The organism is Myxococcus dinghuensis, from assembly GCF_024198235.1.
In the GTDB taxonomy this organism is placed as follows: Bacteria; Myxococcota; Myxococcia; order Myxococcales; family Myxococcaceae; genus Myxococcus; species Myxococcus dinghuensis.
The window spans coordinates 1-57113 of sequence record NZ_JAKCFB010000043.1 but is presented as its reverse complement, the minus strand read 5'-3'; the positions used below and the strand labels follow the sequence as shown (position 1 = coordinate 57113).

The following is a 57113-nucleotide window of genomic DNA, read 5'->3' as shown; positions in this document are numbered from 1 at the left end:
GGGGGCGCCCACGCGGAGCGGGACGCGCAGCGACGCCCGCGCCCGCCGCCACCAGCGCCAGTCCCGGCCCCGCGACGCCCGGCTCCTACGTGGAGGGACAGGAGGTGCGCTACAAGCAGGGGCGGGGCGCTTTCACGGCGAAGGTGACGGCCGTCGACGAGAAGGCGAAGACGGTGACGTTGGCCCGCGTCTCCGACGGTAGGCCGGTGGTGCGCCCCTTTGACAAGGTGACGCCCGCCTGAGTGGGGCCGCGAAGCGCCCTCTTGTGAGGGCGCTCCTGCGGCACGTTGTCACGGCTCGTCGGCCATGGCTTCGAGCTGCCCCTGGGCGAGGGCGCGGTAGTGAGGTACGACTTCCACGGCGAGCACGTCCCGCATCTGCTGGCGGGCGCTCGCCAATTCCCCCTGGTCCTTGTGCTGGTACATCCGGTGCAGCGCGTCCATGAGGCGGCGAGTGCCCTCGCGAATGCGCCGCGACTCCTCATCCAAGAGGCCCAGCGCCCCCTCTTCCGTGGCGAGCGCGCTCTTGGCTTCGCTGGCGCTGATGCCCACCTCGGCGGCTGTGCGCTTCAGCAGCGCCTTTTCCTTGGGCGTGAAGGGCAGGTGCCCTCCTTCAGTGGAGACACGACGCGCCAGTGCGCGAATCGGCCCCCAGTCAATGGCTTTACTCACGGGTCAACTTTCCTTTACCAACGGCCAGGGCCCACAGGTGAAGCCAGGGCTGGGGCGCCATGCACCCAGGAGAGATGCGCCTGGGGCTGCGGACTGTCCGCTGCGAGTTGCAGTGGGCTTCACAGGATTGGAGGGTCATGCTAGTTCATGGTCAAGTCAACTAGACCTTTTGGTGTCTCCGTGCGGAGTGCGGTGACGACGAGGTCCGTTGGCCGTGAATCCGCGCCCTGTCTTCAGGAGGAAGCACCGCCATGCCGAAGCGTTCGGATGATGAAGTGACGACGGAGGACTTTCCGTCCAGCCTCCCGGCCCTGCCGTCACGCGGTACACCGCACGTCCACTTCGAGGTGGAAGGCGTGCGGTACGAAGGCGTGAGGGAGTTGGAGGTGCGCCCGAATGGCGAGCGGCTCCTGGAGGTGGAGCGGCGCGTGGCGGACGGTGTGCTGTCGGGCCCCTGCCTGATCCGCCAACTCGCCAACCCCGTCACCTTCATTCAGCGGCAGAGAATGTACGAGGAGGTGCAGTTGGCCTTCCGTCTCAACCACCCCAACATCGCTCAAATCTTCCACGCGCGGGCGGATGACTTGGAGGATGCCGCTTACGCCGTCATGGAGTACGTGGGTGGGCCCTCGCTCGAGACGCTGGTGTGCGCGGCGCTGGTGCGAGGGCAGCCCCTCTCGGAGGGGTTCGGCTTGTACGTGGGGGCGGAGGTGGCGGACGCGCTGCACTACGCGCACACGCTGACCTCGGAGAAGGGGGTTCCCCTGGGCATCATCCACCGCGACGTGAGTCCCCGGCACATCGCCTTGGGGCTCCACGGGGAGGTGAAGGTGTTGGACTTCGGCGCGGCCTACTCGGTGATGGTGGGACGCGAGGAATCGCCGGAGACGCTGCTGCGAGGGGACGTCGCGTACTGCTGCCCCGAATACCTGCGCAGGGAGAAGCTGACGCCGCGCTCCGATGTCTTCAGCCTGGGGGTGATGCTGGTGGAAGTCCTCACGTGCAGGCACCTCTTCGAGGTGCATGACGTCCCGGGGGTGGTGGCGAAGCAGACGCGGTTGCGCACGGAGGTGCCGCCCTCGCTGCCGCTGCACCAGATGCAGGCCCTCATGGAGACGTTCGACTTGGACGTCGTCGAGAAGGCGGTGGCCCACCTCAACGAGGACCTCAAGGCCGTGCTGCACACCGCGCTGCGTCTCAACCCCGAGGAGCGCTTCGCGACGGCAGCGGACATGCGGGATGCGCTGCGGGGCATTGCCCACGCTCGGCTCCGCGAGCCCTATGGGCGTGCCGAGGCCGCCAAGGAGGCGGCACGTGTCGTGTCGGAGGGAGGGAAGCTGCGGGACCAGGTGGAGTTCGGCGAGGCCGGCCGCTACCCGGCGGGCCTGGATGCGCACGAGTTGGGCCTCAAGAGGGAGTAGGCCGCCGATGCTCTGCTTCCGTGTCCTGCGCAATGGCCGGCACCTCACCACCGCGGGGGGGCCGGACTTCGGTGTCCTCACCACCATCCTGACGTGGGTGCGCCGCCCCGACGATGCGACTCGCGACAACCCGGAGCTGGGCCTCCATGTGGGGGGCTCCGTGGGCAGGGAGTACCGAGAGCACCTGAAGTGGTCTTACGCCAACGACATCCGCGCGGGCGACGTCCTCACGGTGGAGGTGCGTGAGGACTTGGAGGCCGACCCTCCGAAGGAGCGGCGTCTCGACGAGGAAGCGGGGCTGGACGATGTGGCCCGCCTCCAACTGAGGAAGAAGAGTCTGGAGGCGCAGCTCGCCGACGTGAATGAGGAGTTGCGGGAGCGCGGCGCGGCGTAGGGGACGCCTCCTTCGTCGGGAGGCTGTCGCCGCAGGAGGCGCTCGCGCTGGTGCAGGGCCCCGGTATGAGGTCCTGCACCCCGCGCTTGCGCTCTCTAAGCGAGGCGCTCACGAAGCTGTTTCAGCGGGCCAGCTCGGTGGCGACGTGGAGCAGGGCGTCCATCTTCCCTGCGTCGAGCTTCCGCGCGACGAAGATGAGCCGGCGCAACGTGGTGTCGTCCTCTGGCCGAGCCCGGCCTCCTCCGCCCGAGGACTCGGTGAGGCCCATCAGGTCCTCCGGGGAGACCATCAACTCGATGCACAGCTTCTTCATCGTCTCGACGCTGGGAATCATGAGCCCGCGTTCGATTCTGCTGTAGACGACAGAATTCAGTCCGACGCGTTCCGCGACCTGAACCTGCGTCAGACTCATCTGCTCTCGAGCAAGGCGGACGATGCCGCCAAGGTGGCCTGCGAGTTGTTGGTCCATAGGTACAGGGGAGTATACCTGAGTTGTGCGTTGTCGAGGGACTTCGATTCCGTCAGCGCACGTTCGACAGGAGCTGAACGAGGGCAAGGGCCTGTCGTCCATCCATCAGCCGCACGCGACGTCGCAGGGCCTCCCTGGCGGTAGCGCCCATCCCCGGTGGCAGGCTGGTGGGGAAGCCCAGCAGCTCGTTGGGCGTGGCACTGACGGCGGTGCAGAGCCGGAACAGCGTCTGAACGCTGGGAAGCATGAGTCCGCGTTCGAGCCGGCTGTAGGCGTTGCGGGAGATGGAGACGAGCTTCGCTACCTCTGTCTGCCGCAGGCCCGCGCGGAGGCGGGCCGCGCGCAGGGCCTCGCCGATGACAGCAGGCAGAGGGCGGGCATGTTGCTGTGGAGGCAGGAAGGTGAGGACGTCAGGAGGGAGGCGCATTCCGAATAAACTGTACCTTCAAGTCTAATTGACTCAACCATTGAGTCTCGGCGCTTCCCGGGCTGGTGGTTGGGAGTGGGGGAAGACTTCGCGCGATTTCCCTGGGCTTCTGGTAGCGTGGGCCGGCGCCGGGAGGGAGTCGCATGCGCGTGGCCACAGTCCCGCTGTCCTACAGAGTCGCCCGGAGGAAGTCGCCATGAGGGAGAATGGCCCCCCGGCCGTCCTGTCCCCTGGGGATGTGGTGAAGGGCTACACCGTGGTGCGGCAGTTGGACCGGGGTGGCTTTGGCACGGTGTACCTCGCAACGAATGATGGGCAGCCCTGCGCGCTGAAGCTGGTGGAGCGGCAGCGGGTGGAGGGCCGGGTGGAGAAGGAAGTCTCGATCCTCTTGCGCCTGACGCACCCCAACGTGGTGGGGATTCGCGGCTTCTCCTACTGGCAGGCCGGCGAGCGCGACTACGCCCTCATCGCCATGGAGTACGTGGAAGGGCGGAAGCTGAGCGAGTGGGTGAAGGAGGAGAACCCCTCGGCGCGTCAGGTGGCGAAGGTGACGCTGGACGTGGCGCGGGCGCTGGAGGCCTCGCACGCGGCGGGAGTGGTGCACCGGGACGTGAAGGACGCCAACGTCATGGTGCGCGACGCAGACGGCCTGGCGGTGCTGGTCGACTACGGCATTGGGGACTACAGAGGCGCGCCCGGCGTCACCCAGTCCCTGCTGCCGCCCGGGACAATGGAGTACCGGCCCCCCGAGGCATGGCTCTTCTGGCGGCAGCACTTAGGCCAGCAGTCGGGTGCCCGCTACGTGTCCGTCCCCTCCGACGACATGTGGGCGCTGGGCACTGTCCTCTACCGCCTCCTCACCGCGAGACTGCCCTTCGACGCCGGAAGGGACGAGGAGTACGTCGAAGGCGTCATCGGCAAGGCGCCTGTGCCCCCTCACCTCGCCAACCGCTTTGTCCCGGTGCAGTTGGGCACGCTGTGCATGCAACTGCTGGAGAAGGAGCCTGCGGCGCGCCCCGACGCGAGCGCTGTCTGTGCAGCCCTGGAAGAGCTCCTGGCCGGGGCGGAAGGGGAGGCGTGGGACACGCCCTTGTTCGACGCGTATGGCCCGAACGCGGCCACCACGGAGAACGAGGGCGAGGCGGAGAAGTTCGCTCGCTGGGCGAAGCGGCCCCTGAGCCAGATGCGTCGTGGCAAGGCGCTTGGACCGGGCCTGCCGGCAGTCCTGGGCGAAGGCGTGCCTGCGGGATTGGTCCCCGAGGCCCCGCTGGCGCCTGAGGCCCTGCGGCCCGTGGAGGCGCAGGGGCCGAGCCTGCCGCACGAGGCGGGGGCGGAGGCCGCACCTGCGGCGGAACCCCCGGAGGTGGCGCCCATGGCCCCCGTGGCCGAGGCGGGGCGGCGCTCGTTCCTCTCGCGGCTGAGGATGGGACGTGTGCTGGGCGCGGGGCTGCTGGCCGGCGGGTTGGCCGCAGGGGCACTCCTCTCGCAACAGACGCCTCTGCCACCGGGGCCCCAGACCTCCTCGGTGGCAGGTCAAGAAGTAGCGGCATATGCCAAGAAACCACAAGCTGCCCGAGCCGCAGCTCCCACCGGGCCGGAGGCAACACCTGCGGCCGTCGCGCTTCCCGCGACGTATACCGAGGTGACTGCCACCGTGACCACACCCAACAGTGACACCCCTTCCTCCTCGCCAGCGCCCGCCAAGAGGGCCACGAAGGCCGTTGGCCCTGGCCTGGCGACGACGGCCCTCTGCATGACGCTGGCCTGCTCCGGTGCCCAGGTGCGCCCTGCCCCCGAGCCCGAGCCGTGCCCGGAGGGAAGCGCCAAGGGCATGAAGGTGCTGGGCATGGATATCGGGGACAAGGAGGGGGCGAGCTTCGTCCGGGGGGAACAAAAGTACGTCACGGTGAGGGAAGGCTCGGTACAGATTGTTGTGGGGTCGGACTACGCCACGCTGTCTGGACGGGTCTTTGTGAGTGATCGCCTCTATGGCCGACTGACGCGCGCGCGATTTCGCGGAGCGAGCTACCCCGTGTGCCTGGAGGTTTTGGACACCTCTCTCAACCGCGGACTGACGATAAAGGAAGGGGGAGGGGATTCGGGAAAGGCCCGCGTGTACTCAGCCATTTTTGTCAAGGCAGTGAGCGAGTTTGAATGACAGGTTTACAGACTCCCGTGAGTCGCCAGCGGTGTCGCCGCTGGCTTGGTCCAGGAGAAACGTCGCATGCATTCAGTGTCGGCCGGTCTTCTTCTCCTCCTGCTCGCAGGAGGAGGGACGGCTCTGGCTCAGTCGCCGTCATCCAGCGTGGGGCTGAGCATTCGCCGAATCGAGCTGGTCTCGGATGATGCTCCGCCAGCGGCAGAAGTGGCGGTGAGCCCCGGTCTCTCGACGGTGTTCCTCTTTGATTCGGAGGTGAGTCGAGAAGGGCTGACGCTCGAGGGGCGCGAGCGTTTCGGGATGGTGGATGCTGGACTCAATACCTTGCGCCTGATTCCTTCCGAGAAAATCTCGGCGGGAGAACGGCTCAAGCTGACGGTACGTTTCCAGGATGGAGCGGCCCCAGCAAGTGCGACGATTGTGCTGGTTGCGCACCCGGCACGATCTGAGGCGCTCGTCGAGGTCAATCGACGCAAAAGGAGCGTCGAGACATACCAGGAGGAAGTCCGACAGGCACGCCTTGAAGTGGCGCAATGCCGAGAGGAGATTGAGCGCCTGAGTGTGGAACGAAGTGCTCCTGATGGTGTGACGGGACTCATCGCGACACTGGTCTTGGACGGGCGTGGGATTGATTTCCGCGACGTAACTGACGGCGTAACTCAGGCCCCAGGAACTGCAGCAGACAAGCACTACGTCCGTGCATACCGCACAGCCCGCAGAGTGGCCGTAGAGGTGGGCCTCGTGTCGCGGGGGGATGCCCAGCCGTGGACCGCCGTAGGGGCGATGCTCCGGAGCAAGACCAACGACGAGCTGAAGGTGCTTCGAGTGTGGCAGTCGGGCCCTGTGGCTCCTGGTTCAACGTCCCAGCGAGTGGTGGTGGAGGCCGAGGCCGCGTCCGAGGCCCCGCAAGGCTCCTTCACACTCAAGCTCTGGGATGTGGACATGCGGCGCACCGTCACCCTGGGCAACGTCACCTTCCCTTAGCCCCGCGAGGACTGCTGCCAAGCCCTCTCATAGGTTTTCGGCGTTTGGGGCTTGTGCGGCCTGTTAATTCAGGGTTGAATCGACTATACCTATTGGTCTAGTTCGCTATGGCATGCCCTGGAGGATGACGTGTCCCCCACTGTGATGGAGTGTGGTCGCGCGCCTGCGCGCTTCCTTGGCTGCAGAGAGCGCCCGGAGGGCGGCGCGCTTGACCCACCTTCCTAGCTCCACATCGAAGTAGGCGTTGGACGCGCGCTGCGCAGAGAGGCCCAGGTACCGCCAACGGAGGCGCGTGCTGACGGTCGTCGTGCGCCAAGTCACCGTCTGCGCTTCGTCGGGCTGCATGCCTGACGCCCGCTGAGGAATCTCTCCTCAATCATCCCTATTCGCACGTTTGGAGTCATGAGCGGGGCCAGGTCTCCTGGCGCCGAGGCGTGACACGTCTGCCTGCCGTCGGGACGGGGCCGGGCTTCCCGGCGCCGTGACGTGACACGTGTGTCTATTGCTTGGCCCAGTCGGCCTGCTCGCGACTCCTGCAATGCAATGCATTCCCCCGCGGCTCGGCGCTCTGTCGGACCAGACGGGAGACCTCTGCCCTTTGCCCTCTGTAGGGGCCTTCACAGGAGATGTCGATGTCCATGCGCTGGGCCGTCGTGTTGCTGCTGGTGTTGCCTGGAGTGGGGTGGGCGGAGGTACCGCCCGAGTCCAAGGGCGTCCCGGGACTGGACGAAACCATCCTCCTCGAACCGGACGTCGACGAGCCTCTCGAAGGCGTCGTTGAAGACGACGAGGCCGAAGAGGAGGAATCGCCTCCGACCACGTCCAGCTCGGGCTCTCGCTGGGCGAACCGGCTGAGCCTGGAGGCCACGACGTGGGCGCTGCTGCCGCGGCGAGGGGTTGGAAGGGACGAAGGCTTCTTGCAGGTCTACCCACGGATGGAGGTCGTCAAGCCAGGCGTCCTCCAGCTTGAGCTGGGCGCTCCGGTGCGCCTGCGCATGTGGGGCGGGGACGCGGGAGGCAGTCTGGTGCGCAAGGAGGACTGGGACGAGCTCTCCGACTGGGGCCAGGTGGTGCAGAACCTGATGGTGGGTGGCGACGCGCCGAACTTCGTGTGGGTGGGCGCCCTGGAGTCGTACACGCTGCTGTCCGGGCATCTGGTGCGCCGCTACAGCAACCGCGGCAACCCCAACTACAACCCAGCCGGCGCGGTGGTGACGGGGATGCTGAGGCCCCTCTACGTCGAGGCCTTCGCCTCGGACGTGCTGGGCGCGCGGCTGATGGGGGCGGAAGTTGTCCTGGATGTGCAGCACATCCTCATGCGCCAACAGCCGTACCCCATGAAGTACATGCTGGCGCTGTCCGCGGTGCATGACTGGGGCAAGGCCGGAGGGACGTCGGAGCCGATGACGCTGGCCCACCTCGACGGGACGGCCATCCTCGTGAGCCGCCGCAACGGGAAAGGTGGCTTCGAGCTGCAGGCGAATGTGGGCTGGGGCGGGCGCCCTGGAGAGGGCGGCGCGTGGGGCGCGGTGGCGGGACTGGGGGCGGAGTACATGTCCTCGACGGTAGACATGCGCGCGCGCCTGGAGGGCCGTCTCCAGCGTGGAGGCTTCCGTCAGGGCGCCTTCGGCCCGGACTACGAGCTGGCGCGCTTCCAGGTTGCTGGCCCGACTGCAGTGCCACAGGCGGACGCGCCCTTCCCGGATGGGTACTCGGCCCAGGGCGAGGTGATTTTCAACTGGGACGCGGAGAGCCTGGGCGTGCTGGGGCAGCGCCACTTCCGTCTGTCGATGGGCGCCGAGGTGTTCAACTGGGGCCGGGTGGACGTGGACGGCCGGCTAGAGACGCAGCTCTTCCACCGCAACCTCTCGGTGGGGGTGGGCGGCCTGGCGGTGGGCGCGGGCCAGTCGGGCGCGCGCTACCTCGCCTTGGGTGACGTGCGGTGGCGCTTCCTGGGCGGCAAGCTGTACGCAGTGGGGCAGGGGGGCACACTGCTCTTCCCGACGGCGGAGGGGACGCTGCGGCCAGGCGCCTTCGCCTCCGTGGGGCTGGGGGTGGACAATGCGCGCTGAGCGGCCTTGGTGCAGCGGGCTTGGCCTCGCGCTGGTGGTGGCCCTCCTGGCCTCCGGGTGCGCCTCACTGCCCGCGAGGCCGGGCCAAGCGGGCAGTGGGGCCGTCCTGGCTTTCAGTCCCGTCACTGTGCCCTACCAGGCGGCAAGGAGCGCGGCGACGGGTGTGTACCAGGGGGAGACGTCGGGCTCCGCGGATGGGACGCCAGACCCGGGGCCGATGGGCTTTCGACGTGGAGTCATCGGCAGGGCCCTCCACGAGGAGGGTGCGCGCGGCTCGAACAGCGGGGGAGGGGCTTTCGCTTGTGGCGGCAAGGCCCTGCCTCCTGGCTGGCCCCGTCTGACTCAAAGCCGGGATGTGCTGGAGCCCTTCCTGTCGTGTGCTTCGCCTGCGGAGTTCGTGGCCATGCAGCGCGGGGTGGGGAACATGGGCGTGGTGGTGCAGTCCCTCTATCCATGGGACGCGGTCCGCCTGGGCGCACTGGGGCCGATGGACGAAGACGCCTCGGAAGTCCTCAGTCGCAAGCGCGCGCACTTCATTATCACGGCCGTGGAGAAGTACGGCGTGCCTTATGCCGAGGTGTTCGCCCTCTTCGTTCTCCACTCGACCTTCGACGACGAACTGCGTGAGGTGGTGCAGCGGCTCGCCCGCGACAAGAAGTTGGAAGACACGCTGGGGCGCATGGCCGTAGTCCGCGAGGAGCTGAAGCGGCGTGGCATGGAGCTGGCGGCCTACCCGGAGCGGGGCGAGCAGGCCGGCGACGTACTGCGCGGGCTGGGGCGCGCGGGTCGGGACATTCTCTCCAGCACGTTGGTGAGCGGTGAGACCCGGTACACGGAGCTCATGGCGATGCGGGGGCAGATGCCGTCGCCCTACCAAGCTGCCATCGACGAGGTGGAGAAGGCCCTGATGGCGAGGCACTACTCGCCGGGAAGCCTCTCGGCGGGAGCCTTCGACCACCTGACCTTCGGTGTGCCGGTGGGCTTTTACCACTTGGTGGCCGGGACGGGGCACGGGGCGTACTCGCTGTCGCAGGGCAAGTACGAGCAGGCCACGCGTGAGCTGGCGCCGGCCGCGCTGGCGGTGGCGGTGTACGCCGGGGGCAAGGGCGCTCGTGCCCTGATGGAGTCGCGCGGAGGGTTGGGGCGGCTCCAGATGCCAGCGCTCGACGTGGCCGGCATGAAGGCGCTGGTGGCGCGCCTGGAGGAGCAGCTCGGCATCACCGCTGCGCGCGACTTGCTGCGCTACCTCCAGGCGAGCCGCGAGGGCGCGCTGGTGGCCGCCGAGTGGGGCGAGGCGGGCCTGCTGGCGCTGTACGAGGCGCGCGGAAACCCCGCGAAGGCGCACGCCGTGCTGATGGAGGCAGCGAGCCTTGAGTCCGCCCAGGCCGTGGCCACCAGGGGCTCCGCAGGGAAGCGGCCCGTCAACCTGGACCTCTTCGAGCAGAACGCTGAGGTGTCCGCTGCGGAGGCGCAGGCGGCCAGTCGCGAGTCCTCCGGGGCTGCGGCGACGAGAGGGGGCGCGAGTCGCGAGGCCGCGCAGCCCGCGGCTTCGCGGGGCGCAAGCGGGAATCGGTACGTCAACCTGGACCTCTTCGCGCAGGACGCCAAGGTCGGCGCAAAGGAGTCCGCGAGGGCCAAGCTGTTCCAGGCGGAGCTGGAATCCTCGGGGCCCCGTCTCCCGAAGGACGTGAAGCTGCTGAAGGAGATGGCGCCCAAGCTGAACGAGCCGCCGCCGGGAGTCGAAAAGGGGGCTCCGCTCTGGCAGGAGTACGTCGCCTACCGCCAGAGGCGGCTGAAGGAGATTCGGGACGGTGACGCCGTCAAGGGCCCCCTGAAGTGGGAGGGCTACGGGGGGATGCGCGCCTACTATGCTCGGGGCATGGCTTTCGAGCGAACCATGATCGCCATCCTGGAGGCGGATGCTGCATTGCCCCGCGCACAGCGGCGGTGGCTCGGCGACTTCGAACAGCCGCGCATCGAGACGCACGTGGGCGTGTCGAAGGTGGACTTCCGGTACGCCGACGTCCTCGTCCTCGAGGAGCGCCCCCCACCGGGCCAGCCACCCCGAGTGGAGACGTTCAGCTTCAAGAGTCGAGACCTCAGCTTTCTGAAGTGGGAGGAGTTGCAGGTGCGGGTGAATACGGATGCGAGCAACGCGATGAAGTACTACGGTGGGACACTGAAGATTCTTAGGGATGGCATGCGGCAACAGGCGGATGTTCAGAGAGTACGTCTTGTCTATGAAGGAACGGGGCTTCTGCCAAAAAATCCGAAGTTATTTACCGACGCGGCAAAGATAGCGGAGCAGAAGATTAAGGGCGTGGAGGTAGAGTTCCAATGAAGCTGTTGACACTGCATGACCTGAACAAGGTGGATAGCCTGAGCTTCTCCTTCGAGGGGAGGTTCGACGCGACAGCAGGCGTGGAGCGCGCGTTGACGCCGCTATTCGATGCGCTTGAAAAGCATGCCGAAGGCTGGATGCCAACAATCGTCAAGTCTGGGCGGAAGCGAAAGTATTCTCGCGAGGCTGTGTGGCGTGCGGTGGAAGAACGGCGCGATGAGTACGGCTCAATCATTGGGCTGTACCGATCGGAGAGTCCCGCAGTATCGCTGGGGCTCAACCTCACGCTCGCGCAGGGCGAGTCCAGCTTTCACTCCCGTCTTGACGTGCAACCGCTTGATTTCTTCTCCGGAGTGGATTCCTGTCGCACTCTCGTGAGTGTGGCCCGGGACTGGGCCGCTCGGTACCCGGTTCCTTATTCGTCGGCTCACAGTATTGCGGACGAGCAGTTGGCTGGCTCCCCTAGCTTTGGTCGTAGGGAACGAGATGCGCGAAGAGATGGGTTCGACAAGATTTATGAGCTGTTCTGGCTGAACATCTTCGGCCCCAAGCTCGTGGAACGCGTTGGCCGTGAGCGGATGCTCTCGACGCCTGCGCACCTCGTGGAAGAGCTGCCCAACGGCTCCGTCCTCCTGGTGCTGTGGCCCACTGCCGCGGACTTCGCCAGTGAGGAGGCGCGCGTGGCGCAGGCCCGCGCCCATGTTCACCTGCGGCCCGACCTCGACTTCGACACGGTGCTTCGCACGCTGCGGGAGCGCAGCGCTGCGCTCACTCCGGTGGAGCCTCGATTCCACCCGGACCTAGCGCCGCTCTTCTCAAGACTGCCGGACGAGTTCGCCATCAGCGAGCGGCAACGGAAGATTGCCGAACTCAACGCCTTCCGGCCGCCGGTGCCGGAGGAGTGGCTCCCTGTCGCCCATCCCTCGGACGTGGCGAATCCGGAGCGTGTTCTCGAGTCCTATGGTGACTTGTCCGAGGGGCTCGTGGCGGCGCTTCACACCAAGGTGCCCTCCATCATGGACGCGACGGCCGAGTCCCTCACGGACTTGGACTTCTACTTCTGGCGGGAGAACTTCCCCGAGCGGTACGAGCGCGAACTCATCGACAGTCACACAGCGCCGGCGCTCGGTGCCTATCTGGGGAACGTACTGGTGCGGCGGTTGGGGGGGGCGTGGGTGTTGCGGCAGAAGCTGGAGGAGTCCCAGGTGCGCGTTGGCAAGCGCGTCTGGCTGCCCTTCCTCCGCGCCCGCCGATACATGCAGTCCCGCCAGTCGCTGCTGGACTACTCGCTCACGCAGTTCTTCCATGTGGTGGAGCGGTACCGGCCCTGAGTATCCGCGCGGGCGTTTGCGCAGTAATGGACGGTCCCTCGTTCTGTTGCTGATGTCGGGACGCCCCTATGGTTCCGCTATAGGTGGGGGTCGTCCCGACGTATCCAGTGAGTAGGAGACGCCATGGCCGTGGAAGAGCCGAACGATGAAATCAGCAAGCTGATCGCCGAGCGGATGATGCGCGTGCAGGATGTCCGCCCCCCGGAAGGTCACTCGTACTACGTCCTTGAGGCGCAGACTGCTGCCGGTGAGCGTGCCGGTATGTTCTGGATGCCAGGGACTGAGGGTGGTGTCCCTGTCTTTCAGAGTCGCGAGCTGGCGACCGACGCGCTGCAGTTCATCCCCCCTCCGCAGGTATTCGGGTTCGACGAGGATGCGGTGGGGTGGGGCGTGCAACCCATGCCTGCCGAAGAGTTCCTGACCCTGTTCCTCAATCCAAGCGTGACGTTCTACGTCGTCCTCAAGGTCAGCGACTCCGGCTTTGAAGCCCAGCCGTTGACAGATCCACAAAGGGTGATGCCTCTCGCTTCGCCCTCTGACGCGGACGGCATGGTGCGGTCCGGTTCGGAGCCTGCTCTGGCGCAAGTGGGTGGAGAAGGTGTGGTGAATGCTGAGACGCGCCTTGCTCGCGCGAGCGTCGAGGGGCTTCCCCCCGGTGAGCGGCTTTGGAGGCTCATGGAGCCCGCCTTCGACCATGATGCGACGGTGGGGACGCATGGCCAACGGGTGCTGGCTCTTACGACGTACTTCATCCGAGACGTGGAGAACGGAGGGCTGGACCAGGCGCTGTACAACTTCCCCCCGGCTGCCGTCGACTTCGTGCTGAAAGGCTTCGATGAACTTGGCGCGGACGAACATGCCGCGACGGTGCGGGCGGGCATTTTCGCTCTCTTCGGCGCAACCCCTCCGGAGACGCAGAATGAGCGTCGCCGGATACTCGATACGCGCCCGCGGGCCTGGCTGGACGAGCACATCGACCCGCTGAGCGACCGCCTCATGGGCGAGGAGAAGCTGCAGAACTGCTTCCTGCACTACGTCGAAGCGCACCCGTCCGAGTTCTTCGTTGATTGAGTAGCTGGCCCGGTGCAGATGCATGGGCGCAATGCTCACCGTGGGGGAACCTACCTTCAGTTTGGTTCTTATTGGGCGGGACGTGGGGGCTGCGGGCGAAGAGGAAGAGTCCCAGGTGCGCGTTGGAATGCGCGTCCGGCTGTCCTTCCTCCGCGCCCGCCGGTACATTCAATCCCGCCAGTCGCTGCTGGACTACTCGCTCACGCAGTTCTTCCACGAGGTGGAGTGGTACCGAGCCTGAAGGTGTCATGGACCACCAGATGAAGACCTCAAGGACGTCCCGGGCTCGGCATTCCCACCTCTGCCGGCCCGGGACCTCTCAGAGGGGGAAGCCTTCTCTGGAGGTAGTCGACATCCCGACCATACATCGAAGCTGTTCTTCCCTGATATCGGGCAGTACACTTGCGCCAGGAGATCACTCGTGGCGCTTGAGGAAGAAGTCACCAAGATTCGCAATGCGGCTTTGAAGGCCGGCAGGAGCCCTGTTCCTGTGACGCTCCAGGGCGTCACCAAGGAGCGAATTCGCGAGGTGCTTGCTGGCATCGATAGAGTCTCCGAAGAGCTGATTGATGTCGTGTTCGCTCTTCTCGACGACCAGCAGCCGAGCTGGTTCAGCAAGGCGCCGTCCGGTGCGAAGTTTGCTGACGGCGCTTCGACGGCCCACCTGGCGTGCCATGTAGGGATTCTCCAGCGCGGGGACCGCAAGCTGGACCGAGAGGGGCGCGACTACTGGATCAAGCCCCTGCGCGAGGTGGGCGCCGTCAACGCGGTGACGCTCGATCCGGCTCGTCGAGAGTTCGTCGCCGGACATCCTGTCGCGAAGTCCTCAAACTCCGCGTATCGCCTCGCCGAGGACTTCAAGGCGCTTCTTCAAGTGTCGCCGAAGGAAGCGAAGACGATGCTCGGCTCGTGGATCGCCGAGGATGCTGTTCGTCGCCGGCTCGATCTCCAGGCCAAGCTGGCCGAGCATGTGCGCGCGGCGACGGACACCAAGCACAGCGATCTCATCAAGGCATCGTGTGAGTTCTACGCGCCGAAGTTCCTCCCAGGTTTCGAGGTTCTTTATATCGACGACGGCGACGGAGATCGAGTCCCCGAGGACGCGAAGAAGCGCATGGCAAAGGCCGGCCTTGAACTTCGCCTCGAAGACGCGATGCCGGATGTGCTCCTCTACAGCCCGGGCACCGGCGCCTTCTGGATTATCGAGGCGGTGACGAGTGACGGCGAGGTCGATTTCCACAAGGTCCAGCAGGCGAAACGCTTCATTCATCGCGGTCGACCCAATGCGTCGATCGGCTTCACTACGACGTACCGCTCATGGAAAGACGCGGCAGCAAGGCAAAGCAAGCACAAGAACCTCGCTCCCGGGACCATGTTGTGGATCCTTGAGGACCCCTCTCGACAGTTTCACGTTGAAAGTTTCGAGTAGTGGTTAGTCGAGCGGGTATCGCTCGCGAATCGAGGTCTCCAGTTCGGTCGAACCGGGCACCAACCGGAGCTTTCCCAGCTCTCTGAGCGCCTCAAGACTTGGGTACCTAAGGCTCCGAAGGTCAGTGGCATTGACCTGCGTGTGTCCGTTGAATTGCCTGAAGTACCTATCGATGGGCTCCGAGTTGAGGAATGCGCAGAGACCAAAGGCTTCCTCCTTGCTTAGCCCCTGACCACCTCGATGAAAGTAGTTGAGGTGGTTCTCGAAGCCGACCTGCGGCGCGGTCATGACTTCGGGATCGTAAACGGCCGCGACCAAGCGCCGGCGCTCCTCCTTTGATGAGAAGCGCTTTGTCACAACGTAGTATCCGCGAGGAACCAGCAAACTGTGAGTTTTGGCGCAGTCTTCGAGTGCATTCGGCTTGCGGGCGCCCAACTTCGGCCAAGAAATCGTGCCATTGCTGAAGTGGCACGGATAGATCAACGGTACTGTCGTCTTGCTGGGAGCTGGTCGCAGATAGTCCTTTGCGCGGAAGTCGACCACACGTCCAGTGGAGACAGTCAGCCCGAGCGACTTGAGGGTTTCTGGTAACGTTGCCATCCATCGTGCCGTTCGGTCATCGTCGGCATCCGTGGGGAGGTGGATGAACTGATCGTCATTGGCAGCTCGAACCACATCACGATAGGGCAAGAGCCGCTCGACCACGTCTCCATCAGGGCCACCGGAACTCGATGAGATGATGACCTTGTGCGGCTTCGCTTTGCTCTTGCGAACGTGGATGATGACGTTCTCTTGCAGTACGCCATCATCACTAAAGGCGTCTTTACGTGAGTCGAAGACGTGGATGCGAAGGATCGCTGTCTCCGAGAGTAATGTGTCGCGGAAGGTGCGGAAGTACGGCCCGTTGCAGAATGATCTCGGGATGATGGCGACGATCTGCCCATCAGGCTCTAATAGGCGAACGGTGAGCGCCACGAAGGCCGCGTAGAGATTGGTTGCGTCGAGGCCAACGCTCCGAACCAATCGGCGCTCCCTCGACGCCGTTCCGATTTTCCGATACGGCGGGTTCATGATGGCTGCATTGAACAGGCCGACTGGCGGCGATGAGATGCTGCCCCTCAGCTCGTTCACAGCAGCTTCGAGAAAGTCTTCATTTCGCACACGTCCCGTAAATCCGACGTCGTGCTTTCCGCATGTCGCCCGGCAGTTTGCGTAGGTCTCGCGCAGGTGTGGCGCGAGAACATCGTCAACTTCGTATGCCGTTGCGACAATCGCCTGGCTGCCTCCACGCAGGCACGCTTCTGCCACAAATGCTGCGGTGAGGCCGCCCACGCCTGCTCCTGCATCGAGGAGCCGGATGCTTTTCGGCAACTCAGCGAACATGTCGGCCATGAGGCGCGCGACCGGGCCTGGAGTGAGGAACTGGCCGAGGTCGCTTCGACTTCCTTGAACGAGTTCGGCGGTCGCCAACTTACGGCGAGAATCCGCGTCGGAGAGAAGTTTTGAAAGAGGAGTGGGCGGCGTCATGGATCTCTGTCGTTAAAACTAGGTCCACAGTCGCGTTCTGCGCGCACGAAGTCCAGGCGCTCCCAGGGCACCTTCCCTGGGCGAGATTCGCTGGCGCCGATAGGGGCAGCCGATGGACCGCGAGCCATCGCAGGTTGTCCGCGAGCTGGTGCAGGTGAAATGGAGCGGCGGTGCGCGGATCGGCGGTCTGCTCCGACCGCATTTACCAGGAGTACGAGCTAGAGTGGCCCATGCGAGCCGTGCGGCACGCTCTCCGGGAGCTACAATGCAGGGGAGAGGCGAAACCAGAAAGCAGAGAGAGGCGCCCTCCCAGAAACATCAGAGCGGAAAGAGCGGGTCTCCTGGGGAATGTTGTTAACCGCTGCCCCAAAAGTTAACAGCACCTGTTAACCGCTCTCGGCCTCTCTCTCCCCAAAACGGGTGAAAGAGCGCATTAGAGAGCCCGGTCGGCGGCGGAGAAGAGGGGGTATCTCGCTCTGCGGGGTAGAGAGCCGAGAGCACTCTCTTCAGCACCGCGAGGAAAAATCCCTTGGGGTTCAGCGGCTTAAGCACGAAGGCCCCACGATGTCATCGCGGGGCCCGTGTTTAACAAAAAGGGCCCTACCGTTTGGTAGGGCCCTTCGTTCAGCTCCCCGACGTGGACTCGAACCACGGACCTAGTGATTAACAGTCACCCGCTCTACCGGCTGAGCTATCGGGGAATATGTCCACCGCTGCGGGACGTCGCTGCAGCGATGACGCGCTTTCTAGAGAACGGAGCCCCCTCTGTCAACAGTCCCGTTTGATCCACTCTCCCGGCTCCACGGTCAGCCCTGGGCCGCCCTGGCCGGGCTCGCCCCCGTGGCCTCCCTGGCCATCGCCGAGGTCCTCGGCGGCGCGCCCGCGGAGCGCGTCGTGGATCGCACCCTGCGTGCCCACCGCGACCTCTCCCGGGAGCAGCGCCAGGCCCTCAAGGAGGCCCTCTTCAACGTCGGCCTCTGGCGCCACCGCCTCGCCTTCCTCCTCGGCCGCGACGACGCCCCACCTCCCTTCCTCCTCTACGCCCTCCTGCACGGCCTCGCCCGGGTCCCCGCCTCCACCGCCGCCGCCATCGCCGGGGTAGGGGAGGACTCTCCTCTCCCGCTGACCTCCACCCCGCCGCCCTCGCTCGCCCTCCAGGCCTCCCTTCCGGACTGGCTCGCCGACCACTTCGCCCGGGAGCTCGGCCCCGAGGTCGAGGACTTCTGTGCCCACCTCAACGTCCCAGGCCCCATCACGCTCCGCGTGAACCCCCTCCGCACCTCCCGCAACGCGCTCGCCGAGCGCCTCCTCGCCGAGGGCGTCCCCACCCGCCCCGGGGCCTGGAGCCCGCTCGCCCTCCACATCGAGGGCCCCCGACCCAACCTCTACGCCCTCGCCCCCCTCCGAGAGGGCCTCTTCGAGGTCCAGGACGAGGGCAGCCAGCTCCTCGGCCTCGTCCTCGACGCCCACCCGGGGGAGACGGTCCTCGACCTGTGCGCGGGCGCCGGCGGCAAGACGCTCCTGCTCGGCGCCCAGATGCGCGACTCCGGCCGGCTCCTGGCCCATGACCCGGACGCCGAGCGCCTCGACCGGCTCCTCCAACGCACCGCCCGCGCCGGCCTCACCCGCGTCCAGGTCCTCCGGACACCCCCGGCCCCAGGACTCGGCGCCGACCGCGTCCTCGCAGACGTCCCGTGCTCCGAACTGGGCACCCTCCGCCGGGGCCCCGACCTGCGCTTCCGGACCTCCCCCGAGGAGCTCGCCCGCTTCCCGCCGCTCCAACGCGACATCCTCGCCCGCGCCGCCGACCTGGTGCGTCCCGGCGGCCGGCTCGTCTACGCCACCTGCACCGTCAACCGCGCCGAGAACGAGGACGTCGTCTCCGCCTTCCTCGCCTCGCGCCCCGACTACCACCTCGTCCGCCCCGGCGAAGGCTGGCTCCCCGAGCCCTGCCTGCGCGGCGACTTCCTCTTCGTCGCTCCCCACCGCCACGGCACCGATGCCTTCTTCGCGGCGGTGATGGAGCGCTCGGCAGGGTAGGGGAGGGGGCGGCGGGCGGTCGCAGTGTCCTCGTCCCGACGGACCGGGGGACTCAACGCTTCCGCCGCCCCGCTGTCTCGAATCGCGCTACCCCCCGAGCCCCCGGTGCTATGAAGCGCCCGTGCGTTGGCTCAAGCCCCTCCCGCTCCGTCCCCGGGACCCCGTCCACGTCGTCGCCCCCGCAGGACCGTTCGACCGCCCCACCTTCGAGGTGGGCCTCGCCGTCCTCGCCGAGCGCTACGCCCCCATCCTCCGCCCCGACCTCCACGCCGCCCACCGCTACCTCGCGGGAGACGACGCCCGCCGCGCCGACGAGCTCTCCCAGGCCCTCCTCGACCCCCAGGCCCACGCCATCTTCTGCGCCCGCGGTGGCTACGGCAGCGCCCGGCTCCTGCCCCGTCTCCCCCTCGCGGACGCCCCCCCGAGCCTCTTCACCGGCTTCTCCGACCTCACCTCCGTCCACGCCGCCCTCCAGGCGCAAGGGCGCGTCTCCATCCACGGCCCCGTCATCACCCAGCTCGGGAAGCAGCCCCAGGCCGTCCGTGACGCGTACTTCCGCCTCCTCGAGTCCCCGGAGGCCCCGCCGCCGCTGACGGGCACCGCCACCTACGTCCCCGGCACCGCCGAGGGCGTCCTCCTGGGCGGCAACCTCTCCGTCTTCTCCCGCCTGCTGGGCACGCCGTACCTGCCGTCGCTCGACGGGGCCGTGCTCCTCCTCGAGGACGTCACCGAGCGCCCCTACCGCCTCGACCGCATGTGGACGCACCTGCGCCTGGCGGGCGTCTTCTCGCGCGTGCGTGGCATCGTCCTGGGCGACTTCACCTCGTGCGAGGAGAAGGGCGCCGACTACTCCAGCGCCGACGTGCTCCGCGACCTCGCCCGCGAGGAGGGCCTGCCGTGCGCTGCGGGCTTCCCCATCGGCCACGGCGACCTCAACTTCCCCGTCGCCCTCGGCACCCACGTCCGCCTCGACGCCGACGCGGCCCGCCTCACGTTCCTCGAAGGAGCCGTGCGCGCATGAGCAGCGCCCCCCCCGAGCAGCACCCCATCGCCGTCCTCCAGACGCTCCTCGACGAGGCGGTGGGCATCGGCGTCTTCCCCGCCGCCCAGGCCGTCGTCCTCCACCGGGGCGTCCAGGTCTTCGGCGGCGTCGCGGGCAAGGCCTCCGGCGACACCCGCTTCGACCTCGCCTCCGTCACCAAGGTGCTCTCCACCACCGCCCTGTTCGTCCGCCTCTGGACCGAGGGCAAGGTGGGCCCGGACACGCTCGTGTCCCGCTACTTCCCCGGCACCCCCATGGGCGACGCCGGCGTCACCGTCGCGGACCTGCTCTACCACCGCTCCGGCCTGCCCCCCTTCGTGCCCTTCTTCGCCCAGGCCCTCGCCGCGCACCCTGCGCTGCTCGACGCGGACTGCCCCGCCGCCCTGCGCGCCCGCGTCCGCGACGAGGTCCTCCAGGCCGCCGCCGCCACGCCGCTCGCCGCCGCGCCCCGCACCACCTCCGCGTACAGCGACGTGGGCTTCATCCTGCTCGGCGAAATCCTCGCCCGCGCCGGCGGCGCCCCGCTCGACACGCTCTTCTCGCGCCACGTCGCCGAGCCGCTCGGCCTCGCCGCCCGCTTCCACCGCCTCACCGACTTCCCCGTCGACGGCACCACCGCCCCCACCGGCGCCACCCGCCCGCGCGAGCCCGCACCGGGACAGGAGGGGCTGTGGAAGGACGTGCCCACCGCCCCCACGCGCCCGGGCGAGGTCGATGACGACAACGCCTGGGTGATGGATGGCGTCGCCGGACACGCGGGCCTTTTCGGCACCGCCGTGGACGTGGCCCGCTTCGGCCAGGCCGTGCTCGCCGACTGCACCGGCTCCCGCGCCGTGCTCGCCCCGGGCCCGCTCTGGTACCGCGTGCTCGCCACCGACCCGCTCGTCCCCGGCAGCACCCGCTCCATGGGCTTCGACTCGCCCTCCAAGGGTGTCTCCAGCGCCGGCCGCTTCATCGGCGACGCGCCCCCTGGCGCGGTGGGCCACCTGGGCTTCACCGGCACCAGCCTCTGGGTCGACTTGCGCCGCTCGCTCGTGGTGGCGCTCGTCACCAACCGCGTGGCCCACGGACGCCAGGAGCTGCGCATCCGCGACTTCCGACCCGTCTTCCACGACTTCGTCGTGGAGGCGCTCGGCCTCACTTCCACCCAGCAGGGACCGCATGCCTGACGACAACGGTAACGTCCTCGAAACCCTCCAACCCGGCAGCGTCCGCCGCATCCACCTGGTGGGCGTGGCCGGCACCGGCATGGGCTCCTTCGCCGGCATGCTCAAGGCCGCCGGCTACGACGTCACGGGCAGCGACGAGAACGTCTACCCGCCCATGAGCGACATGCTCCGGACGTGGGGCATCCCCGCCGCGTCGCCCTACCGCCCGGAGAACCTGGACACCGCGAAGCCCGACCTCGTCATCATCGGCAACGTCATCCGCCGCGTGAACCCCGAGGCCACCGCCGTCCGCGAGCGTCACATCCCCCAGATGAGCTTCCCCGCCGCGCTGGGCTCGCTCTTCCTCGCGCACTCGCACTCCGTCGTCGTCGCCGGCACGCACGGCAAGACGACCACGTCCTCGCTCATGGCCCACGTGCTCGTCGAGGCCGGCAAGGACCCCTCGTTCCTCGTGGGCGGCGTCACCCAGAACTACGCGGGCAACTACCGCGTGGGGAAGGGCCCGCACTTCGTCGTCGAGGGCGACGAGTACGACACCGCCTACTGGGACAAGGGCTCCAAGTTCCTCCACTACCGCCCGCGCACCGCCATCCTCACCAGCGTGGAGTTCGACCACGCCGACATCTTCCGCGACCTGCCGCACTACGAGGCCACGTTCGAGAAGTTCGTGCGCCTCATCCCCGCCGACGGCCAGCTCGTCGTCTGCGCCGCGTACCCCAACGCGGTGAAGCTCTCCCGCGAGGGCTGCCAGGGCCGCGTGGTGACGTACGTCGCCAAGGAGGGCGCGGACGCCGACTACACCCCGCGCGACGTCTCCTACGGCCCCGACGGCGCGCGCTTCGGCGTGGTCGAGCGCGGCCAGGTGCTCGGCACCGTGACGCTGCCCATGGGCGGCGCGCACAACGTGGAGAACGCGCTGGGGGTCATCGCCGCCTCGCGCGGCCTGGGCCTGTCCTTCGACGAAATCGCCCAGGGGCTCGCGTCGTTCCGCGGCGTGAAGCGCCGGCAGGAGCCCCGGGGCGAGCCCGGCGGCATCCTCGTGGTGGACGACTTCGCGCACCACCCCACGGCGGTGCGGGAGACCATCTCCGCCATCCACCGCCGCTACCCCCAGCGCCGGCTGTGGGCCATCTTCGAGCCCCGCTCCAACACCAGCCGCCGCAACATCCACCAGGAGGAGTACGCGCACTCCTTCACCGGCGCTTCCCGCGCCAGCCTCAAGGTGCCCGAGCGTCACGACAAGGTGCCCGTGGGCGAGGAGCTGGACGTGCCCCGGCTGGTGCGCGACCTCCAGGCCCAGGGCATCTCCGCGGAGGGCTCCACGGACGTGCAGGCGCTCGTGGACCTGGTGGCCCGCGAGTCCCAGCCCGGTGACGTGCTGCTCGTCATGAGCAACGGCGCCTTCGGCGGTTTCATCGACAAGCTGCTCGTGGCCCTGAAGGCCCGGACGGGGGAGACTGCCTGACATGCGCCTGCCCCTCCTCGCCGCCCTCGGTGCCCTGTCCCTCGCCGCCTGCGCCCGCAACAACGCGATGCCCTCCCTCACGCCCACCCTGCCCGGCGGGTCGGGGGACGAGGGCGGCTCGAACGGCAGCCCCGCGCCGCTCGTCTTCCAGGTGAAGCGCTACCCGGGCGGCGAGACGTACGACCTCAAGAGCGACCGGGGCAGCGTGGTGCTGCTCGACGTCTGGGCCACGTGGTGCGAGCCGTGCCGCGACGCGCTGCCCTTCTACGAGAACCTCAGCCGCGAGTACGCGGGCCGGGGCTTGAAGGTCTACGCGCTCAACGTGGACGAGGACCCCCGCGCGATTCCTCCGTTCCTGGAGGAGGTGAAGGTGAAGCTGCCCATCCTCCTCGACGAGAACGCCCGCGTGGCCGAGCGCACGCTCAAGGTGCGCGGCATGCCGACGACGTACATCATCGACCGGAGGGGCGTGGTCCGGTACTTCCACGAGGGCTTCGCGGAGGAGTTCCTCACCAAGTACCAGGCGGAGATCGAATCCCTGCTGGCCGAGCCCGCCCCCTAGTCGAGGAGACGCCATGGCCACGGCCCCTGAAGCCCACGAGTCGCCCGCCGCCTTGCGCCGCACCGCGGAGGAGGGCGCCCGCCTCGCCGGCCGCATCCTCTCCGAGCGCTTCCTGGGCGAGCGCATCATCGAGCTGAAGGGCGGCATCGACCTGGTCACCGACGCGGACCGCGCGTCCGAGGAGGCGCTGCTCGCCTTCCTCCGCGCGCGCCACCCCACCCACGCCATCCTCGCGGAGGAGAGCGGCGCCACGGCCGGCTCGGACGGCTTCCGCTGGCTGGTGGACCCGCTCGACGGCACCACCAACTACGCCCACCGCGTGCCCCACTTCTGCGTCAGCGTGGCCGTGGAGGGCCCCCAGGGCGTCGTGGCCGGCGTCGTCTACGACCCGATGCGCGACGAGCTGTTCTCCGCCGCGCGCGGGGAGGGCGCCACCCTCAACGGCCGCCCCCTGCGCGCCAGCGCCGTGTCCTCGCTGGACGCGGCGCTGCTGTGCACGGGCTTCCCCTACGACGTGCGCGAGAAGCCCGAGGGCCCCGTGGGGCTGTTCACCCGCTTCGTCCTGCGCGCCCAGGGCATGCGCCGCACCGGCAGCGCCGCCATGGACCTGGCGTACGTCGCCGCGGGCCGCTTCGACGGCTTCTTCGAGTTCGGCCTCAAGCCCTGGGACATCGCCGCGGGCTCGCTCCTGGTGGAGGAGGCCGGCGGCGTCATCCGCCACGTCACCGGCGCCCCCTTCGACGTCCTGCGCGGCGACGTCATCGCCTCCGCGCCCGCCCTGGCCCCCACGCTTCTCTCCGAGGCGAAACATTTCATCGACCAGCTCGGCTGGACGCCTCGTGCCTGATTGCGTCATGCGTTGCTGTTGACGCTGGATTGCGGAAGCGCCGCCGCCGGCCCTAGCCTCGCGTCATGACCTACCTGACGCGCATGCCGTGGTGTGGAGTAGGGCTGTTCCTCTTCGGTCTCCTCGTGGGCTGCCAGGGCGGCATGGCGTCCGGGGACGACGGCGTCAGCGCCCTGGACACGTCCGAGGCGCCGCTGGCCTGTGCATGCGGGGCAACGCGGTACTCGGTGGTCCGCCGCACCACGGGCGTCACCTGCGCGGAGGCCTACGACAAGGCCAACAAGCTCGCGGACACGTTCATGTTCGAGACGTGCCCCTCCGGTGGCTGCGACATCACCCGCTCCCTCATGTCGTGCAGCCCCGTGGTCCCCGGCGGCAACCAGGGCTTCAGCATGGGCGTGACGATGACGTTCTCCTGCAACGAGCCGGCGGGCTGCGAGGGGACGTAGTCACCGCTCCGCCCTCCTCGGATTCCGTCCTCACGGAATGACGGGGCTCCCACGGTGGGCTGGCTTCGCTGGGAGCGCCGGGTGTTGCATGATTCAGTGTCTCCCCCTGTCGAAGGAGTACACATGAACGCCAAGCGCTTCGCGGTGTCCCTGGTTGCGATGTCCAGCCTGTTCCTGACGGCCTGTGGTGGTGGTGCCGACGCCGAGCCCGTCCCGCCGGAGGCGGACGCGATGGTGGGCGTGGAGCAGGGCATCGGCATCCCGCCCAACTGCCCCAACAACGACCTCGTCTACTGGTTCGAGAACATCCGCGCCTGTGTCGTGAAGTGCGGCGCGAGCCGCATCCAGGCCACGCCCGCCACGCAGTACGCGGGCTGTCAGTCGAACCTGTCGAACACGCGCACGCTCATCAACGCGAACTACTGCATCCCCGGCTGCGACCTGCAGTAGGCCGCCTGCCCACGCGGGTCTCGCGAGGCATGGGCCTCGCGAGGTCCGTGGCGCGGCCTAGAAGAAGCTCTCCGGCACGAAGACGATGTCGCCGGGCTGGAGCATGAAGTTCTTCTCCCGCCCCACGCCGATGTCCTCGACGGGCACGCGAATCTTGCGCTCCTGCCCGTTCACCACGCGCGTCACCAGGACGTTGTTCTTCTCCGCGACCTTGGTGAAGCCACCCGCGAGCGTAATGGCCTGGATGATGGACATCTCCCCGTCCACGGGGAAGGTGCCCGGCTTCTGCACCTCGCCGAAGACGAAGATCTTCTGCGAGTTGTACTCGCGGATGAGCACCGACACCTGCGGCCGGCGCACGTAGCGCCCCAGGCAGTCGCGCAGCGCGTCCGCGGCGGTGCTGGGCGTCTTGCCCTGCAGCGGCACCTTGCCGCACAGCGGATAGTCGATGGTGCCCTCGGGCGACAGGCGCCAGGTGCCCGAGTGCTCCGGCTCCTGGAACACCCGCACCTCCACCACGTCGCCGGGGCCCAGCGTGCCGCCGCCCGCGTGCGCCTCGCCGGCCTCCGCGGCCGGGGTGGGCGAGGGCGGCGGGGGACGCGGCGCGGAGCCGAAGCACGCGCCCAGCGCGCCCGACAGGGCGAGGAGGCACAGGAGGCGGGAGGGTCTCATCCGGGGAGCGGGCTCGGGGAAGGGGCCCGGCACGACGGCGGGCTCAGTACGTCACCACGAGGCGAGCATACCCCTCGTGGCGCGTGTAGTTGAGGCCACCGCCGTCCACCGACGAGGAGCGCGTGCTCAGCATGTAGCCGGCCGAGCCGGTGAGCCAGGGACGGAACTGGTACTCGGGCCCCGCGTCCACCGTCACCACCGTGTCCGAGCGCGTGCCCTCGAAGCTCAGGAAGTCCACCGCGCCGGCCACCCGCACCGTCAGCTTGCCGCCCCACAGCGCGCGCGCCTCCGCGTAGCCCCGGTCGTCGCGGAACATGCCGTACGCCGCCACCGGCTCCAGCGTGCGCAGGTAGCCGCCCTTGAACGTGAGCGTGGGGCTGTAGAGGTAGGTGCCCTCGAGCTGCGCGACGAGCGTGCCGCCGCCCGTCTCTCCGAAGTTGTGGCCCCAGCCCGCCTTCGCCGTCACCGCCACCTTGGGGGAGATGAGGCCCGCCACGCCGACGAGGGCGCGCAGCAGCGTGGCGTCCGGGCCGCCGTCGTTGAAGTAGCTGCGCACGTCCAGGCCGGTGTCCAGCACCAGCGCCGTCTTGGGCAGGAAGCGCCAGCGGCCCTCCATCCCCACGCGCAGGTTGCCGTAGTCGAAGCGGTCCGCGGCCAGGGCCTCGCACACGCCGTCGACACAGCCCACGGGCTGCGCCGCGCCCAGCGACTGGAACAGCTCCACCGCGTAGGCCACGCTCGGCGCCAGCTCCACCGCGCCGCCGCCGGGCTTCCACGGCGTCTTCACCCGCGCCTCGTTGTAGAGGCTCAACACGCCCGCGCCCACCGCGGCCGAGCGCGTGCGGTCCGAGCGCACGAACTGGTCCGACAGCTCCACGGACAGCGGCGCCTCCGGGTTGATGCGCGCCAGCAGGTCCGCGGCCCCCTCCATGTGGGAGGCCTTGTTGGAGCCAGCGGTCATCAGCTCCGTGTAGAGCACGTAGTCCAGGTTGGCGTTGAGGTTGAACGCCAGCCGGGGGGAAGGAATCTCCAGCCGGAAGCCCGGCCGGAAGTGCATGGCCAGCTCCCCCGACAGGTTCGGCGGGGTGCCGTCCGGCTGCGGCTGCGCGCCCTCCAGGCCGAAGTAGCCCACGCCGCTGTCCAGGCGCGTCTCCAGCTCGAAGTACGGGTGCAGCCGACCGTTGCCGACCTTGAAGCCGTTACCGCCGCTGGAGGGCGCCGACATCGCGCTCTGGGCCGAGGCTTCGCCGCCGAGCGCCATCAGCGCCAGCGCGCAACCCATGCCCCGGATTGTCCCTCTCAGCGTCATGGCTCGCAGTGGCTTCCCCGGAAGCAGGGGTACCCACTCCTACCTTTCCTGCGGACGGCCCAGGGCGTCATAGCACGCACGTTTCGAGGGGCCGAAGAATTGTTCGGTACGTCACGGAGACTCGCCCGATGCGGCAGAGGGCACACAGGGGCTATTCGATGGGGCTGGCCGCCGGAGGCCGGACGACGACGACGGGAGGCGGAGGCGGCCGGGTGGGATCTCCACCAGGCAGGTTCTCCGGCTCCTCGACCTCGATGAAGAGGTTCTCGTCGGTCCGGAAGGCGAGCTGGCCGATACACTCCTCGGCCTCCGAGCGAAGCTGGCCCACCTTCTGCCGGGCGATCATCACCTTGGTGTACTCGTGCTCGCTGGAGGAGACCTCGCGCCGGGTGAGCGCCTCCTGGAGCGACACGTCCGCCTGCTCGGAGATGCGCAGCAGGCCCTTGATCTGCGTGAGCTTCTCGTTGGCGCAGTTGAGCTTCACCACGTCCTTGGTGCGCCGCGCCTCCTCCACCTTGCCGAGCACCTGACGGAGCACGTCGCGCATGGCGGTGAGGGCCTGGCTGCTGCGCTCGAGCTTCTGGGAGTCGGGCACCTCGCTGGCCTTCTCCAGCGCGGGGGCGGGAGGCGGGGCGCGCGGCGGGGGCGCGGCGGGCGCCGGAGCCTGCGCGAGGGCGACCTTCGCGGCGACCACCACGGCGATCATCCCGGCGGTGTTCATACGCCTCACGGCTTTCCCGGCCCTTCGCATTGACTCAAAGCGTAGAGGGCGGGGGGAGGGGTGTCAACGCGACAAGTCCCCTCTTATTCAGTGGTTACCGGAGAGCCGGGCATTGGCTTCGCGCAGTCGGGCAGACAGGCTCCGGGCGATGTTGACGACGATGAAGGTGAAGCCGTCCGGGTGGGTGCGGCGGAAGTCGCGCAGGTCCTGGCCGGTGAGCTGGAGCAGGACGGCGGCGGTGTGGGCGCGCACGGTGGCGGAGCGGTCGTCCTTGTCGATGAGGCCCATCTCCCCGAAGGACTCCGGGGCGGACAGGATGGCCAGGGGGGAGAGGGTGCCGTCGGGGTGCCGGCGCACGACCTCCACCTGGCCCTGGACGATGAGGAAGAGGCTGTCGCCGAAGTCCCCTTCCTCGAAGACGACCTCCCCGGCGACGCAGTGGTGGACGCGGGCCAGCTCCGCCAGCCGCGTCAGCTCCGTGGGGGAGAGCATCTCGAACAGCGGAGACGCGGTGATGACGGCCAGCTTCTCCATGGTCCTCCCGCGAGCCCCCCGGCGGGGTCGATGTCCCGGAGCCTACCCCGTCGGCGAGAAGACGAAGGGGTAGGACACCGTCGCGTCCGCGTCGGGTTTGAAGGGGAACACCCAGGCGCGGATGACGGCGCGGATGCAGCTGGCGACGGCCTCGCTGCCCAGGGTGTTCTCGTCGATGTCGAAGTCGCCCACCCGCCCGGTGGGGGTGATGGAGAAGCGCACCACCACCTTGCCCTTGAGGTTGGGGTTTCGCTTGAGCTCCTTCTCGTAGCAGCTCTGGATGGCGCCCTTGCGCGCGCGCACGTAGCGGGCGAGCGCGTCGCGGTCCACGTCGGAGCTGTCCACCTCCGGCGCCGCGTCCTGCACGCGGCCCTTGAGCTCGACCTCCTTCTTGTTGCCCAGGTCGACCTTGCCGCCGCCCTGCGTGCCCAGCTCGCCGATGCCCGTCACGGAGCCGGTGCCGCCGCCGCGCGGGCCGGTGCCCTTGGCGGTGGTGACCTCGTTGGCCACGCCCACGCCGCCCGCGCCCTGGAGCGCCGCCGCGATGTCGTTGCCGCCGCTGGCGCTGCCCAGCACGTCCTGGAAGGCGCCGCCCGCGCCGTCGCCCTTGGAGCCGAGCAGCTTCAGGAGGCCCTTGCCGGAGACCTTCTTCACCACCTCCGCGTGGCGCGCGGCCGCCGCGCTCGCGGCCTTCTCCCCGGCGGGCTTGTCGTCGCCCTCCTTCGTCTCCGGGGCCTTGGCCTCTTCCTTGGGCGCGTCGGCGGGGCCGGTGGTCGCGGGCCTGGGGGTCTCCACCGGGCGCTGGGGGATGATGGCGCGCACGAAGCGGTCGTCGAGCTGGTCCAGGGCCAGCTCCTGCTCCTTGGGCGCCTCGGAGGAGATGATGAGGGCTGCGCCGGAGAAGTGGAGGAGGAGCGAGGCCGCGAGGATGCCGAAGAAGACGCGGTCCATCGTCTTCCAGCGGCTGACGCGGATGTCGGACGGGAGGAGCGGCCGGGCCTCCTCGGCGGGCGGCGTGACGAACTGGAAGAAGAGGGTGGCGTCGCCCAGCTCGACCTTGCCGCGCGCGGTCTCCTGGAGCGGCAGGACGTACAGGTCGCCCCGGCGCGAGGCGTGGCCCTGCGTGCGCAGGGCGTCGAAGTCCACGTCGGAGGAGCCCAGGTTGACGCGGCCCTTCATGGACTCGTTGATGACGAGCTGGAACTGCTGGCCCTGGAACTCGAAGACGCCGAAGCGCGCCGGGCGGTCGTCGGCGGCGGGCAGGACGAAGGTGTTGCGCGCGTCGTGACCGATGGTGACGGTGTCACGGCGGACGTGGCGCTCCTCGACAATCTGGCCGTTCTGGATGAGGCCGACGCGGAGCAGCTTGGTCTGCGGAGGGGCTGCCATGGGGCTAGAACGGGTCCTGTTCGACGCTCTGCTCGACCTTGGGCACGAAGCTCTCCGCGCGGTTCAGGTCGTCGAAGCTCAGGTTGGAGCGGGGGAGGATGTAGAAGGCCTGCGGCTTCTGGATGCGTCCCTCGACGGTGAGCGCGTCCAGGCGGATGACCTTGCGAGGGGAGGGCTTCTTCGCGGCCGGCGTGTCGGTGCGCGGCGCCGAACCCTGGGGTGCCGGCGCGGACGACTTCGCGTCCTGCGCGAGCGAGGGCGCGGCGGCGAGCAGCACGAGGAGGGCGAGGGCGGAGCGCATGGAGAGGTCAGTTCGGGGCGCCGTCCAGCTTACCCGAGCCGGCCGGTGTGGGGGCCGGTGTGGCTTCGGAAGCCGGGGGCTGGGGTTGGGACACCGGGGCCTGGGGGGCGGTTCCGGCGGAGGGGGGCGCGTCTGGGGCCGGTGTGGGCGCGGCGGGGGCGGTCTCGGGGGGCGGAGCAGGCTTCGGCTGCTCGGCGGCCTTGCGGAGCTGGTCCTTTCGCTCACGCTCGCGGCGCCGCTCCTCGCGGTCGATGTTCTTGCGCGCGTCCTTCACGTACTGGGGGATGCGCTCGTCCTTTCCGCCCTTGGCCTCGTACTGCTCGAAGAGGGCGATGGCCGTCTTGTAGCGCTCGATGGCGTCGAGGTCCGGCGGCTCCACGTCGAGGTAGAGGACGGCCAGGTTGAAGTGCGGGTCCGCGGCCGCGGGGCGCAGGGTGAGCACCTGCTCGTACTCCCCCTTGGCTCGGGTGAAGTCGCCGATGCCCCGGTAGGCGTTGCCCAGGTTGAGGCGCGCGTCGGCGAAGTCGGGCGCGGCGCGGACCGCGGCCTCGAGTTCGGTGACGGCGGCCGGGTAGTCCTGGGCCTCGTTGAGCAGGGCGCCGAAGTTGTTGCGCGCCTCGGCGAAGTCGGGGCGCAGCGTCGTGGCGCGCTTGAGCTCCTCCAGGGCCTGGGGGCCCGCGCCGAGCGCCACGTAGACGAGCCCCAGGGCGTTGTGCGTGGCGGCGTCCTCGGGGGCGATGTCGCGCGCGTTCTCCAGCACCATGCGCGCCAGCTCGTGTTTGCCCTCGCGGTAGTACACCTGCGCGAGGACCTGCATGGCGCGCACGTGACGCTCGTCGACGCGGAGGGCCCGCTTCGCCTCGGCGGCGGCCGGCTCCAGCTTCTTCTGCTGGAGCAGCGTCATGGCCAGCGCCGTGCGCGGCGTCACCGCGTCCGGCTTCGCGTCGAGCACCGCGCGAAGCTCCGCCTCCAGCGCGGCCGCGCGGTTCGTCCGGCCGTACAGGCGCGTCAGGCAGTCCCAGGCCGCGGGCTGCTCCGGCGCGAGCGTCAGCGCCTGGCGATACGAGCGCTCGGCCTCGGCGTGGCGGCCCTGCCGCTCCTGGACGATGCCCAGGTTGGTCCACGCGGTGTCGAGCGTCGGATGGGAGTCCACCAGCGCGCGCAGCGCCGTCTCGGCCGCGGTGAGTTCACCCGCGCGGGCGATCTCCACCGCCCGGGCGAAGTCCTCCTCCGCGCTCGGGGGCGGTGGCGGAGGCGGTGTGGGCTTCGCCTCGACGGTCGGGGGCGCGGTCGTCGCAGGCGTGTCCGCGCGGGGCTGCGGCGCGGTGGCACAGGCGGACAGCCACAGCAGGGCCACGGCGAGGCCGGAGGTTCGCGGGAAGGTCTTGGTGCCCACGGCCGCGAGGGTCTCGTCGCCCGGCCTGGTGGCGGGGCCGCGAGCCTCCGGGGCACGGCGCGTGGCCAGGGACGGTGTCGCGGCGTCGGAAGGGGAGGAGAACGCGGCGGAGGGCGCCGGGGTTCGCGGTGCGCGGCTCACGGCTTGTCTCCTCCCGAGAGGCGCTTGTCATCCCGGGTCGCCGGAGGAGGCGGTGCGCTGGGGCCACCGACGAGTCCATCCGGATAGAGCCCCTCGGCGGCGAGCGCCTGCTTGGGCTCCTTGAGCACGGGGTACTCCTTGGGGCGGAAGCGGTTGAGGGACTCCAGCGTGCGGCGCGTCCACTCGTTGGAGACGCGGTTCTTGCGAGCCTCCGCCAGCGCGATGGCGTAGCTCTCCACCGCCGCGTCCTCCAGCTCCGCGGTGTTCTGCGCGAGCAGGTCCTGGTACGTCACCACCGCTTCCTCGCCCAGGCGCTTCACGTCGGGCGGCACCGGGGTCTCGATGATGGTGTTGGCGAAGCGCTCCAGCGCGTACCCGGAGCGGTAGGCCGCCGCGAGCGACCACTCCAGCTGCTTGTACGGGTAGACGCGCGCATAGGCGTCCTTCACCGTCTTCACCGCCGCCCGCTTCGCCGCGAAGCTGCGCAGCAGCGCGGGACCCCAGCCGCCGATCTTCAGCTTGTCGAACTTGCGCAGCTCCGCCTCGGCCAGTTGGAAGCGCCCGTAGGCCGCCGCGTTCGCCGCGAGCGGATGCGTGTCCGGCTTCAGCTTGCGCCGGTCGAACTCCGTCGCCGCCTGCGTGTACGAGCGCGTGGCCTCCTTCTCGTTGCCCAGCTTCTGGTACGCGTCGCCCATGCGGCGGTGCGCATCCAGCACGCGCTCCAACTGGCTGGACTTGTTCGCGTACTTGCGCACGAACTCCTGGAGCGCCTTCACCTCGCCGCGCGGGTCGCCCTGTTTCTCCAGCAGGAGCGCCGCGTGGTACTGGTTCTTCGCCGCGTCCTCCGCGTTGGGGAACAGCTCCGCGTAGCGCGTGTACGTGGCGGCCGCCTCCGCGTAGCGCTGCTGGCCCTCCAACAGTCGCGCCGTGTTGAAGAGCGCCGCCTCACGGTCCTTCGAGGCCGGGTAGTCCTTCACCAGCTTCTGGTAGCTGGTGACGGCCTTGTCGAAGTCGTAGGACTTCTCCGCGTTCACCGCCACGCGGAACAGCGCCGCGTCCGCCAGGGACGACTTGGGATACTCGCGGTAGATGCGCTCGTAGAGCTTGAGCGCGGAGTCGAAGCGGCGCGTGTTCTCGTGGGCCACCGCGGCGTTGTTGAGCGCCTTGTCCGCGAACTCGTGGCGAGGGGCCTCGTCGACGAGCTGGGTGTATTTGCGCGCCGCCTCCTCGTACTTGCCCTCGGCCATGAGCTGGTCGGCCAGCTTGAAGCGCCCGGCGAGCTTGAAGCGCATCAGTTGCTGGTGCAGCTCGCTCGACGGCTCGATGACCTGCGCGTTGTCCGCCAGGCGCGCGCTGACCTCCTCGACGCTGCGCCAGTCCTTGTCGATGAGGAACGTCTCGACGGTGAGGTTGGTGGCGTAGCGGGCGACCTCGCTGCGGGGCCACGTCTGGATGATGCGCTCGAAGCGCGCGCGCGCCTCCGGCAGTTCGTCGTGCGCGTAGTACAGCTCCGCGGCCTTGTAGGCGATGCCCGGGGCCTTGGCGTCCTTCGACAGCAGCGCCACGTACCGGTCCGACGCGGCCACCAGCTTCTGCTCGGTGGTCGTGAGCGGGACGGGGTGGGGCGCGGCGCCCTCGGGCCGCTCGGAGGAGCGCAGGGGCTTGAGGTCCGGCGCTGCGCCCTTCTGGATGTCGAGCGCGAGCTGCTGCTGCCACGCGAGCACCGCGCTGTGGGCCGCGTCGTCGCGGTGCTTCGCGCTCACGCCCGTGTCCCGCACCTCCTCGTAGCCGCGCGCCGCCTCGGCGAACTGGAACGAGAAGTAGAGACACTCGGCGTGGTAGAAGCGCATCTCGCCCGCGCTCTTGCTGCGCGGGAAGCGCTCCAGGTACGTGCCGTACGCGCGCGCGGCGGTGGCGAAGGCGACGTTGGCCTGCTCGAACTTGCCCTCCTTCTTGAACACCAGCGCCTGCTGGTGGTGGAAGGTGGCGCTGCCGTAGAGGCTCTTCTCCACCAACTGGTTCGCCTGCGAGAGCGCGTCCGGGTCGCCCTTGTTCTTCTCGTACCAGGCGGTGCCCGGCTGGTAGAGGGCGGCGAGCTTCTCGGACTCGACGAAGGAGTCCATCAGCCGGCGCTCGCGCTCGAAGGACTGGGCGATGCGCTGCTGAACCCGGGGCGCGTCGGGTGAGAGCGGGTCCTTCTGGAGGACGAGCCGGTAGGCCTCCACCGCGGCCACGTGGTTGGCCTGGTCGAAGTAAACGTCCCCCAGGCGCCGGTAGATGTCCGACTCGTACGGGCGCGGACCGCGCTGGGCGAACAGGGACTGGGCGCGGGCGATGCCACCCCAGCTCTCGTCCGCGAGCGAGATGGCGACGTACTGGAGCGCCTCCGTGCGCAGGTCGCCGCCGGCGGCCTCCTCGCCCTTGGCCACGCGCTGGGCCTCGTAGAAGTCCACCAGCGTGAGGAAGGACTGGACCGCCTCGTCGAAGCGGTCCATGCGGTAGTACGTCCACCCCAGCTTGTAGAGCGCCTTGTCGTAGAGCGGGTGGAGCGTGTCGCGTGACGCCGCCTCGAAGGCCTGCGCGGCCTGGGGCAGGGCCTTCGGGTCGTTGTAGTTCTCGAACCAGTACTCACCGATGCGCACCCACGCCTCGGTGGCGAAGCGGCTGCGCGGGTACTTGGAGATGAGCTGCTGGTAGGCGACGAAGCTCTCCTCGACCTGCTCCTGCTCCTCCAGGCAGTAGCCCAGGAGGTACGAGGCGCCGTCGTTGAGGCGGTAGGCGGGGTACTCCTTCAGGAGCCGGCGGTAGAGCGCGATGGAGTCCGAGTAGTCCTTGCGCGGCTCGACGGGGAAGGCCGAGTCCGGGTTCCGGTCGTGCGCGTCCAGCCGGTCGCGATAGTCCTTCATCGCCAACTGGTGCTCGTCCTGGGAGCGCTCGTAGTAGAGCTCCGCCAGACGGAACATCACGTCCGGCGTGTAGCGCGGCTCGCTGGGATAGCGGCGCAGGAACTCCTCGAAGCGGACGATGGCCTCCACCCGCTGCTTGCGCTCCTGGGCCTCCAGGTCGCGGATGACCTTCTCGTACGCGGACGAGAGCGAGTCGCGCTTCTGCTCGTACTTGTGCTCCATGAGCAGCTGCACCTCGCGGCTGTACTCCCGCGACTCCTCCTCGTACGTCTTCAGCGCGCGGCTGACGTCCTGGAGCAGCTCCTCCTCCTGCGGCGTGCGGCCCAGGCCCTCCAGGTAGGCACCCCGGGACGGGGGCTTCGCGTCGGTGGCGGCGTCTCCGGCCTGGGGCGCCGCGGGCGCCTGCTCGCCGTCCGTCGCCTGGGCGGCGGCGGGGAGCGAGGCCATGGAGAGCAGCACGGCGAGGAGGCGGCGCATCAGCGGCCATCCTCCGAGAGCACGTCGCGGAAGTCCGCGTCCAGCGCGCGCAGGGCGTCCGCCTTCTGCGCGGCCACGTTCTGGATGGCCTGTGTCTTGTCCTGCTTCTCCGTGAAGGCCACGTCGACGACGCCCACGTCCGCCTTCAGCACCAGGTCGTAGAACTGGTTGCGCACGGACCGCACGCTGTCCTGGGCGATGCGGCCCACCAGCAGTCGGGCGTCCGTGGAGGCGGTGCGCACGTCCAGGTCGTAGCGCTCCAGCAGCTTCTGCTCCGCGCGCACCTTCTCGCGGATGAGCCGGCCGCGCGTCTCCACCCGGGCGCGCAGCGCCTCACGCGCCTGGACGACACGGGTCTTCAGGGCGTCGCTCTTCTCCTGCGCCGCATGCGCGCGCGCCACCAGCCCCGAGGTGTCCGAGGCCCCGCGGCGCTCCGCCTCCGCCAGCACGGCGTGCTCGGCCGCCAGCGCCTGCGCATACCGACCCCGGATGGCCTGCTCGCCCGCGAGCGTGTTGGCGGCGCTGTGTCGCTCGTCCGCCAGTCGCGCGCGGGTGCGGTCCAGCTCCACCTTCAGGTCGCTCAGCGTCTGCACCTCCGCCTGGAGCTGCACGAGGTACTCCTGCTCCTCGTCCGGCGGCGTGTGTCGCAAGAGCCGCGTGTCGTCCACCCACTTGCGCACGGACGCGGCGATGGCCTGCAGGCCCTGGATCTCCGTCCCCAGGCGGAACGCCTCCCGGTCCACCGCGTCCACGCGCGCCTGCATGCGGTCCAGCCGCTCCTGCAGCGCTCGCGTGGTGGTGGGCAGCGACAGGAAGCGTGTCCGCAGCGCCTCGCGCTCGCGGCGCAGGTGCTGGACGGAGTCCTTCTCGCCCTGCGTGAGCGAGGTGTCCAGCGTGAGCGCCTCGACGCGCAGCCGCTCCTCGTCCGCGCGGATGAGCGCCGTCTCCACCGCGTCCGCGTGGGTGAGGCCCTCCTGCAGCTCCGGGAAGGTCTCCAGGCCCCGGGCGTCCAGCGCGCGCAGGATGCGGTCGGCCAGCTCCCGCGCCTCGGTGGTCCCCTCACGCCCGCTGTCGATGTCGGCCACCATCTTCACCGCGTCGACGACCTCGCGCCGCGAGGCCGCGTACTTGCGTGCCAGCGGGGGCAGCAGGGTGCGCACGTCCGGGATGTCGTCCGCGCGGCTCAGCAGCCGGTCGAAGTAGGCGGACGCCTCCGGCTTCGCGCGCAGGAGGGCGTCCACCTTCTCCCGCTCCGGGCGGAAGGTGCCGATGACCTCGTCGTACGTGGCGATGGCCTCGTCGTACTTCTTGAGCCGCTGGAGGAGGTTGCCCTGGAGCAGCCGGGCCTGGGGCGCGAGCTGCGAGTCGGGCGACACCATCAACAGGATGTCGATGGCGTTCTTCGCCTCCTGGTGGTTGCCCTTGCGCACCTGTGTCCAGGCAATCTCGTAGAGCGACTCCGGGAAGGACTCGCTGTCCTGCGGCACGCGGCCGTACCAGTCCAGCGCCTCGTCGTAGCGGCCCGTCTCGTAGGACAGCCGCCCCAGCGACATCAGCGCCAGCTCGTGGATGCGCCGCGCCTCCACCACCTGCGCCGCGGTGGCGACCGAGGCCCCGCCGTCCGATGGGGACTGGGGCGTGACGAGCTGCTGGAACTGGAACAGCGCGAGCGGCAGCTCCCCGGCCTGCATCGACAGGACGCCCAGGTGATACGCGGCCTGGAGCCGGTAGGGACCGTCCGGCTGCTGCGCCAGGGGCGTGAAGGCGGCGCGCGCGTGGGCGATGCGCTCCGAGGGCGCCAGGTCCGTGCGCCGGAAGAGCCACTTCGCCCAGGTGTACTGGACCTCCGGCGGAAGCTGTCCGCCGGACAGCACGCGGGCCTGCTCCAGGTACGGCGCGATGCCGTCGAACTGGTTCAGCTTCCCGGCGATGACGAGGTAGCGCGACAGCGCGTCCTTGTGCCGCGGCGTGGTGGGCAGCGCGAGCAGCTCGCGCAGGTACAGCCGCGCGCCGATGTAGTTGCGCTGCTGGAACAGCGCGTCCGCCAGGAAGTAGAGCGCGTCCGCGTAGCGCGGGTGCTTCTGGAACGGTGGGTCGCTCACCAGGTCGTAGAGGAGCACGGAGGCCGCGCCCCAGTTGCCCAGCAGGTATTGGATCTCCGCGTCCGAGTAGCGCCGCGCGCGCGCCTCCGCGTCGTCCTGTTCCGGGCGCTGGCTGTGCGTGCGCTCGACGTCGGCGAGGCTCGCCTCGGCGGTGCCCAGCTGCGCCTCCACGGTGGCCAGCTCCTGCGCCAACTGCTGGGGCGTGGGCGGCGGCGGGACGAGGGGAACGGGGTCCGCCGCGAGGGCGGGGGATGCGCCCGCGAGGGCCAGGGCGAGGGCGAGGGCGCGATGCGACGGGCTCACCGGCGGGGCCTCTACCGCGCTTCGGGGGGAATGGTGGCCTGCGTCCCCGCGCCCGCTTCCGGGTCGATGCGGGGGGCCGCGTCACGGGACAGCTCGATGTCGTAGCGCACCGCGGGGCGGTCCTTCATGTCCGTGGTGAGGCCGCCCTGCTCGTAGCCCACCACCTGCACGGTGGACACCTTCCCGGGCTCCGCGTTGAAGGTGTAGCTGGATTGCACCTTGAACTTGTAGCCCTCGATGTAGCTGAACACGCCGGAGCCGTTGCCGCGGTAGACGAGCCGCACCGCGAGCTGGTGCTGCCCGGGGACGATGCGGCCGTTGAAGACCTCGAACTGCTCGCGCTTCGCCAGCTCACCCTGCAGGTCGAGCTGCGTGAAGATGGGCGCGCCGTCCAGCGCGTACGTCACCGACTCCAGCACGAAGGAGCCGCCCATCTCGTTGCGGTGGACGATGAGCGCGCGGGAGCCGGTGGTGACGTCGCCGCCGAGCACCGTCTCCTGCAGGAGGAGCAGCCTCGCCTTGGAGCGGTAGATGCGCTCCTTCAGGTCGACGACGTTCTCCTCCAGCGTCTTCACGCGGGTGTTGAACGCCTCGTCCGCCGTGCTCGAGCCATCCGCCGGGGCCGCGGTGACGGTGGGGGACGGGGCGGCCTTGGCGGGCTCCTTGGCGTGCGCCACCGCGCAGAAGGCGGCGCTGGTCAGCGCGAGGAAGCGGAGGGTGGCGGCGGCAACTCGCACGGTGCGACCTCAGGAGGCGGACGGCCTGGTCCGTCGGCAGCAGGTTGTAACACCCTTCACCGAGGGGCGTCTTCTGACCCTCGGTGCGGGAGCGGCCGCCTGCCCGGATGCTCCGTCAGCCACCCTTCTTGAGCTCGGTGAGCACCAGCTTCGCCACCGCCTTGAGCGTGTCGAACACGCCCACGCCGGTGGGGGCCACGGCCTGGTACTCGGGGATGTTGCGCGGGTTGAGGGCCTTGCGCATCTCCTCGACCGTCACCGCGTTGGGCAGGTCCCGCTTGTTGTACTGGATGACGTACGGGATCTTGTTCAGGTCGTAGCCCTGCTCGGCGAGGTTCACACGGAGGTTCTCGATGGACTCCATGTTCGCCTCCATGCGCTCGATCTGGCTGTCGGCCACGAAGACGACGCCGTCGACACCCTTGAGGATGAGCTTGCGGCTGGCGTCGTAGAACACCTGGCCGGGCACCGTGTAGAGGTGGAAGCGCGTCTTGAAGCCGCGGATCTCTCCGAGCGACAGCGGCAGGAAGTCGAAGAAGAGCGTGCGGTCCGTCTCGGTGGAGAGCGAGATGAGCTTGCCCTTCGTCTCGGCCGCCGTCTTGTTGTAGATGTACTGGAGGTTGGTCGTCTTCCCGCAGAGCCCCGGCCCGTAATAGACAATCTTGCAGTTGATTTCGCGGGATGAGTAATTGATGAAGGACATGGCTTCCCGGGTTACTCGCTGAAGAGGTTGTCGATATCGTCGTCGGAGATCTCGGCGAAGGGCGACCCGGCACCCGGGCTGTCCGTCTTCTTCACCAGACTCTCGAAGATCTTCGTGAGCTCGTCGCTGGCCTTCTTGATGCGAAGGCGGACGAGGCCGAGGCTGGTGCGGTTGTCGAAGATGACGACCAGCACGACCCGGCTGCCGACAATGGTCATGTAGAGCGAGTCCTTGGCCCCTTCGTGGAACTGGTTGGGGAACTCGTTCTCACCGATCAGCTTGGCCAGTCCTCCCATCGCGGCCACGTTGCCGGCCGTCAGCGAGGCGAGCGAGGTGGTGTCGATGTTCTGCGTCTGGCCCGCGGAGGAGATGAGCTGCCCGTTCTTGTCGACGAGGAAGACCACCTTCGCGTTCGCGTCCTTGGTGAGCCGGTCGCAAACGGCGTTGATCTTGGTGAACTCCTCTTCGTACATCACCAGTTGCGTGCCCATGGGCGTATGCGCTCCTCAGCGTTCGCTCGCCCCGCTCACGGCGGCACTCCGTTGTTTCTGGAGTGAATCCCGGAGGTTAGACGAGGCGCTACCGACCGTGAGGATGCTTAGCAAACGCCTTCCACTCCAGCAAGAAGCCATCCGCGCCCGGGGGCGGATCGCGGCTTCCTCCCACGCGGCGCGGGCAGGCGGCATCTCCTCGACCTGTCGTCAAGAGTCTCGGAGGGCTTCCTGGGTCCGCCGATGACGCCGGTTTGGGGGCATAGGCGGCTTTCTCTATACTCCGCCGGGCTTTGACGCCCCCATCGACCCCCGTCCCCATCCTGGCGCGTCTGGCGCCCCTGCTGTTGGTCCTGCTCAGCCCCCGGTCCGCGCTGGCGGAAGAGGTGCTGGAGCGGGCGTCGTTGCGCCTGCGTTACGGCGTGGCGCTCCGCAACGGTGCCCAGGCGGATGTAGGGCCCGGGCTCACCTACGACGGCTTCACGCCGAATGATCTGGCGGCGGTGGGGACGTTCTGGGCGGGGTCGTGGCTGGGGGCCTGGGCGGGCGTGCAGCGGGAGGGGTTCGACTTGAAGGAGGGCTCGGCGCGGATCACCGGGGGCAGCCTGGTGCGGGCGTCGGTGGGGCCCCGGGCGCGGTTGCTGCTGGGGCCGGTGCGCGCGGAGGTGGGCGCGGGGTACTCCTACGCGCAGTTGCCGGTGTTCGGGGCGTCCTCGGCGCCGGTGTTCGCGTACGGGGTGCGGCACGCGGCGCTGGTGTCGGCGAGCCTGAAGCTGCCGGTGTTCTCCCGTCTGGCGCTGGAGGCGCGGGGCGAGGTGCCCGTGTCGCTGTCCGTGAAGGACGCGGCGGGCGCGAAGGCGGAGGCGAAGGGCTTCGCGGTGGGCGGGGCGGCGCTGGTGCCGCTGGTGGGCGCGTCGCGGTGGTCCGGCACGCTGGTGCTGGACTTCCAGCACGTGCAGGACACGGTGACGTTGCCGGACGGGGTCGTCTCCGAGCAGCGGATGCGCCGGGTGGGCGCGGCGCTGGAGCTGGCGTGGAAGGACGCGCGCGAGGTGGCCCCCGTGCGCTACGAGCCGCCGCCCGCGCCGCCGCGCGAGCCGGCCGGGGGTGTGTCGCTGAGCCTCGTGGACGCGCAGACGGGGGCGCCGCTCGCGGGCGCGCGGGTGGTGCTGGTGGCCAACGGCGTGGAGCAGGCGCCGCTGGTGACGGACGCGCGCGGCGTGGCGGAGGTGGCGGAGCTGGCCGCGGGGCCGTTGACGGCGAGGGTGGAGGCGCCGGGCTACGCGCCCACGGAGGCGCGGGGCGTGGTGGAGGACGGGGGCCGTGTCGCGCTGGAGGTCCGGGCGCGCAAGCTGCCGCCGCCCACCGGAGGCTTGAAGGTGACGGTGGTGAACGCGTCGAACGGGGTGCCGCTGCCGGGCGTGCGCGTGGCGGTGGGCGCGGTGCAGGTGCGCACGGATTTGATGGGGCAGGCGTGGGTGAAGGAGCTGTCGCCGGGGCCGGTGGCGGTGCAGGCGACGTCGCCGGGCTACCGCAACGCGGAGGAGGCGGCCATCATCGTCGCGGGGCAGGAGACGCCGCTGTCGGTGCCGCTGGCGCTGGAGCGCAAGGGTGAGCCGGCCACGCTCACCGGGCAGGTGCGCAGCGCGCGCGGCGGCAGGCCCGTGGCGGCCACGCTCCTCATCCCCCAGGCGAAGGTGAAGGCGAAGACGGACGCGAAGGGGGCCTTCACCTTCCGGGTGAAGGGCGGTACCTACCGCATCACCATCTCCGCGCGCGGCTTCCTGTCGCAGAGCAAGCGCGTCACCCTCAAGGATGGCGAGCAGGCCATCTTCAACGTGGATCTCTTCCCGAGGCAGAAACGGTGAGCAACACGCGTCGCTGGTCGTTGATCCTGCTGTTCGTCCTCGCCGGCTGTGACGAGGAGGCGGCCACCCCCGTGGCCACCCCCGCCGCGGCCCAGGACGCCGGCTCGGCCGACGCGGGACCCGCCACGGAGCTGGGCGTGCTGGACGAGCTGCGCGGCGAGGTGATGCTCGAGCGCGGCGGGCGGAAGGTCCCGGCCACGAAGGGCCCCCTGTATTCCGGCGACGCGCTGGAGACGGGCAAGGAGGGCACCGCGACGGTGCGCTTCCCGGATGGGCGCTCCGTGGAGGTGGGGAGTGACGCGCGCGTGGGCCTGGGCGAGGGCTCCGGTGGCGTGGTGTTGACGGTGGAGCGCGGCATCGTGTTGTCCCGCGTCCCGGCGCGCACCGGGGCTCCCGCGGGTGGTCGCAAGGTGTCCCTCACCCTGCAGACCCCCTTCGGTCTGACACGCGTGGGCTCCGAGCCCAGCGAGGTGAGCGTCGCGGTGGCGGGCGACGGCGGCCGGGTGGAGGTGAAGCTGGGCGCCATCGAGTTCGTGGCCAAGGGCGGCGAGCCCATGAACGTCTCGACCGGCGACGCGGTGGAGGTGTCGGCTGGGAAGGCGCAGTTGGTGATGGGCGGCGGGCGCGTGGTGGAGCTGGCCCCCATCCCGGTGACGGTGCGGGTGGGCGTCGGGAAGGTGGAGCTGCTCTCCAAGGGCGCGAAGCGCTGGCGTACGGTGCGGCCGACGGGCGAGGCGCTCGCGGCCGGGGACGGGGTGCGCACGAAGCGGGGCGGCTCGGCGGAGCTGTCGCTGGAGGGCTCGGCGTCGCGGCTGTCGCTGGGTACGGACGGGGAGATGGTGCTGGAAGGGGCGGGCCAGGGGGGCAAGCGGGACGAGGCGCGACTGTCGCTGAAGCAGGGGCGACTGGCCGTGCAACTGGCGCCGGAGCGGCAGAGCCGCGTGGTGCTGCCGGGGCTGACGTTGGAGGGTGACGGCGCGGCCCGGCTGGCGGTGCGGCGCACGGCCACGGGCTACCTGGTGGACGCGCAGACGGGGCGCATCACTTTGGTGCGCGGCGAGTCGAAGCAGGCCCTGCGCGCCGGTGAGCGCGCCACGGTGTCGGGCGAGTCCGGGCCCGCGCAGGTGGAGGCGCTGGCGCCGGTGCCGGTGGTGCTGGGGCCGGGCGAGGGGCTGGAGGTGTTCCACCAGGGCATGCCCGAGGTGGCCTTCGGCTGGGAGGGGGAGGGCGAGGCCGTGGTGGAGGTGGCCGCCGACGCGGGCTTCGCGCAGCCGCTGCTGTTCGGCACGGTGTTCCGGCCCTTCATCAACGTGCCCGCGCCCGCGCGTGGGGCCCTGTACTGGCGGGTGCGCTCCAAGGAGGGGCGGGAGCTGGCGAAGGGCAGCGCGACGTTCGCGCCGGAGCGCCTGTCTCGCGACCTGGACCGCGTGCGCAACGTGGTGCCGGAGGGCCTGGAGAAGACGACCATCTTCTACCAAGACAAGCCGCCCTCCGTGACGTTCACCTATGCGGCGGAGGAGGCGGCGGAGCGCTACCGGGTGGCGGTGTACCGGGCGGGCGCGTTGGAGAAGCCGGTCGTCGAACGCACCGTCGCGGACACCCGCGCGGCCCTGGAGGCGGGCGCGTTGGGTGAGGGAAGCTACCTGTGGTCCGTGACGCCGCTGTCCGGCGCGGGCGAGCAGTTGAAGGGGGGGCGGATGAACAAGCTGGAGCTGGTGTACGACAACTCGGTACCCACGCTGCTGGTGTCCCAGCCGCGCAACGGGCTGCCGGTCGCCGCGAAGGTGAGGGCCACGGGCGTGGCGCCGGTGGACGCCCACGTGTCCATCAATGGACGTCCGGTGCCGCTGGACGGCAAGCACCGGTTCGATATCTGGGCGGAGCCGGTGGGCTCGCCCCCGCTGCTGGTGTTTAGAATGACTCGTCCTGGTGCCCCGGAGGTCTATACGGTCCGCACCTTGAAACAGCGAGGGCCCTGAGGAATGGCACCCCCCCAGACGACCCCACCCGGCCCCGACGAGGTGCCACCGCCGTTGATGCGCCCGTATGGACAGTACGTCCTGGTGCGCAAGCTGGCCGAAGGCGGCATGGCGGAGATCTTCCTCGCCAAGCTGCTGGGCACCGACGGCTTCGAGCGCAACGTCGTCATCAAGCGGATGCTGCCGCACCTGTCGAACATCCCCGACTTCGTGGAGATGTTCCGTGACGAGGCGCGGCTGGCGGCGAAGCTGGCGCATCCCAACATCGTGCAGATCCACGAACTGGGCTTCACGGAGGGCTGCTACTACATCTGCATGGAGTACCTCGCGGGCGAGGACTTCTCCACGACGCTGCGGCTGGCGGGGCGGCGGCGGCAGTACCTGCCGTTCCCGGTGGTGCTGCGGGTGCTCATCGACGCGGCGCGCGGGCTGCACTACGCGCACGAGTTCGCCAACGAGATGGGGCAGCCGCTGCACATCGTGCACCGGGACATCTCCCCGTCGAACCTGTACCTGACGTACCAGGGGCAGGTGAAGGTGCTGGACTTCGGCATCGCCAAGGCCGAGTCCCGGCTCGTCAACACGCGCACCGGCGTGGTGAAGGGCAAGTACATGTACATGGCGCCGGAGCAGGCCCGGGGCCAGGAGGTGGACCGGCGCGCGGACGTCTTCGCGCTGGGCGTCAGCCTCTTCGAGGCGCTCACCCACGTGCGGCCCTTCTCCCGCGAGAACGACCTCGCGGTGCTCAACGCGCTCCTGCATGGCGAGTTCAAGAAGCCGCGCGAGCTGCGGCCGGACCTGCCGGTGGAGTTGGAGGCCGTCATCCTCAAGGCGATGTCGCCCTTCGCGGAGGGGCGGCACGAGACGGCCGAGGCGTTCGCGGAGGAGCTGGAGGACTTCCTTCGGGAGCACCCGGGGACGGGCAGCGGCGCGCCGCAGCTCGGCGCCTTCCTGCGCAGCCACTTCGGCGAGGAGCGCTTCGCCGAGCGCACGCGCATCCCGACGTTGGCCTCGCTCTCGTCCGCGCTCGGCATGGTGACGCAGGCCACGGGCGTCGTGGACCCGAACGCGGTGGCCACCGTGGCACCGGTGGGGACGGAGGCGGCGACCGCGCAGGGGTGGGGCTCGCGCTCGCCGGCGTCGTCGCCGGGGTCGCTGCCGTCGGTGCCCAAGACGCCCGCCACGCAGAACGGGCCGCCTCCGGCTCCGTCACGCGAGGTCGCCGCCGTGCCCGTGTCGCGCGGCTGGCGTCCCCTGGCCGTCGGGTTGGCGGGAGGGCTGCTGCTCGCCGGCGCGGGGTTCATCGGCTACCGGAGCGCGAAGGGAACGCAGGAGCCCGCGCCCGTCGTCGCGCCGCCTGTCCAGGCGCCGCCACCCGAGGTGGCTCGCAAGCTGGAGCCCGTGGCCCCTCCTGGCTCGCCCACCGTCGAGGCCGTTCAGCCCCCAGGGGGCGAGGTCGCGCAGAAGCACGCGGAGCCGGCGGTGGCGCCCCAGGCCCCCGTCGAGACGCCGGAGGTCGCGAAGGCCGCGGAGGCGTCCGGCGCGGAGGATGACGGCGCCGTGGACGCGAAGGTGAAGAAGGGGGCCTCCGCCCGGAAGGCGGTGTCGCTGGGGGTTGGCGACATCGAGCGGGTGGTGGGGCGCGGGCGTGGGCGCATCTCCGCGTGCTTCGAGCGCAACAAGGAGGACCTGCCGTCGGGCGAGGGCACGGTGGAGGTGCAGTTGACCATCGCCTCGTCGGGCAAGGTCCAGGCGGCGGTCCGTGGGCCGTTGGCGGCGGATGCGGTGGGGCGGTGCGTGAAGGCCCAGGCGGAGCGGCTGCGGTTCCCGGCGCACCGGGACGAGTCCGTCACCGTGGTGGTGCCCTTCACGTGGCGGCTGACGCGGTAGCGGCGCCGGGGGCCGGCGCCGCGTGAGCGGAGAGGCTCAGAGGTCGCGGCGAGCGGACAGCGCCTTGGCCAGGGTGGCCTGGTCGGCGTACTCCAGGTCGCCGCCCATGGGCAGGCCCTGGGCGATGCGGGTGACGCGCAGGCCCATGGGCTTGAGCAGCCGCGTGAGGTAGAGCGCGGTGGCCTCGCCCTCGACGTCCGGGTTGGTGGCGAGGATGAGCTCCTCCACCCGGCTGTCGTTGAGGCGCTCCAAGAGCTCCTTGATGCGCAGTTGGTCGGGGCCCACGCCCTCGAGCGGAGACAGCACGCCGTGCAGGACGTGGTAGCGCCCCTTGAACTCGCGGGTGCGCTCCAGCGCCATCAGGTCGGCGAACGTCTCCACGACGCACAGCACCCGCTCGTCACGACGCGAGTCGCGGCAGAAACCGCACGTCTCCGAGTCGGTGAGGGAGAAGCAGCGCACGCACAGATGCACCTTCTCCTTCACCTCGCGGATGGCCTGGGACAGCTCCGACGCGTACTCGCCGGGGGCGCGCAGGATGTGGAACGCGAGGCGCTGGGCGGTCTTCTCGCCGATGCCCGGCAGCTTCGCGAGCTGGGCGACGAGGCGGTTCAGCGGATCGGGGGTCATCCGGTATCAGGTAACGCCGGGGATCTTGATGCCGCCGGAGATTTTGGCCAGCTCCCGCTGCATGTGCTGACGGCTGGCCGCCAGGGCGGCGTTCACGGCGGCGGTGATGAGGTCCTCGAGCATCGACGGGTCGTTCGGGTCGATGGCGTCCTTGTCGATCTTGATGCTGCGGATCTCCTGGATGCCGTTGGCGAGCACCTTCACCCGGCCCTCGCCGGACGTGGCCTCGACGGTCTCCTCGGCCAGCTGCTGCTTCCGCTCTTCGATCTTCTCCGTCAGCTTGTTCGCCTGCCGGATGAAGTAGTTCAGGTCGACGCCAGGCATGTGCTTCCTCGGGGCTCGGGGGAGCGGGCGCGTGAGGCGTCCGCTCGGGCGTGGAGTGTGGCGCGCACCCTACCGTTGCGCGCGCGCGTTGTCAGGCGCTGTCGTCCGGTGCCTCGATTGGAGCGTCGCTGACGGAGGCGGCGGAGGGGCGCTCGGGCTCGTACACCTGGATGTGCTCGATTTCTCCACCCAACAACATGAGCACGGACCGGACCGAGGTGTGGTTGCGGACCTTGCTCTCGGTGTTCTTCTCGTAGTTGGCCCGGCTCTGGGCGTCGCGCTCGGCGATGCTGAGCCCCGCCCGCGAGTCGTCCGTGGCGACGTCCTGGAAGGACAGCTTCACCGGCCGGCCGAAGTGCTCGGCCAGCAGCTTGTCGATGAGGCTCTTGCCCGCGGCGGCCGTCACCGTCATCCGGTGCAGGCCCGCGGCAGGGGTGTAGCCGAGGATGATTTCACCCGCCTTCATCGACAGCAGGCGGCCGTTGGCGAGCGCCGTGCCATGACGCAGGGAGTTGCCCTTCACCGTCTCCACGGCGGCGCGCCACCGCTCGATGAGCGGCAGGTTGGCGTTGTCCCGGCTCCGTATGACGGGCGGCGGGGGCGCGGCCGCCATGGGGGGCGGCTCGGGCTCCGGCTCGGGTTCGACCGTGGGGGCCGCGGGCTCGGGGATGCATTCACCGGAGGCACAGCCGCCGGGGGAGGCCTCTTCGGGGTAGTAGCGGGACTCGTCCTCCGCGTAGGGCGCTGGCTCGGGCGCGGCGCCCGGGGGCGGCTCCGGCTTGCGGACGTTGATGACGCGGACGGTGGGCGCCGGCTCCGTGGTGCGCGACAGCGAGGTGGCGCCGGCATGCGGGCCGGGCGAGGGCGTGGGAGGCGGCGGTGCGGGCGAAGGCGTCGGCGCCGTGGGCGGACCCGGAGGTGCCTTGCGCAGGAAGGACAGGGGACGGGCCGCCGAGGCGGGCAGGCCCTCCATCACCGGGCCGGAGGGGACTGCTCGCTCCGCCGAGTAGGCGGGCTGGGACGTGCCCGTGGGGCCTCCCGACGCCGGGGCGCCTCCGCCATTGCGCAGGAACGAGAGGGGCCTCGCCGCGGAGGGCGAAAGGCCGTCCATGACGGGACCGCTGGGCGGCGGGGGCGCGGGCGGAGTCCACGGGCTCGCGTCTCGCGGTGCCGCTGCGCGCGGGAGGTCCGTCGAGGACTCGACGTGTCGTGGCAACTCGATGTCGGGAGGCGGCTCGGGGACGTACTCCGACTCGTCGTAGCGAGAGTCGTCAGCACTGGACGGGGCGGTGGCGCGCGGAGGTTCCCACGTTCCAGCGGTGAGCCCGGGAGCGGACGCACCGGATGCCGCAGTGGCTCGGGGAGGCTCCCAGGGGCTGTCGCCGGGCCCGGAGACGAATGCGACAGAGGCCGTGCTGGTTCGGGGAGGCTCCCACGCGTTGTCACCGGGGCCGTGGGCGAATGTGTCAGACGGCGGGGGGGCTCGTGGAGGCTCCCAGGCTTCGGTGCCAGGGCTTTGGGCGTGTGCGTCGGACGACGCCGTGGCGCGTGGTGGTTCCCAGGCTCCGTTGCCACTCGCCTGGGAGGAGGCATTCATGCCTGGCACGGGAGACTGTCCGGGGCTCCCCCAGTCCGGAGGGCCCGCGTTCCCGCGAGGCGCCGACGTCGAGCCATGCCCCGCCGGCTCTGGCGCTGGACGACCGGACAGCGCCCCGTTTCCAGCGAAGCCTTGCGAGGACGCTCCGGCGTTGTGTGGTCGCGGCATGGCGACCGGTGCCCGCGAGGACTCGTGCGCGTCGCTGGCCGCGTGTTGGCGCGTGGCCTGGTCGCCGCCGACGGACTCCGACGGGCGTGGCTCCGGCGTGCGCGACGGGGGCTCGTTCGTCGACGTGGGACTGCCGACCTCCCGTGGCTCCCCGGGACGGGGAAGGGGACCTGGGCGCGACTCAGGCGCGAAAGTTGGCGGGGTTGGAGCGACCTCCTGGCGCTCCAGCGTTGGCCTTGGCGGCACCGTCGCCCTGCGCGAGCCCGGCCGCGAGCCGGTCCACGCGCGCGAGCAGCTCCGGAATCGAGCCGCCCGGCGACAGTTGGATGGCCTTCAGGAGCGCCATCTCCAGCGCGAGCCGGGGCTGCGCCGCGCGCGACACGTCCCAGACGCAGCCGTGCACCACGTCGAACAGGCGGGTGAGCTGCGCGCTCTCCGCCTCCTTCGCGAGCGCCACCAGCGCCTTCTGCTCGGACTCCGCCAGCTCCGACGGCGCCTCGCCGAGCGTCTTGGTGACGAACAGATGCCGCAACTGGAGGGCCAGCTCCTCGGCCAGCCGCTTCAGGTCGAGGCCGCGGTTGAAGACCTCCTCCACGCGCTCCAGCACGCGCTTGGCGTCCTTGCGCACGAGGGCCTCGGCGAAGTCCTGCACCATCGTCCGGTCGATGGCGCCCAGGGCCTCCGCCACGTCCTCGTCCGTGGGCGTGGCGCCGCACGAGGCGAGAATCTGGTCCAGGAGGCTGAGCGCGTCGCGCATGCCGCCCTCGGACTGGCGCACCACGAGCGACAGCGAGCGGTCCGAGATGCCCGCGCCCTCCGCCTTGCAGATCTCCTGGAGCCGCTGGAGCATCCGCGCCGCGGAGATGCGCCGGAAGTTGTGGCGCTGACAGCGCGAGAGGATGGTGTCCGGCAGCTTGTGGGCCTCCGTCGTCGCGAAGATGAACTTCACGTGCCCGGGCGGCTCCTCCAGCGTCTTGAGCAGCGCGTTGAACGCCGCCCCGGACAGCATGTGGACCTCGTCGATGATGTAGATCTTGTGTCGGTCGCGCTGCGGCAGGTACTTCGCGTTCTCGCGAATCTCGCGGACGTTCTCGACGCCGTTGTTGGACGCACCGTCGATTTCGGCGACGTCCACGCTGGTGCCCGAGGCAATCTCGATGCACGCGCGGCACTCGCCACACGGCGTGGCGGTGGGGCCCTTCTCGCAGTTGAGGGCCTTGGCCAGCAGGCGGGCGGCGGTCGTCTTGCCCACTCCGCGAGGGCCGCAGAACAGGTACGCGTGGGCGACCCGGTCCATCTTGATGGCGTTCGCGATGGTCCGGACCACGTGCTCCTGTCCGGTCATGTCATCGAACTTCTGCGGGCGCCATTTGCGCGCGAGGACGAGGTAGCTCATGGGGACCGACATCTAAACACGACCGGGTGAATGATCCATGCCGTTGCCGGCCCTCCAGGGGGTTCCACTCACCGTCCGAGGGCTTGGAGCACCACGCCCGCCGCGTTGTGCCCGGCCGCGCCGATGACGCTGCCGGCGGGGTGGCACCCGGCGCTGCAGAAGTAGAGCCCCTGCACCGGCGTCTCGTAGGGCAGCCGGTCGGTGAAGCCCCGCTTGTTGTCGACGTGGTGGATGTGGCCCCCGGTGATGCCGAAGCGGCTCTCGATTTTCGGCGGCGTGAGGGCCAGGTACTCCTGCACCTTGTCGCTCGTCCCCGGGGCGAACCGGTCGCAGAGGGACAGCAGGTGGCGCACGTAGCGCTCCTCCTCCCGCTCCCACGTCGTGCCCTCGAGCTGGTAGGGCACCCACTCCACGAAGAGCGCGGAGTTGTGGTGGCCCTCCGCGTCCCGCAGGGACGGGTCCACCGTGGTGTGGATGTACCACTCGATGGAGGGGAACTCCGACAACCGGCCGGCGCGCGTCTCCCGGTACGAGCGCTCCAGCGCGCCGAGCACGTCGTCCTCCTGCGGCAGCAGGTGGATGGTGGGCCCGAACTGGCCCCGGTCCTCCGGCAGACAGGTGAAGGTGGGCAGCTCCTTCAGGCACAGGTTCACCTTCAGCGTGGTGCCCGGGACGAACATCGCGTCCACCTTCGCCCGGTACGCCTGGGGCAGGGCACCCGAGTCCACCAGCTTCAGCGTGCGGAACGGGTCCCCGTTGGAGACGACGACCTTCGCGCTCAGCTCCTCGCCGTTCTCCAACACCACGCCCCGGGCCACGCCTCCGTCCACCCGGATGGACGTCACCTTCGCACCGGTGCGGATGAGGGCGCCGTGCTTGCGCGCCACGTCGGCGATGGCCTGCGTGACGGTGCCCATGCCGCCGCCCACGATCATCCACGTGCCACCGCTGCCGGGCAGCCGACACATGTTGTGGACCAGCAGGTTCATGCCCGTGCCCGGCGTGTCATAGCCGCCGTCCAGTCCGGAGAAGGCGTCCGTCACCGCGTACATGGCCTTCACCAGGTCCGACTCGAAGCCGAAGCGCTCCAGGTACTCGCGCGCCGAACCCCGACACAGCCGGATGAACGCCTGGCGCAGGGCGGGGCGGAGGTATCGCTCGGCCGTCTCCTCCAGGGACAGGGGCGGCAGGAGCCACGCGGGCGCCAGGTCGTCGCGCATGGCGCCCAGCTCCGCGTTCATCGCCTGGTGGGCCTTCCAGTCCGCCGGGGAGAAGAACTCCAGGAACTGCCGCTCCAGCTCCCGCTCGTCCGAGCCGAACAGCAGGTACTTCTTCCCCGTGGTGGGCAGGAAGTAGTGCGGATCCCTCCGCTTGAGGGGCAGGTCCAGCTCCAGCTCGCGCAGGAGCTCCGGCGGCATGAGGCCCAGGAGGTACGCCCCCGTGGAGACACCCAGCTGGGGCGCGCTCCGGAATGGGTACTCCGTGCGACAGGCCCCGCCGATGATGTCCTTGTCCTCCAGCACGGTGACGGACAGTCCCCGGCGCGCGAGCATCGCCGCCGTCACCAACCCGTTGTGCCCAGCGCCCACCACGATGACGTCCGGCATGAGTCCCTCCTCGGAAGAAATCCCGGTTTCCTAGCTGACCGAGGGGGCCGCCGGACAGGGGGGCCGCCGACTGCCGGACAGTTTTCGAAGGGAGGGGCGCTCGCGAGCCCGTAGCCCGCAAAGGCGAAGAGCCAGCACCCGGAAGGGCACTGGCTCTTCATAACGGCCGGGACACACGCGGAAGTACGCTACCGTTGCTTCCTTCCGGACCTGGCGGGGTTCACGCCCCCACGTTGTCCCGACCACAAGAAACTTGGACATCTACTTCTGAAACAACAACAACGGAGAGGGTGGGATTCGAACCCACGATACCCTTTCAGATATACACGCGTTCCAGGCGTGCGCCTTCAACCGCTCGGCCACCTCTCCAAAAAGTCTGGAGCGGAGAGCGTAGGATTCGAACCTACGATACCGTTACCGGTATGCCTGATTTCGAGTCAGGTGCCTTCGACCACTCGGCCAGCTCTCCAAGTATTCAGTTTTCGCGTCGTTTCGCGCGCAGGCGCTCGAAGAACGACTTCAGCAGATGGCGACTTTCGTCCGCCAGGATACCACTCGTGACCTGGAGCCGGTGATTGTGTCGCGGCTCTTCGGCCAGATTGTAGAGAGAGCCCACCGCACCGGCCTTGGGGTCCATTGCGCCAAAGACGAGACGGGTGACTCTTGATTGTACCAGCGCTCCGGCGCACATCGCACACGGTTCCAACGTCACGTAAAGCGTGACGCCTGTCAGTCGCCAGACACCGAGATGCTTGGATGCGGCATCGAGTGCGAGGACTTCCGCGTGAGCGAGCGGGTTGCGGTCCACTTCGCGACGGTTGAAACCCGTGCCGATGATGATTCCATCATGCACGGCGACCGCACCGACAGGGACCTCTCCGAGTTCCGCTGCTTCCCGCGCGAGCATCAACGCCTGCTGCATGAAAGCTTCGTCACTCATGGAGGACAACACGCAGAGAAGATGGCGCTCCCTGGAGGATTCGAACCTCCGGCCTTCGGATTCGTAGTCCGACGCTCTATCCAGCTGAGCTAAGGGAGCAAATCTTCACGCGCTGCTACAACATCAAGTGGCGGAGAGAGAGGGATTCGAACCCTCGATACCCTTTCGAGTATGCAGGTTTAGCAAACCTGTGCCTTCAGCCTCTCGGCCATCTCTCCAACTCTTCTCTGTCAAAGAACCACAAAACTCAAGAACATTTTCGGAGGCGGTAGGATTCGAACCTACGGAGAACTTGCGCCCTCTGCGGTTTTCAAGACCGCTGCCTTCAACCGCTCGGCCACGCCTCCAAAACGACCCAGCCGACGGAGCCCCTCGGACCGACGTCGACCGTGGGGCCGCCCTTCTACCTGATTCCGCGCCCGTTGCAAGCCGGATGATCCAAATCTTCTACAGCGGCTTGAGCTCCTTCATGCCACCCATGTACGGCCAGAGGACCTCGGGGATGGCGACGGTGCCGTCCTCGCGCTGGAAGTTCTCCAGGATGGCGATGGCGGTCCGGCCCACGGCCAGTCCGCTGCCGTTGAGGGTGTGGAGCAGTTGGGGCTTGTCGCCCTTCTGCGCGCGGAAGCGGATTTTGGCCCTGCGGGCCTGGAAGTCGCCGCAGTCGGAGCAGGAGGAGATCTCGCGGTACGCGTTCTGCCCCGGCAGCCACACCTCGATGTCGTACGTCTTCTGGGCGGAGAAGCCCATGTCGCCGGTGCACAGGAGCATCACCCGGTGGTGCAGGCCGAGGCGCCGGAGGATGTCGCAGGCGTCGTCCGTCATGGCCTCCAGTTCGTCCAGGCTCTTGTCCGGGCGGGCGAACTTCACCATCTCCACCTTGTGGAACTGGTGCTGGCGGATGAGGCCGCGGGTGTCCTTGCCGGCGGCGCCGGCCTCCGCCCGGAAGCAGGGGCTGAAGGCGCAGTAGCGGACGGGCAGGGTGTCACCGTCGAGGATTTCGTCCGCGTGGTAGTTGGTGACGGGCACTTCCGACGTGGGGATGAGGAAGCGCTCGGGGTCGCCCAGCGTCTTGAAGGCGTCGTCCTCGAACTTGGGCAACTGGCCGGTGCCCATCATCGTCTCGCGCAGCACCAGGTACGGGGGGAGCAGCTCCGTGTAGCCCTTGGTGGTGTGCACGTCGATCATGAACGTGACGAGCGCCCGCTCCAGCCGCGCCAGCGCGCCCTTGTAGAAGGTGAAGCGGCTGCCGGACACCTTCGCGGCGCGCTCGAAGTCGAGCATGCCCAGCTTCTCCCCCAGCTCGAAGTGCTGCTTCGGGGTGAAGGGGAGGTTGGGCTTGTCGCCCCACGTCTTCACCTGGACGTTCTCGTCCGCGCTGGTGCCCACCGGGACGGAGTCGTGGGGCACGTTGGGGATGAGCAGGAGGATGCGGTTGAGCTCCTCCTCCACTTCCTTGAGGCGGGCCTCCTTCTCCTTGATCTCCTGGGAGACGGCGCGCAGGTCCCCGCGCAGCGCGTCCAGCGCCTTGGGGTCCTCCTTCGCCTTCTTCTTCATGTCCTCGTTGGCGGCGTTGCGGCGCGCGGCCAGCGACTCCATGGATTTGTAGAGTTCGCTGCGCTCGGAGAACAGGCGCTGGAAGGGGCCGAGGTCCAGGTTGCCGCCCCGCGTCTTCAGGCGAGCGACGACCGCATCGAAGTTCTGCGCAACGTTCCGGAGGTCCAGCATGGGGCACGCCTTGTAGTCACCCTGGGCGGGCGTCAGCAAGACTCCTCGTGCCCGGGGTGCTCAAGGGCGGACGCCCCGGCGCCCCGGGCCTGACGCCGGCCGCCTCCAGCGGGGGCGGCCGGCCATCACCTGGGGCGGTCAGTGCTCCAGGTCGTAGATCTCGTCCTCGATGTCCTTGCGGTCCGTCGCGTCCGGCTTCTTGGCCAGGTACTCCCGGAACGCCTGGACGGCCTCGCGGCGCTTGTTGCGCTCCTTATATGCGAAGCCCAGGTAGTAGTAGCTCATCGGGTTCTCCGGCTCCGCGGTGGTGGCCTTGCGGTACCAGTCGATGGCCTTGGCGAACTGGGCCTGCTCGGTCAGCGCGCGGGCGACCTTGTAGTAGACGTACGTCAGCTTCGCGTCCGCCTTGAGGGCCGTCTGGTAGCGCTTGACGGCGTCGTCCCAGCGGGCGGCGTTGAAGTAGGCGTCGCCGATGGAGCCCAGCACGCGGGTGCGGCGCGGGTCCGACTTGAGGCTGGCTTCGAAGGAGGCGATGGCGTCCTCGAACTCGCCGCCCTCCAGGTGGGCGTGGCCCAGCGCCTCGTGCGCGTCCGCGTTCTTCGCGTCCAGGTCCACCGCGGTGTTCCACTCGCGGATGGCGTCCGGGAGGTTCTTGGCGTCGCGGAGGATGACGCCGTAGGCGTAGTGGTAGTCCGGGCGCTTGGGGGCGCGCTCCACGGCCTTGCGCATGGCGTCGATGGCCTGGGTGTACTCCAGCCGCTTGGCCTTCACGAGCGCCAGGTAGTACAGCGCCTCGTGGTTGGAGGGCTCGTTGCTCAGCGCGAGGCCCAGGTTGCTCTCCGCGCCGGGCAGGTCACCGCGCTCGAGCAGCACCGCGCCCAGGGTGATGGGGATGGTGGTGGAGCGGGGGTCCTCCGCCTTGGCCTTCTCCAGCTCCGCCACCGCCTCGTCGAGCTGGCCCAGCCGCCACAGGACGATGCCGCGCTGCAGGCGGCCATCCTTCAAGAGGTGCGGGTCCAGCTCCAGGGCGCGGTTGGCCTCCGTCTTCGCCGTCTCCAGGTCGCCGTTGAGCAGCGCCACGCGCGACAGGCCCAGGTGGGCGTCGGCGAGGTTGGGGTCGAGCTGGGCGGCGCGCTCGAACTCCTGCTGGCCCAGGAGGGCGTTGTTCTCCGCGAGCGCCAGCTCACCCAGACCCGCGCGCACGCCCGCGTTCTCCGGGGCCTTGGTCGCGGCCTGCTCCAACTGGGCGCGCGCCTCGGCGTTGCGGCGCTGCCGCAGGTAGAAGCGGCCCAGGTACAGGTTGGCCTCCACCAGCTCCGCGTCCGCGGCGATGGCGCGCTTGTAGTGCCCTTCCGCCTCGGAGAGCTTGTCGAGCGCGTCCTCGATGCGGCCGTAGAGGTAGGCGATGCGGGCCTCGTTGGGGAAGCGCTCGCTGGCCTTCTGCACGGCCTCCGCGGCCGCCTGCATCTTGCCGGTCATCACCAGCGAGGTGATGTAGCCGTCCGCGTACTCCAGGCTGTCCCCCTCGTCGGCGACCAGGGCCGTGTACACCGGCAGGGCGCCCTCGTAGTTGCGCTGGGCGCGCATCACGTGGGCCAACTGGCCCTTGAGGAAGGTGGACTTGGGGTCCTTCTCCAGCGCGGACTTCAGCTCCGCCTCGGCCTCCTTCGGCTTGTGCTGGATGAAGAGGGCCACGCCCTTGAGACCCAGGGCGCGGGCCAGCTCCGCGGGGCCCAGCTCCGCCTGGACGTCCGGGGCCAGCGACTCCTCGATGGCCTGGGCGCCCTTCTCCGCGTCCTTGCGCACCAGCAGTTGCACCGCGGCCAGCTCCACCGCGGAGGCGGCGTGCTTGCGGTCGGACTCGAGCGCGGCGGCGTACTCGGTGGCGGCCTCGTCCGCGCGACCGGCGGCCTGGTGCAGGTTGCCCAGGGCGTGGTGGGCCTTGGCGGACTTGGGCTCCGCGGCGAGCACCTTCTTGAGGGTCTCGATGGCGCCGTTCTTGTCGCGGTTCATGGCCTGCGCCTCGGCCACGAGGAAGGCCAGCTCCAGGTCACCCTGGTTGGCCTCCCGCGCCAGCGCGTCCTGGAGGACGGGCAGCACCGTGTCCGCCTGGCGCGAGGTGAGGGCGATGGCGGCCTGGAGCTTGACGAGGTCGACGTCCTTCTCTCCGAGCAGCTCGATGTCCGGCATCGCCTCCTTGCAGCGCTGCATGTCCGCGGGCGTGGCGGCGGCGTAGCGGCGCTGGAGGTAGTAGACGGACTGGCACCACAGGGAGCGGACCGCGGGGTACTCCTTCTCCTGGAGCGCCTGGCCGCTGAGCGTGTGCGCCTGCTTGTAGCTGGCGAACGTGTCCTGGAGCAGCTCCTGCTTCGCCTTCGTCACCTGCTCCGCCTGGGGCGAGCCGTCGGAGACGCGGGCGGGGAACAGGGCGCGGCGGCCGAAGGCGCCGTAGCGCGTGCCGAACTCCGTGCCCAGGCCGATGAGCAGCACCACGGCGCCGACCCCCGCGGCGATGAACATCGGCACGCGCTTCTTCAGCTTCTCCTGGGCGCCGCTGCGGTCCACGACGGAGACCGCGGCCATGCGGCCTTCGTACAACTGCTCCAGGCGCTTCATGTTCGCCTGGGTGCCGCTGGTGTCGACGCGCGGGGCCTCCGCGTCCGTCGCGGCGACGGGCGCCGCGGCGACCACCTTGGAGGGGCCCTCCATCAGTCGCTGGATGGCGGCGGCGAACGTGGGGATGGTGCCGATGGCGGACCACGTCTCGGAATCGAGGGAGACGTCCTCGTTGCCGAGCAACTGTCCGTCCTCGAGCATCTTGACGATGACGCCCTCGTCGAACGGGCCGAACACCTTGCCCGAGCGGCGGCGCACGTGGAAGCGGCGCACCTTCGCGCCGGCCTGGGCGTTGGCGTCGCGCCCGCCCGCGTCGTCGATGAAGGACAGCATCTCCAGGCCGTCCGCGGGGCCCGCGTTGGGCGGGGGCGGCAGCGGGTCGGAGAGGTCCGCCTCCAGGTCGTCATCCGGCCGGGCGGTGGGGTCGAACTCCAGCGAATCCGGCACGCGCGGGGAGGGCGCGGCGGACGGGGGCGGCGAGCCGAAGTCCACGTCGCCGAAGTCGACCGTCGGGTTGACGGACGCCGGAGGCGGCGCGGCCGGGGGAGGTGGCTCGGCGAAGTCGAGGCTGAAGTCCGGCATCGGCGCGGCGGAGGGCGCGGCCGCGAAGTCCAGCGCGAACGGGTCCGCGGAGGGCGCGGGGGCCGAGGGCGCGGCGAAGTCGAACGACAGGTCCGGCATCGGCGGAGCCGCCGGCGCGGGCAGGTCCGAGAAGTCCATGGACGGCGCGGCCGGGGCGGGCAGGTCCGAGAAGTCCATGGCGCCGGGCACGGGCGGCGCGGCGTGCGCCGGCATGGGCAGCTCGGCGAAGTCGAACGACGGGCCCGCCTCGGGGGGCGGAGGGAGGGCGAACGGGTCCTCCTCGGGGATGCCCCCCTGCGCGTACGCGGGAGGAGGGGGCAGGGCGAACGGGTCGTCGACGGGGGGCGGAGGGAGGGCGAACGGGTCCTCCTCGGGGATGCCGCCCTGGGCGTAGGCCGGCGGCGGAGGCAGGGCGAACGGGTCCGCCTCCGGGGGCGCGGAGACGAGGTTCCCATCATCACCCGGCGCGGAGGACAGGTCGAACTCGGTGGCCTCCGCACCCTGCGTCTCGACGTCGAAGGCGAAGGGGTCCGGCTCCGGCGCCGCCTGCGCGGGCACCGGCAGCACGTCGTCGGAGAAGTCGAAGTCACGCGCGGTGCCGAGCACGTCCGGCGCGCCATAGGCCGCACCGGCGGGAGACGCGGGCAGCGCCTCCTCGGAGAACTCGATGTCGCGCGTCGCACCCGACGTGCCGCGCGGTGCGGCGGACGGCTCGCGGTAGGCGGCGTTGGGCAGCGGGATGGCCACCACGCGGGTCGTCTCGCTCGGTGGCGGCGGGACGGGCGCGTCGTCGAAGCCGTCGCCGAAGGCGTCCTGCGTGCCGAAGTCATCGGGAGCGCCGAACGCGTCGGGCGCGCTGCCGGGCAGGGGGATGGCGCCGCCGTCACCCGCGTCGAACGCGAAGGGTGCGCCACCGGGGAGTGGAATCGCCTCCGGCGCGGGGCCGAGCGCGATGGCGCCCGCGGATGCGCCAGGCAGCGGGATGGCCTGGGACGCATGACCGCCCGTGCCGCCGGGCAACGGAATGGCGGCGGAGGCGTGCGGCGCGACGGTGCCGGGCAGGGGGATGGCGCCCGCGCCGGTGTCCAGCGAGAAGCCCTGGGCCGGCGCGCTGCCGGGCAGGGGGATGGCGCCGCCGTCGCCCGCGTCGAACGCGAAGGGGTCGTCCTGGGGCGGCGGAGCGTACGCATCAGGCGCGGGGCCGAGCGAGATGGCGCCCGCGGGCGCGGCGCTGCCGGGCAGGGGGATGGCCGCGGCGTACGGCGCGGCGCTACCGGGCAGGGGGAT

General features: G+C 69.6%; 46 protein-coding genes, 6 tRNA genes and 1 other RNA gene (1 of these 53 running past the window's edge). 22 read left to right on the top strand and 31 right to left on the bottom strand.

Going from position 1 to position 57113, the window contains the following annotated elements:
* Window positions 1-242: the 3' end of a PspA gene (locus tag LZ198_RS35610; protein WP_253976591.1), read on the top strand. The gene continues 292 nt to the left of window position 1, outside the view; the window shows 242 of its 534 coding nt (coding positions 293-534); its start codon lies beyond the left edge, outside the window; the stop codon is at window positions 240-242.
* Between the two features lie 48 nt (window positions 243-290).
* On the opposite strand, the gene LZ198_RS35605 is transcribed toward LZ198_RS35610, so the two are convergent.
* Window positions 291-671 carry a DUSAM domain-containing protein gene (locus LZ198_RS35605; protein WP_253976590.1) on the bottom strand — a complete coding sequence of 127 codons (381 nt, stop codon included), beginning with the start codon at window positions 669-671 and terminating at the stop codon, window positions 291-293.
* Between the two features lie 251 nt (window positions 672-922).
* On the opposite strand from LZ198_RS35605, the gene LZ198_RS35600 reads away from it, so the two are divergent.
* Window positions 923-2092 carry a serine/threonine-protein kinase gene (locus tag LZ198_RS35600; RefSeq protein WP_253976589.1) on the top strand — a complete coding sequence of 390 codons (1170 nt, stop codon included), beginning with the start codon at window positions 923-925 and terminating at the stop codon, window positions 2090-2092.
* Between the two features lie 7 nt (window positions 2093-2099).
* Window positions 2100-2486 (top strand): hypothetical protein, encoded by a 387-nt coding sequence (locus LZ198_RS35595; protein ID WP_253976588.1) that lies wholly within the window; start codon window positions 2100-2102, stop codon window positions 2484-2486.
* Between the two features lie 121 nt (window positions 2487-2607).
* On the opposite strand, the gene LZ198_RS35590 is transcribed toward LZ198_RS35595, so the two are convergent.
* Together LZ198_RS35590 and LZ198_RS35585 are read right to left on the bottom strand one after the other, a co-directional pair.
* Window positions 2608-2955 carry a helix-turn-helix domain-containing protein gene (locus LZ198_RS35590; RefSeq protein ID WP_256560200.1) on the bottom strand — a complete coding sequence of 116 codons (348 nt, stop codon included), beginning with the start codon at window positions 2953-2955 and terminating at the stop codon, window positions 2608-2610.
* Between the two features lie 52 nt (window positions 2956-3007).
* The gene (locus LZ198_RS35585) at window positions 3008-3382 is read right to left on the bottom strand and encodes a helix-turn-helix domain-containing protein (RefSeq protein WP_253976586.1); all 375 of its coding nucleotides are present in this window, start codon (window positions 3380-3382) and stop codon (window positions 3008-3010) included.
* A gap of 196 nt (window positions 3383-3578) precedes the next feature.
* Between LZ198_RS35585 and LZ198_RS35580 the strand changes: the two genes are divergently transcribed.
* The 8 genes from LZ198_RS35580 to LZ198_RS43520 all read left to right on the top strand — a co-directional run bounded on the left by LZ198_RS35580 (window position 3579) and on the right by LZ198_RS43520 (window position 14768).
* A complete protein-coding gene (locus LZ198_RS35580; protein WP_253976585.1) occupies window positions 3579-5540 on the top strand; it encodes a serine/threonine protein kinase in 1962 nt (653 codons plus the stop codon).
* Window positions 5541-5606: 66 nt separating this feature from the next.
* Window positions 5607-6524, top strand: a complete 918-nt coding sequence (locus LZ198_RS35575) for a DUF2381 family protein (protein WP_253976584.1) — start codon at window positions 5607-5609, stop codon at window positions 6522-6524.
* 632 nt (window positions 6525-7156) lie between these two features.
* Window positions 7157-8596: a hypothetical protein gene (locus tag LZ198_RS35570; protein WP_253976583.1), complete on the top strand. Its 1440-nt coding sequence runs from the start codon at window positions 7157-7159 to the stop codon at window positions 8594-8596.
* A complete protein-coding gene (locus tag LZ198_RS35565) occupies window positions 8586-10937 on the top strand; it encodes a hypothetical protein (protein WP_253976582.1) in 2352 nt (783 codons plus the stop codon). Before LZ198_RS35570 ends, LZ198_RS35565 begins: the two co-directional genes overlap by 11 nt.
* Window positions 10934-12268 carry a hypothetical protein gene (locus tag LZ198_RS35560; RefSeq protein WP_253976581.1) on the top strand — a complete coding sequence of 445 codons (1335 nt, stop codon included), beginning with the start codon at window positions 10934-10936 and terminating at the stop codon, window positions 12266-12268. The genes LZ198_RS35565 and LZ198_RS35560 overlap by 4 nt, the downstream gene beginning before the upstream one ends.
* A 123-nt stretch (window positions 12269-12391) precedes the next feature.
* A complete protein-coding gene (locus LZ198_RS35555) occupies window positions 12392-13339 on the top strand; it encodes a DMP19 family protein (protein ID WP_253976580.1) in 948 nt (315 codons plus the stop codon).
* A 115-nt stretch (window positions 13340-13454) separates the two neighbouring features.
* The gene (locus LZ198_RS43055; protein ID WP_256560210.1) at window positions 13455-13580 is read left to right on the top strand and encodes a hypothetical protein; all 126 of its coding nucleotides are present in this window, start codon (window positions 13455-13457) and stop codon (window positions 13578-13580) included.
* 180 nt (window positions 13581-13760) lie between these two features.
* Complete coding sequence (locus LZ198_RS43520; protein WP_253976579.1) at window positions 13761-14768, top strand: BsuBI/PstI family type II restriction endonuclease; 1008 nt, start codon at window positions 13761-13763, stop codon at window positions 14766-14768.
* Between the two features lie 3 nt (window positions 14769-14771).
* Here LZ198_RS43520 and LZ198_RS35545 read toward each other — a convergent pair whose 3' ends face one another.
* A complete protein-coding gene (locus tag LZ198_RS35545) occupies window positions 14772-16295 on the bottom strand; it encodes an Eco57I restriction-modification methylase domain-containing protein (RefSeq protein ID WP_253976578.1) in 1524 nt (507 codons plus the stop codon).
* Window positions 16296-16923: 628 nt separating this feature from the next.
* A tRNA-Asn gene (locus LZ198_RS35540) sits at window positions 16924-16996 on the bottom strand.
* A 139-nt stretch (window positions 16997-17135) separates the two neighbouring features.
* Between LZ198_RS35540 and LZ198_RS35535 the strand changes: the two genes are divergently transcribed.
* The 8 genes from LZ198_RS35535 to LZ198_RS35500 all read left to right on the top strand — a co-directional run bounded on the left by LZ198_RS35535 (window position 17136) and on the right by LZ198_RS35500 (window position 24319).
* Window positions 17136-18335 carry an RsmB/NOP family class I SAM-dependent RNA methyltransferase gene (locus LZ198_RS35535; protein WP_253976577.1) on the top strand — a complete coding sequence of 400 codons (1200 nt, stop codon included), beginning with the start codon at window positions 17136-17138 and terminating at the stop codon, window positions 18333-18335.
* Window positions 18336-18456: 121 nt separating this feature from the next.
* The gene (locus LZ198_RS35530; protein ID WP_253976576.1) at window positions 18457-19356 is read left to right on the top strand and encodes a S66 peptidase family protein; all 900 of its coding nucleotides are present in this window, start codon (window positions 18457-18459) and stop codon (window positions 19354-19356) included.
* Complete coding sequence (locus LZ198_RS35525; protein ID WP_253976575.1) at window positions 19353-20546, top strand: serine hydrolase domain-containing protein; 1194 nt, start codon at window positions 19353-19355, stop codon at window positions 20544-20546. Before LZ198_RS35530 ends, LZ198_RS35525 begins: the two co-directional genes overlap by 4 nt.
* On the top strand, window positions 20539-22011 hold the full coding sequence (gene mpl, locus LZ198_RS35520) for a UDP-N-acetylmuramate:L-alanyl-gamma-D-glutamyl-meso-diaminopimelate ligase (protein ID WP_253976574.1): 1473 nt from the start codon (window positions 20539-20541) through the stop codon (window positions 22009-22011). The genes LZ198_RS35525 and mpl overlap by 8 nt, the downstream gene beginning before the upstream one ends.
* A gap of 1 nt (window position 22012) precedes the next feature.
* On the top strand, window positions 22013-22573 hold the full coding sequence (locus LZ198_RS35515; RefSeq protein ID WP_253976573.1) for a TlpA family protein disulfide reductase: 561 nt from the start codon (window positions 22013-22015) through the stop codon (window positions 22571-22573).
* 13 nt (window positions 22574-22586) lie between these two features.
* The gene (locus LZ198_RS35510; RefSeq protein WP_253976572.1) at window positions 22587-23420 is read left to right on the top strand and encodes an inositol monophosphatase family protein; all 834 of its coding nucleotides are present in this window, start codon (window positions 22587-22589) and stop codon (window positions 23418-23420) included.
* A gap of 65 nt (window positions 23421-23485) precedes the next feature.
* Window positions 23486-23869, top strand: a complete 384-nt coding sequence (locus tag LZ198_RS35505; protein WP_253976571.1) for a hypothetical protein — start codon at window positions 23486-23488, stop codon at window positions 23867-23869.
* 123 nt (window positions 23870-23992) lie between these two features.
* Complete coding sequence (locus LZ198_RS35500; RefSeq protein WP_253976570.1) at window positions 23993-24319, top strand: hypothetical protein; 327 nt, start codon at window positions 23993-23995, stop codon at window positions 24317-24319.
* Window positions 24320-24376: 57 nt separating this feature from the next.
* On the opposite strand, the gene LZ198_RS35495 is transcribed toward LZ198_RS35500, so the two are convergent.
* The 12 genes from LZ198_RS35495 to mglB all read right to left on the bottom strand — a co-directional run bounded on the left by LZ198_RS35495 (window position 24377) and on the right by mglB (window position 38501).
* Window positions 24377-24991 (bottom strand): polysaccharide biosynthesis/export family protein, encoded by a 615-nt coding sequence (locus LZ198_RS35495; protein ID WP_253976569.1) that lies wholly within the window; start codon window positions 24989-24991, stop codon window positions 24377-24379.
* A 43-nt stretch (window positions 24992-25034) separates the two neighbouring features.
* Window positions 25035-26273 (bottom strand): hypothetical protein, encoded by a 1239-nt coding sequence (locus LZ198_RS35490; RefSeq protein ID WP_253976568.1) that lies wholly within the window; start codon window positions 26271-26273, stop codon window positions 25035-25037.
* 178 nt (window positions 26274-26451) lie between these two features.
* Window positions 26452-27021 (bottom strand): hypothetical protein, encoded by a 570-nt coding sequence (locus LZ198_RS35485; RefSeq protein WP_253976567.1) that lies wholly within the window; start codon window positions 27019-27021, stop codon window positions 26452-26454.
* Between the two features lie 87 nt (window positions 27022-27108).
* A complete protein-coding gene (locus tag LZ198_RS35480; RefSeq protein WP_253976566.1) occupies window positions 27109-27555 on the bottom strand; it encodes a Crp/Fnr family transcriptional regulator in 447 nt (148 codons plus the stop codon).
* Window positions 27556-27597: 42 nt separating this feature from the next.
* Entirely contained in the window at window positions 27598-28944 is a 1347-nt protein-coding gene (locus LZ198_RS35475) for an AgmX/PglI C-terminal domain-containing protein (RefSeq protein ID WP_253976565.1), read from the bottom strand.
* A 4-nt stretch (window positions 28945-28948) separates the two neighbouring features.
* Window positions 28949-29245, bottom strand: a complete 297-nt coding sequence (locus LZ198_RS35470; RefSeq protein WP_253976564.1) for a hypothetical protein — start codon at window positions 29243-29245, stop codon at window positions 28949-28951.
* 7 nt (window positions 29246-29252) lie between these two features.
* The gene (locus tag LZ198_RS35465) at window positions 29253-30782 is read right to left on the bottom strand and encodes a tetratricopeptide repeat protein (protein WP_407667492.1); all 1530 of its coding nucleotides are present in this window, start codon (window positions 30780-30782) and stop codon (window positions 29253-29255) included.
* On the bottom strand, window positions 30779-34165 hold the full coding sequence (locus LZ198_RS35460; RefSeq protein WP_253976563.1) for a tetratricopeptide repeat protein: 3387 nt from the start codon (window positions 34163-34165) through the stop codon (window positions 30779-30781). Before LZ198_RS35460 ends, LZ198_RS35465 begins: the two co-directional genes overlap by 4 nt.
* Window positions 34165-36570 carry a tetratricopeptide repeat protein gene (locus LZ198_RS35455; RefSeq protein ID WP_253976562.1) on the bottom strand — a complete coding sequence of 802 codons (2406 nt, stop codon included), beginning with the start codon at window positions 36568-36570 and terminating at the stop codon, window positions 34165-34167. The genes LZ198_RS35460 and LZ198_RS35455 overlap by 1 nt, the downstream gene beginning before the upstream one ends.
* Window positions 36571-36581: 11 nt before the next feature.
* Window positions 36582-37307, bottom strand: coding sequence for a dihydrolipoamide acetyltransferase (locus LZ198_RS35450; protein ID WP_253976561.1), 726 nt, complete (start codon window positions 37305-37307; stop codon window positions 36582-36584).
* A gap of 115 nt (window positions 37308-37422) precedes the next feature.
* Window positions 37423-38010 carry a gliding-motility regulator Ras-like GTPase MglA gene (gene mglA, locus LZ198_RS35445; protein WP_206719013.1) on the bottom strand — a complete coding sequence of 196 codons (588 nt, stop codon included), beginning with the start codon at window positions 38008-38010 and terminating at the stop codon, window positions 37423-37425.
* Window positions 38011-38021: 11 nt separating this feature from the next.
* Window positions 38022-38501 (bottom strand): gliding-motility regulator GTPase-activating protein MglB, encoded by a 480-nt coding sequence (mglB, locus tag LZ198_RS35440; RefSeq protein WP_002637270.1) that lies wholly within the window; start codon window positions 38499-38501, stop codon window positions 38022-38024.
* Between the two features lie 293 nt (window positions 38502-38794).
* On the opposite strand from mglB, the gene LZ198_RS35435 reads away from it, so the two are divergent.
* The 3 genes from LZ198_RS35435 to LZ198_RS35425 are packed head-to-tail and all read left to right on the top strand — an operon-like array spanning window position 38795 to window position 44238.
* The gene (locus LZ198_RS35435; RefSeq protein ID WP_253976560.1) at window positions 38795-40369 is read left to right on the top strand and encodes an MSCRAMM family protein; all 1575 of its coding nucleotides are present in this window, start codon (window positions 38795-38797) and stop codon (window positions 40367-40369) included.
* Entirely contained in the window at window positions 40366-42348 is a 1983-nt protein-coding gene (locus LZ198_RS35430) for a FecR family protein (RefSeq protein ID WP_253976559.1), read from the top strand. The genes LZ198_RS35435 and LZ198_RS35430 overlap by 4 nt, the downstream gene beginning before the upstream one ends.
* 3 nt (window positions 42349-42351) lie before the next feature.
* Window positions 42352-44238 carry a protein kinase domain-containing protein gene (locus LZ198_RS35425; protein WP_253976558.1) on the top strand — a complete coding sequence of 629 codons (1887 nt, stop codon included), beginning with the start codon at window positions 42352-42354 and terminating at the stop codon, window positions 44236-44238.
* Between the two features lie 36 nt (window positions 44239-44274).
* Here the strand turns inward: LZ198_RS35425 and recR are convergent, their stop codons facing one another.
* The 14 genes from recR to LZ198_RS35355 form a co-directional block, all read right to left on the bottom strand.
* Entirely contained in the window at window positions 44275-44868 is a 594-nt protein-coding gene (recR, locus tag LZ198_RS35420; RefSeq protein WP_253976557.1) for a recombination mediator RecR, read from the bottom strand.
* Window positions 44869-44874: 6 nt separating this feature from the next.
* Window positions 44875-45192: a YbaB/EbfC family nucleoid-associated protein gene (locus tag LZ198_RS35415; protein WP_253976556.1), complete on the bottom strand. Its 318-nt coding sequence runs from the start codon at window positions 45190-45192 to the stop codon at window positions 44875-44877.
* A gap of 91 nt (window positions 45193-45283) precedes the next feature.
* Window positions 45284-46303, bottom strand: coding sequence for a DNA polymerase III subunit gamma/tau (locus LZ198_RS35410; protein ID WP_253976555.1), 1020 nt, complete (start codon window positions 46301-46303; stop codon window positions 45284-45286).
* 835 nt (window positions 46304-47138) lie between these two features.
* Window positions 47139-48353 carry a DNA polymerase III subunit gamma/tau gene (gene dnaX, locus LZ198_RS35405; protein WP_253976554.1) on the bottom strand — a complete coding sequence of 405 codons (1215 nt, stop codon included), beginning with the start codon at window positions 48351-48353 and terminating at the stop codon, window positions 47139-47141.
* Window positions 48354-48421: 68 nt separating this feature from the next.
* Entirely contained in the window at window positions 48422-49960 is a 1539-nt protein-coding gene (locus LZ198_RS35400) for a phytoene desaturase family protein (RefSeq protein ID WP_253976553.1), read from the bottom strand.
* A gap of 156 nt (window positions 49961-50116) precedes the next feature.
* An RNA gene (ffs, locus tag LZ198_RS35395) (signal recognition particle sRNA small type) lies at window positions 50117-50209 on the bottom strand.
* A gap of 33 nt (window positions 50210-50242) precedes the next feature.
* A tRNA-Ser gene (locus LZ198_RS35390) sits at window positions 50243-50329 on the bottom strand.
* Window positions 50330-50342: 13 nt separating this feature from the next.
* Window positions 50343-50429 (bottom strand) — tRNA-Ser (locus tag LZ198_RS35385).
* Between the two features lie 6 nt (window positions 50430-50435).
* Window positions 50436-50900: a tRNA adenosine(34) deaminase TadA gene (tadA, locus tag LZ198_RS35380; protein WP_253976552.1), complete on the bottom strand. Its 465-nt coding sequence runs from the start codon at window positions 50898-50900 to the stop codon at window positions 50436-50438.
* Window positions 50901-50922: 22 nt separating this feature from the next.
* A tRNA-Arg gene (locus LZ198_RS35375) sits at window positions 50923-50999 on the bottom strand.
* A 29-nt stretch (window positions 51000-51028) separates the two neighbouring features.
* Window positions 51029-51118 (bottom strand) — tRNA-Ser (locus LZ198_RS35370).
* Between the two features lie 42 nt (window positions 51119-51160).
* Window positions 51161-51247 (bottom strand) — tRNA-Ser (locus LZ198_RS35365).
* Between the two features lie 100 nt (window positions 51248-51347).
* On the bottom strand, window positions 51348-52628 hold the full coding sequence (gene serS / locus LZ198_RS35360; protein WP_253976607.1) for a serine--tRNA ligase: 1281 nt from the start codon (window positions 52626-52628) through the stop codon (window positions 51348-51350).
* A gap of 138 nt (window positions 52629-52766) precedes the next feature.
* On the bottom strand, window positions 52767-57113 hold a 4347-nt coding region (locus LZ198_RS35355; protein WP_253976551.1), incomplete at its 5' end, for a tetratricopeptide repeat protein.

Bases quoted from the DNA above. Each gene is read 5' to 3' on its own strand.
- LZ198_RS35600 (WP_253976589.1), top strand. From the start codon at position 923: ATGCCGAAGCGTTCGGATGATGAAGTGACGACGGAGGACTTTCCGTCC.
- LZ198_RS35595 (WP_253976588.1), top strand. From the start codon at position 2,100: ATGCTCTGCTTCCGTGTCCTGCGCAATGGCCGGCACCTCACCACCGCG.
- LZ198_RS35590 (WP_256560200.1), bottom strand. From the start codon at position 2,955: ATGGACCAACAACTCGCAGGCCACCTTGGCGGCATCGTCCGCCTTGCT.
- LZ198_RS35585 (WP_253976586.1), bottom strand. From the start codon at position 3,382: ATGCGCCTCCCTCCTGACGTCCTCACCTTCCTGCCTCCACAGCAACAT.
- LZ198_RS35580 (WP_253976585.1), top strand. From the start codon at position 3,579: ATGAGGGAGAATGGCCCCCCGGCCGTCCTGTCCCCTGGGGATGTGGTG.
- LZ198_RS35575 (WP_253976584.1), top strand. From the start codon at position 5,607: ATGCATTCAGTGTCGGCCGGTCTTCTTCTCCTCCTGCTCGCAGGAGGA.
- LZ198_RS35570 (WP_253976583.1), top strand. From the start codon at position 7,157: ATGTCCATGCGCTGGGCCGTCGTGTTGCTGCTGGTGTTGCCTGGAGTG.
- LZ198_RS35565 (WP_253976582.1), top strand. From the start codon at position 8,586: ATGCGCGCTGAGCGGCCTTGGTGCAGCGGGCTTGGCCTCGCGCTGGTG.
- LZ198_RS35560 (WP_253976581.1), top strand. From the start codon at position 10,934: ATGAAGCTGTTGACACTGCATGACCTGAACAAGGTGGATAGCCTGAGC.
- LZ198_RS35555 (WP_253976580.1), top strand. From the start codon at position 12,392: ATGGCCGTGGAAGAGCCGAACGATGAAATCAGCAAGCTGATCGCCGAG.
- LZ198_RS35545 (WP_253976578.1), bottom strand. From the start codon at position 16,295: ATGACGCCGCCCACTCCTCTTTCAAAACTTCTCTCCGACGCGGATTCT.
- LZ198_RS35525 (WP_253976575.1), top strand. From the start codon at position 19,353: ATGAGCAGCGCCCCCCCCGAGCAGCACCCCATCGCCGTCCTCCAGACG.
- mpl (WP_253976574.1), top strand. From the start codon at position 20,539: ATGCCTGACGACAACGGTAACGTCCTCGAAACCCTCCAACCCGGCAGC.
- LZ198_RS35515 (WP_253976573.1), top strand. From the start codon at position 22,013: ATGCGCCTGCCCCTCCTCGCCGCCCTCGGTGCCCTGTCCCTCGCCGCC.
- LZ198_RS35510 (WP_253976572.1), top strand. From the start codon at position 22,587: ATGGCCACGGCCCCTGAAGCCCACGAGTCGCCCGCCGCCTTGCGCCGC.
- LZ198_RS35505 (WP_253976571.1), top strand. From the start codon at position 23,486: ATGACCTACCTGACGCGCATGCCGTGGTGTGGAGTAGGGCTGTTCCTC.
- LZ198_RS35500 (WP_253976570.1), top strand. From the start codon at position 23,993: ATGAACGCCAAGCGCTTCGCGGTGTCCCTGGTTGCGATGTCCAGCCTG.
- LZ198_RS35495 (WP_253976569.1), bottom strand. From the start codon at position 24,991: ATGAGACCCTCCCGCCTCCTGTGCCTCCTCGCCCTGTCGGGCGCGCTG.
- LZ198_RS35490 (WP_253976568.1), bottom strand. From the start codon at position 26,273: ATGGGTTGCGCGCTGGCGCTGATGGCGCTCGGCGGCGAAGCCTCGGCC.
- LZ198_RS35485 (WP_253976567.1), bottom strand. From the start codon at position 27,021: ATGAACACCGCCGGGATGATCGCCGTGGTGGTCGCCGCGAAGGTCGCC.
- LZ198_RS35480 (WP_253976566.1), bottom strand. From the start codon at position 27,555: ATGGAGAAGCTGGCCGTCATCACCGCGTCTCCGCTGTTCGAGATGCTC.
- LZ198_RS35475 (WP_253976565.1), bottom strand. From the start codon at position 28,944: ATGGCAGCCCCTCCGCAGACCAAGCTGCTCCGCGTCGGCCTCATCCAG.
- LZ198_RS35470 (WP_253976564.1), bottom strand. From the start codon at position 29,245: ATGCGCTCCGCCCTCGCCCTCCTCGTGCTGCTCGCCGCCGCGCCCTCG.
- LZ198_RS35460 (WP_253976563.1), bottom strand. From the start codon at position 34,165: ATGCGCCGCCTCCTCGCCGTGCTGCTCTCCATGGCCTCGCTCCCCGCC.
- mglA (WP_206719013.1), bottom strand. From the start codon at position 38,010: ATGTCCTTCATCAATTACTCATCCCGCGAAATCAACTGCAAGATTGTC.
- mglB (WP_002637270.1), bottom strand. From the start codon at position 38,501: ATGGGCACGCAACTGGTGATGTACGAAGAGGAGTTCACCAAGATCAAC.
- LZ198_RS35425 (WP_253976558.1), top strand. From the start codon at position 42,352: ATGGCACCCCCCCAGACGACCCCACCCGGCCCCGACGAGGTGCCACCG.
- recR (WP_253976557.1), bottom strand. From the start codon at position 44,868: ATGACCCCCGATCCGCTGAACCGCCTCGTCGCCCAGCTCGCGAAGCTG.
- LZ198_RS35415 (WP_253976556.1), bottom strand. From the start codon at position 45,192: ATGCCTGGCGTCGACCTGAACTACTTCATCCGGCAGGCGAACAAGCTG.
- LZ198_RS35410 (WP_253976555.1), bottom strand. From the start codon at position 46,303: ATGGACGGCCTTTCGCCCTCCGCGGCGAGGCCCCTCTCGTTCCTGCGC.
- dnaX (WP_253976554.1), bottom strand. From the start codon at position 48,353: ATGAGCTACCTCGTCCTCGCGCGCAAATGGCGCCCGCAGAAGTTCGAT.
- LZ198_RS35400 (WP_253976553.1), bottom strand. From the start codon at position 49,960: ATGCCGGACGTCATCGTGGTGGGCGCTGGGCACAACGGGTTGGTGACG.
- tadA (WP_253976552.1), bottom strand. From the start codon at position 50,900: ATGAGTGACGAAGCTTTCATGCAGCAGGCGTTGATGCTCGCGCGGGAA.
- serS (WP_253976607.1), bottom strand. From the start codon at position 52,628: ATGCTGGACCTCCGGAACGTTGCGCAGAACTTCGATGCGGTCGTCGCT.